Here is a 57,671-nt window from a genome sequence, read left to right as displayed (position 1 = left end):
TATCAACGTTGTATTCCTTGGCCCCGGTGCTGGTGTTGACCAGGTTGTTCAGGGCCACGGTAATCGGCTGGGCATCGCCACTGGCGAAGACCACACCGAACAGGAAGTCATTCCAGATTTGCGTGAACTGCCAGATCAGGCAGACCATCACGATCGGGATCGACATCGGCAGCAGGATCTTCCAGAAAATCGTGAAGAAGCCCGCGCCATCCAGTCGCGCCGCCTTGACCAGCGCATCCGGAATGCTCACGTAGTAGTTGCGGAAGAACAGCGTGGTGAACGCCAGGCCGTAGACCACGTGCACCAGCACCAGGCCCGTGGTGGTGTTGGCCAGGCCGATCTTGCCGAGGGTGAACGAGGCTGGCAGCAGCACGGTCTGGAACGGCAGGAAGCAGCCGAACAACAACAGGCCGAAGAACAGTTGCGAACCACGGAAGCGCCACATCGACAGCACATAGCCGTTCATGGCACCGATGAACGTAGAGATCAGCACTGCCGGGACGGTGATTTTCACCGAGTTCCAGAAGTAGCTGCCGACACTGTCCCAGGCCTTGATCCAGCCGATGCCATCAATCACTTGCGGCCAGCTCAACAGGTTGCCGGTGCGGATGTCTTCCGGCGATTTGAAGCTGGTCAGCAGCATCACCACCAGCGGGACCAAATAGATCGCCGCGGCTAGCAACAAGGTTGCGTAAATTGCGATGCGGCTGAAGCTGATCGCCGGTTTTCCGAGTTGATTACTCATGGCGTTTGCCTCGCAATTCGGAGTACAGGTACGGCACCAGAATCGCCAGGATCGCGCCGAGCATCATCATGGCGCTCGCCGAACCAATGCCCATCTGGCCACGGCTGAAAGTGAAGGAGTACATGAACATCGCCGGCAGGTCGGACGAATAGCCCGGGCCACCCGCGGTCATTGCTGCCACCAGGTCGAAGCTCTTGATCGCGATGTGCGCCAGGATCATGAAAGCGCTGAAGAACACCGGGCGCAGGCTCGGCAATACGATCTTCAAGTAGATGGTCGGCAGGCTCGCACCGTCGACTTGCGCCGCGCGGATGATCGATTGATCGACGCCACGCAGGCCGGCCAGGAACATCGCCATCACAAACCCGGAGGCTTGCCACACGGCGGCGATCACCAGGCAATACACCACGCGATCCTGATCCACCAGCCAGTCGAGACGGAAGCCTTCCCAGCCCCAGTCACGCAGCATCTTGTCCAGACCCAAGCCTGGGTTGAGCAGCCATTTCCACGCGGTACCGGTGACGATCATCGAGAGCGCCATCGGGTACAGGTAAACGGTGCGAATGAAGCCTTCCTTGCGAATGCGCTGATCCAGCAGCACGGCGAGGAACACGCCCAGCACCAGGCTGATGCCGATGAACATGCCGCCGAACACCGCGAGGTTTTTGCTCGCGACCCACCAGCGATCATTGTCCATCAGGCGAATGTATTGCTGCAGGCCGACCCACTTGTAGCTCGGCATGAAGCTGGAATTGGTGAAGGACAGTACGAATGTCCAGATGATGTAACCGTAAAAACCAACCAGGACGATCAGCATGCTTGGCGCCAAAACCAGCTTGGGGAGCCAGCGCTGCAGTGCGTCGAACGGTGAGGCTTTGCTGAAAACCGCCACAGAGCTCATCGGGATAATCCAGGTGAAGAGAAATGAATCGGCACAGTGATCTCTGGTGGAGCAGGACCCTGTGGGAGCTGGCTTGCCTGCGATGGCATCAACACGGTTCGAAGTTAAACCGAGTCGCCTGCATCGCGGGCAAGCCCGCTCCCACACAATCCCATTCCACCCAGGATCAGGTTGTGTCAGGAGTTACTGGGCAGCTTTGACGGCCGACGCCAGTTGCGCGCTGGCCTTGGCCGGGTCAGCGTTCTTGTCGTTCATGAAGTTGGTCACCACATCGAAGATCGCGCCCTGCACGGCCAGGGAAGTGGCCATGTTGTGCGCCATGCTCGGTTGCAGGCCGCCAGTCTTCTCGTCAGCCAGGAAATCCTTGGCGGACGCTTGAGCGCAAGAATCGAAGCCCAGCGCGCTCATGTCGTTAAGCATGTCGGTACGCACCGGGATCGAGCCTTTGTTGATGCTGAAGACTTTCTGGAAGTCTTTGCCCAGAGCGACCTTGGCCAGGTCTTGTTGGGCGGCGATGTCGCCTTTGCGATCAGCTTTGAGCTTGAATACAGCCATCGAGTCGATGTTGTAGGTGAAGGCTTTTTCGGTGCCCGGGAACGGCACGCACTGGTAGTCCTTGCCCGCGACTTTCTTCGCGGCGGTCCATTCGCTCTTGGCCCAGTCGCCCATCATCTGCATGCCGGCCTTGCCATTGATGACGTCGGCGGCCGCGATGTTCCAGTCACGACCAGCGCGGTTCGGGTCCATGTAGCCGGTGATTTTTTTCAGCTCGGTGAAGGCCTTGGCCATCTCGGGGCCCGAGAGGGTTTTCTGATCCAGGTCGACCAGGGCTTTCTTGTAACCGTCTGCGCCCATGACCGAGAGCACCACGTCTTCAAACACGGTGCTGTCCTGCCAAGGTTGGCCACCGTGGGCGAGCGCGATGAAGCCGGCGGCTTTCAGTTTGTCGCCAGCGGCATAGAATTCTTCGAGGGTGGTCGGCGCTTTTTCGATCCCGGCTTTCTTGAAGACTTCCGGGTTGATCCACAGCCAGTTGACGCGGTGGATGTTCACCGGCACGGCGACGTAATCGCCTTCGTATTTCACGGTGTCGGAGACTTTCTTGATCAGCAGGTTATCCCAGCCTTCGGACTTGGAAACGTCTTTGAGGGTGTCGGTGCTGAGCAGGCCTGTGCTGCCCCACTCCTGGATGTCCGGACCTTTGATCTGGGCAACGCCCGGCGGGTTACCGGCCACGGCGCGGCTTTTGAGTACGGTCATGGCCGTGGAACCGCCACCGCCGGCGACTGCGCCGTCTTTCCAGGTGAAGCCGTCTTTTTCGACTTGGGCCTTGAGCACATCGACGGCCGCTTTTTCACCACCAGACGTCCACCAGTGAACGACTTCCACCGAACCTTTGGCATCGGCGGCAAGGGCACTGACAGGGAATGCAGCAACGGGAAGCAGAGAAGCGAGAGAAATGACAGTAGCGAGGCGAGAAATCGCATTCATCTAGTAGTACCTTTCTTGTTGTTATGCATGCAAGTCTGGTGCTTGCGCTGCATAGGATTCTAAACAGGGGATGCCCCTTCGCAGGTAACGAAGGGACGCGCGAATGTCACCACATGGTTACACAGGAATGCTCTGGGACAATTGCGCCAGCGCAGTGGCCATGCTCGGCGCCAGCGGCAGGCGCGGGATCAAAACGGCTTGCCAAGCGTGATACAGGTCGGGTTTGCCAGCCCAGATATCGGCGCTCGGACGGTTCAGCGGATCGAGTTCGTGATGCCAGCTGCCATCGCAACGGTCGATGAAATGACTGTCACAGAATTCCCAGAACAGTCGGTACCAGTGCTCGTATTGCTCATCACCGGTGCGTTTCAGCAGCGCACTGGCGGCGGCACTGGCTTCGGCGTGCGTCCAGTGCAGGCGATGGCGAACCACCGCGCGATTGTCCCAGTCGAGGGTGTAGACAATGCCCGGCGCACCGTCGACGTCCCAGCCGTGACGGCAATTGTGGTCGAACAGTTTTTGCGCATCGGTGGCGAGCCAGCCCGGCGTGAGTATCCCGGCCTGCACCCGCGCCGCTTCAAGATGCAGCAACAGCCGCGCCCATTCAAAACCATGGCCCGGCGTGGTGCCGTAAGGGCGGAAACCATCAGCCGGGTTGTCGTGGTTGTAGTCGCGTAGCGGCTGCCAGTCGCGGTCAAAATGCTCGACCACCAGATAGTCATTGGCCGCGGCGTGATCGTGAATGACTCGCTCGACGATGCGCTGGGCGCGAATCAGCCAGCGGTTGTCCTCGGTGACATCGGCCAGGGCAAGAAAGGCTTCGGTGGCGTGCATGTTGCTGTTGGCGCCGCGGTAGGCTTCCTCTTCACTCCAATCACGGTTGAAGGATTCGCGCATGGCGCCCTCCTCCTCGCACCAGAAATGCGTGTCGATGATATGGATCGCATCGTCAAGCAAGGCTTGTGCGCCAGGACGCCGAGCGACCACCGCAGAACTCGCGGCTAACGCCACGAAAGCATGCAGGTAAGCGGCTTTGCCGGTATTGCCGTCACGGTGTTCGGGCGTGGCGAACCAGCCGCCGTGTTCGGCATCACGCAGTGGCCCGCTGAGGGCTTGGATGCCGTGATCCACCAGCTCGGCAAACCCCGGCAGACCCTGGATATGGGCCATGGCGAAGCTGTGAGTCATGCGCGCGGTGTTCATGGTTTCAGCTTGCGCGTTGGCCGGCAGGCGACCCTTTTCATCGAGATTGCCAAAGCCTTCGGCAAGCTTTGAAGCCTTGGCAAATGCCAACAGGTGCAGGCCTTCGGCGAAGAGCCATTGCTGATGGGCAGGCGCGTTCAGCCAACTGCTGAAGGCGGGTTGGAAGGTGTCCATGGGAGTACCTTTTTTGTTGTTATGACTGGGGGCAGTCTAAACAACGGGCGGTGGCAGGCAGGTAACGAAGGGGGCGAGTTATGTCACCGAGTTGTGACATTCACTCAGATGTTGGGGTGAGTGATTACTTGTGGCGAGGGGGCTTGTCGGAACGCCGCATCGCCCCGTTCGGCTGCGAAGCAGTCGTGAAAACCTGCCAGCTCGCTCCTTCAGGTGAGCCGCGGTGACTGCTCGGGGAGCGCTTCGCACTCCAACGGGGGCAAGCCCCCTCGCCACAGGCTAATCAACACTACGCGGCAATTGCAACGTCACCCGCAACCCACCTTCACGCAGGTTTTGCAGGCTGACTTCACCACCATGGCTATGGGCAATGTTGCGCGCGATCCCCAGCCCCAGGCCATAACCCTGCTGCTGCCCGGCCAAGCGGAAGTGCGGCTCGAACACCTGCTCCAACCGCTGCTCCGGCACACCCGGCCCTTCATCGTCGACATGCAGGACAAACGCGCTTTCGTCGTCATCGATGTGCAGATGTGCGTTCTGCCCATATTTCAAGGCGTTGTCGATCAGGTTGCCGATGCAACGCTTGAGCGCCAACGGCTTGCCGGGATACGGCGCCAACGCCCGGCCATGTTGAGTCACACGGCCATTGCCGTTGGGCGCCAGATACGGTTCCACCAGACAGTCGAGCACATGGTTGAGGTCCACCGGCTCGATGTTTTCGTGGATGTCGGTGTCTTTCACGCATTGCAACGCGCCTTTGACCAGCAACTCCAGCTCATCCAGATCACGACCGAATTTGGCTTGCAGCTTTTCGTCTTCAAGCAATTCCACCCGCAATCGCAAGCGGGTGATCGGCGTGCGCAAGTCATGGGATATCGCGCTGAACAATTGGCTGCGTTCGGTCAGGTAACGGCTGATGCGCTCGCGCATCGCATTGAAAGCGCGCCCCACTTCCACCACTTCACTGCCGCCGCCCTCGGCCACCGGTTCGACTTCGGCCCCCAGAGACATGTCCCGCGCCGCCCGCGCCAATCGCTTGAGTGGTCGGCTCTGCCAGTGCACCAGCAGGCCGATGAACAGCAGCAAGAAACCGCTGGTGAGCACGATGAACCAGACCTGCTGCGCCGGCAGGCCTTGTTCTTCAAGACTGGTGTAGGGCTCGGGCAACAGGGAGGCGATGTACAGCCATTCCCCCGGTGCCATCTGGATTTGCGTGACCAGCACCGGCGGATTCACCGGCTCCAGGGTCAACGCGTAGTGCGCCCAGGAACGCGGCAACTCATCGAGCTTCAAGCCGCCGTTGAAAATCCGCAGGTCTTCGGGGCTGACGAAGGTCACCGAGATGTCGGTGTCCTGGCCCAGCGACTGGCGCAGCACTTCGTCCACCGCTTTGAGCACCGCTTCTTTGCGCGGGGTGATTGGCAGCACTTCCATGCCCAAGGGTTTGTCGTTGAGCGTCACCACGAACCGGGTGCCGCCCATGCTGCGCAATTGATCGAGCACCAGCGGCCGAAACGCTACCGGCAACGAGCGGAAATAACTGACGCTGGCCGTCATCGAATGGGCCAGGCTGCGGGCACTGGTGACCAGGCCTTCAAGCTGCGTGGCGCGCAATTGCGAGACCCAGATCACGCTCGACAGCGTCTGGGCGAACAATACCGCCAGCAGGGTCAGCAACAACATGCGCCCGAGCAACGAGCGCGGCACCGGCACCCGCCCGGCGAGCTTGCGCAGGAACTCAGTGACCATTGCTGGCAACCACGTTGGCTGCCAGTTGGTAGCCACTGCCGCGCACGGTACGGATCAGCCGTGGCGGTTTTTCGGTGTCGCGCAGGCGCTGGCGCAAACGGCTGACGGCCATGTCGACGATGCGATCCAGCGGCATCAGGTCACGGCCACGGGTAGCGTTGCCGATGGTGTCGCGATCGAGGATTTCCTGAGGGTGATCGAGGAACAGTTTCAGCAGCGCGAAATCGGCGCCCGAGAGAATCACTTCCTCGCCGTCGATGTGGAACAGTCGATGGCTGACCATGTCCAGCCGCCAATCATCGAAGGCCAGCACTTCACTGCCGGAACGCTCCTGACCGAACTGCGCGCGGCGCAACAAGGCTTTGATGCGCGCCTGCAATTCACGGGGGCTGAAGGGTTTGCCAAGGTAGTCGTCGGCGCCCAGTTCCAAACCGATGACGCGATCGGCCTCGTCGGAGCTGGCGGTGAGCATGATGATCGGTACATGGGCCTGGCGCGGGTGCTGACGGATCCAGCGGCAAAGGCTGAAACCGTCTTCGTCCGGCAGCATCACGTCGAGAATCACCAGATCGCTCGGCGCCTCGTTCAGGGCCTGACGAAAGCCTGCGCCATCGGGCGTGGTGCGGACCTGGAAACCGGCGCGGGTCAGATAGGTGTCCAGCAACTCGCGTATCTCTTGATCGTCATCGACCAACAAAATCGACTTGTTGACTGAGCTCACGGGGCGGCGTCCTTGTTGTTTGTGTTAGAGAGGATTATGCCTGATCGTTCAAGGATCTATGTTGTCTGTGAGGGCCTCATCGCGGGCAAGCCCGCTCCCACAAGGTTATGCGCACATTTTCAGAATGTAGATAATCCTGTGGGAGCGTGGCTTGCCCGCGATGAAGGCGACGCGGTTTCAAGCCTGATCCAGCGCCACACCCGCACCCACAAGGCCGGAATACGGCGCCGTCACCAGCCACACCGGAATGCCTTTGAAGTAATCGCTCATGCACCCCTTGTCGGCGAAGCACCGGGCGAAACCGCTTTCGATGAAGAAATCGGCAAACCGTGGAATCACCCCGCCAACGATGTAAACACCACCCCGTGCACCGGTGGTCAGCACATTGTTGCCGGCCACGCGACCGAGCCAGCAGCAGAACTGCTCGAGCACTTCCAGGGCAATCGGATCGCCCGCCAGCCCCGCCGCCGTAATCGACTCAGGCGTGTCGAGCACTGGCGTGTGCCCGTCCACCGCGCAGATCGCCCGGTAGACTCGCGGCAAACCACTGCCGCTCAACGCCGTTTCAGCGCTGACATGGCCGATCTCGTTGAAGATGTGTTGCCACAGCTGGGTTTCTCGCGGGCTGCTCAGCGGCAGATCGACGTGACCGCCCTCCCCCGGCAATGGGGCAAAACGGCCCTCGCCCAGATCGAGTAAGGTGCCCACGCCCAAGCCAGTGCCCGGGCCGATCACCACCGCTGGCCGCAACGGTTCCGGCGTGCCTTCGCAGACCACCCGAAACTCGCCCGGTTGCAAGCGAGTCATGCCCAGCGCCATCGCCGAAAAATCGTTGACCAGCAGCAGTTGATCCACCTGCAAAGTCGTGCAGAACCCCTTGCGACTGAGTCGCCAGTGATTGTTGGTGAACTTGAATTCATCACCGCTCACGGGGCCAGCCACGGAGAGGCACACCGAACCGATCGAACCCGGCGCCAGACCGAGCCCGCTCAGGTAGAGCGCAATCGCCTCCTCCGGGCTGGCGTGGTCTGCCGTCGCCAGCACCTGGACCGATTCCAGCTGCTGGTTTTTCCACAACGCGAAACGTGCGTTGGTACCACCGATGTCACCGACCAAAGCCAGTTTCAATTAAGCGTCTCCAGGGCAGAAGTAAAGGCGCTGGCGCCTTGCTCTGCGGAGCTGAAGGCCATGCGCATGAAACCAAACAGTTCGCGACCGCTGCCAATGTTGTTGCCCAACAAACCTTTGGCTGGCTCGCGCGCTGCGAATTCTTCGGCGTCCACCTTAAGCTCCAGAGTGCCTTTGACGCCATCGACGCGGATGATATCGCCCTCTTGCACTCGCGCCAAAGCGCCGCCCACATAAGCTTCGGGGCTGACGTGAATCGCCGCCGGGATTTTCCCCGAGGCGCCGGACATACGCCCGTCAGTGACCAACGCGACTTTGAAACCGCGATCCTGCAGCACGCCGAGGAACGGCGTCATCTTGTGCAGTTCCGGCATGCCGTTGGAACGCGGCCCCTGGAAGCGCATCACCGCGACAAAATCCTTCTCGAGCAAACCGGCCTTGAATGCATCGGCCAGATCCTGCTGATCCTGGAACACCATGGCCGGTGCTTCGACGACCTGGTTTTCCAAAGCGACGGCGGAAACTTTCATCACGCCACGGCCGAGGTTGCCTTCCATCACCCGCAAGCCGCCCTCTGGCGAGAACGCACGCGCGACTGGACGCAGGATGGTTTCGTCGAGGCTTTCGATCGGGCCTTCGCGCCAGACCAGTTCGCCGTTTTCGAGGAACGGTTCCATGGTGTAGCGGCTCAGGCCGTGGCCGAGCACCGTGTTGACGTTTTCGTGCAGCAGCCCGGCTTCCAGCAGTTCGCGGATCAAGAACGACATGCCGCCCGCCGCCTGGAAGTGGTTGATGTCGGCTTTGCCGTTCGGGTACACGTGGCTCAGGGTCGGCACCACCTCGGAGAGGTCGGCCATGTCCTGCCAGGTCAACTGGATGCCCGCGGCCATGGCGATGGCCGGCATGTGCAGGGTGTGGTTGGTCGAGCCGCCCGTGGCGTGCAGGGCCACGATGGAGTTGACCAGCGAACGCTCGTCGACGATTTCGCCGATCGGCATGAAGTCGCCGTTCTGCTTGGTCAGGCGGGTGACCTGGTGCGCCGCTTCGCGGGTCAGGGCATCGCGCAACGGGGTGTTCGGGTTGACGAAAGAGGCGCCCGGCAAGTGCAGGCCCATGACTTCCATCAGCAACTGGTTGGTGTTGGCGGTGCCGTAGAAAGTGCAGGTGCCAGGGCTGTGGTAGGACTTCATCTCCGATTCCAGCAGCTCTTCGCGCGTCGCCTTGCCTTCGGCGTAGCGCTGACGCACATCGGCTTTCTGCTTGTTGGAAATGCCCGAAACCATCGGCCCGCCCGGCACGAAAATCGTCGGCAGATGACCGAAACGCAACGCGCCCATCATCAGGCCCGGCACGATCTTGTCGCAGATGCCGAGCATCAACGCGCCGTCGAACATGTTGTGGGACAGCGCGACAGCGGTGGACAGCGCGATCACTTCGCGGCTCGGCAGGCTCAGTTCCATGCCCGGCTCGCCCTGGGTCACGCCATCGCACATCGCAGGTGTGCCACCGGCGAACTGGCCGACGGAGCCGATTTCGCGCAGGGCTTTTTTGATCTGTTCAGGAAAGACTTCGTACGGCTGGTGCGCCGAGAGCATGTCGTTATATGACGAAACTATTGCGATGTTGGCGGAGTTCATCATCCGCAGGCTGTGCTTGTCGTCGCTGCCACACCCGGCTACGCCATGGGCGAAGTTGGCGCATTGCAGCTTGCCGCGCATCGGGCCGTCGCTGGCGGCGCCGCGGATCAATGCAAGGTAAGCCTCACGCGTGGTGCGGCTGCGGGCGATAAGCCGTTCGGTGACCTCAAGGACGCGGGGATGCATGTGTAGAACTCCAGGCTAACGGATGTGGCGACCTGATTGTCTATGCTGATCAAGCACCGCTGTGATTGGGATGACAGACGGTTTTCTTGATCATTCGGACCAGTTGATTCAGGTCACTCGTTGTAGATAAAACAAAATATTGCCACTAAAAAGGCTTGTTTTCTATTTTTTTGCGAATAATCTTGTAATTCCAACAACAAAACGACGGCGGCGCTGTAAATGACTCTTCGAATTGCAATCAATGGTTTTGGCCGTATCGGCCGTAATGTCCTGCGCGCACTGTATACCCAAGGTTATCGTCATGATCTGCAGATCGTAGCGATCAACGATCTGGGCGACAGCTCGATGAATGCCCATCTGCTCAAGTACGACACCGTTCACGGCACATTCGATGCCGATGTCCAGCACGATCAGGAAAGCCTGACCGTCAACGGCGACCGTATTTCGGTCAGCGCCATTCGCAACCCGGCCGAATTGCCTTGGGCCGCGGAAAAGGTCGACGTCGTGTTCGAATGCACCGGTCTGTTCACCGACCGTGCCAAAGCCGCCGCACATATTACGGCCGGCGCGCGCAAAGTGATTATCTCGGCCCCGGCCAAAGGCGCCGACGCCACCGTGGTTTATGGGGTTAACCACGACATTCTGCGCCAGTCGCACCAGATTATTTCCAACGCCTCATGCACCACCAACTGCCTGGCCCCGGTGGCCCAGGTGCTGCACCGCGAGCTGGGCATCGAAAGCGGTCTGATGACCACCATCCATGCCTACACCAACGACCAGAACCTGACCGACGTCTACCACACCGACCCGTACCGCGCCCGTTCCGCCACCCAGAACATGATCCCGAGCAAGACCGGCGCCGCTGAAGCAGTGGGCCTGGTGCTGCCGGAACTGGCGGGCAAACTGACCGGCATGGCGGTGCGTGTTCCAGTGATCAACGTGTCGCTGGTGGACCTGACCGTGCAGCTCAAGCGCGAAGCGTCGGCCGATGAAGTCAACGCGATGCTCAAACAAGCCAGCCAGCACTCGAAGATCCTGGGTTACAACACCCTGCCGCTGGTTTCCAGCGACTTCAACCATAACCCGCTGTCGTCGATCTTCGACGCCAACCACACCAAGTCCAGCGGCAAGCTGCTCAAAGTGCTGGCCTGGTACGACAACGAATGGGGCTTCTCCAACCGCATGCTCGATAACTGCCTGGCTCTCTGCAACGCAGAATAAACAGCTCGACACCTGCGTCGACGCGGACCTGTAGGAGCTGCCGCAGGCTGCGATCTTTTGATCCTGGCGGTTGTGAAGCCGACAAAGATCAAGATCAAAAGATCGCAACCTTCGGCAGCTCCTACGCGGCGCATTACGCCTGGGAGAAGCAAGCGATGATCGGTATCAGCTTTACGCAAAAAACCCTGGCAGCGCGCAAGCGTATCGCCCTGGTTGCCCACGACCACTGCAAAGTATTTTTGCTGGACTGGGCCGAGCGGCAGAAAGACAAACTCGCGCAACATGAACTGGTCGCCACCGGCACAACGGGGTTGTTGTTACAACAACGCCTCGACCTGCCGGTGGAAAGCATGATCAGCGGTCCGCTGGGCGGCGACCAACAACTGGGCGCGCGAATCGCCGAGCAGCGGGTCGATATGCTGGTGTTCTTCTGGGACCCGTTCGAACCGCAACCCCACGACCCGGACATCAAGGCGCTGCTGCGGGTCGCGGCAGTTTGGAACATCCCGGTGGCCTGCAACGAATGCAGCGCCGATTACCTCCTCAGCAGCCCGTTGATGGATCAGGCTCACGAACACCGCATCCCGGATTACGCGACCTATCTGCTGGGTCGTGGGTAAAGCGTCACAAATCAGCACTTGACCATTCGAGCGGATGATAAGCATTATCATTTGCTCGAAATGGATCAGGTCCTCCCGTGAGTCAATCGCGCTTCAATCACCTCTTCATCGCCCAGCGCGTCTCGCTGCTGCGCACGCTGGAGCGGATGGTCAACAATCACAGCACCGCCGAAGACCTCTTGCAGGAAACCTACCTGCGCGTGACCCGAGCGCTCAGCGAGCGGGCCATCGATCACCTTGAACCCTTCGTGTTCCAGACCGCCCGCAACCTGGCGCTGGACCATCTGCGTGCGCGACGCATCCAGTCCCGCACGATGCTCGACAATGTACCGCCGGACGTGGTGCAGGCGGTCGCCTCACCCGTCAGTAGCGCCGAAGATGCCGCTCATGCCGAACAGTTGCTCGAACGCTTGAACGTGAGCCTCAGTGAACTCAGCCCGCGTCAGCAGCAGATTTTCATCCTCAGTCGCCTGCACGGGCACAGCTATCTGGAGATTGCCGAGAAGCTCGGCGTGTCGTTGAGCACCGTGCAAAAGGAGCTGAAGCTGATCATGGCGATCTGCATCGGCATCGCGCAGCGGCTAAACGGCGACTGAGAGCGCAGATTTACGCGCGCAGGCTTTGCTACTCTTGCTCCACTTCGAGCTTCACTAAAAAAACAGCCGTGCACAGACACTGCCGAGGAAACACCGTGACGGACACCCATCGCTCCCCTCCGCCCTCCCCGGCGCGGGACTCCGCCAGCGCAATGGACCAGGCTATGGACTGGCTCATCGTGTTGGGCAGTCCGAGCGAAGAACAGACCCGACAATTCCATGACTGGCTCGACGCCGACCCGTTGCATGCCGAGGCGTTTGCCAAGGCGCAGGCGATCTGGGACGGCCTGCAGGTTACGCAATGCGCGCAAAACCTGGCCGCCCAGCCGCCGAAAGTGACCGTCCTGTCGCGCCTGCGCCCGCACTGGAGACCGTTGGCCACGGCGGCAGTGCTGATTCTCGGGTTGTTCAGTTTCAGCAATCTGCCGATGCGCCTTCAGGCGGATCATCTGACCGTGATCGGTGAACGCCAGCGCCTGCAACTGGAGGACGGCTCGAAAGTCCTGCTGAACACCAATTCGGCGTTTTCCAGCACCATCAACGATCAGCAGCGCGTGGCGCGCTTGTATCAGGGCGAGGCGTTTTTCGAAGTGCCGGCCAATCGCGCCGAGCCGCTGGAGATCGACGCCGGGCCGGTCAAGGCCAGTGTGCGCGATACCGCGTTTGCCGTGCGTTATCTGGACGGCGTGGCCCAGGTTCGGGTGCAGCGCGGCGATGTCGATTTGCGCGCCACGCGTAACGATGCGCGAGTGCGGCTCTCCGCCGGCGAAAGCATCCGCATCGGCCCCAACGGTTTCGACCATCCGGCCAGGCTCGATGCGGCCACCGATCTGGCCTGGGTCCAGGGTCGGCTGGTGTTCGAGAACTGCCCGCTGAGCCAGGTGCTGGCGGAACTGCGCCGCTACTATCCGGGCTGGATCATCAACACCAACGAGCAGTTGGCCGACGTCGCCGTCACCGGTAATTACCGGCTTGACCAGCCACTGGATGTGGTCCGTTCCCTCGCGCACATCACTTCCGCCAGACTTCAGGAATTCCCCTCGTTGGTGATCCTGAACTAAATGAGAATTATTTTTACTCGATAGCTGAAGCTCGTTCGTCTCGTTATAGCCAATGCAATTGATTCGCATCTCGCGATGCCCATCAGCACCTATAAAGATTCGTGCGACACGGAGCGCTATCGATGTCCTCTCGCCTTACCCGCCAATCCTCTTCACCTTCACGCGTATTGTCCCTGTTGACCGCCGCCATCCTGATGGCCGGCAGTGCATCGCTCATGGCCGCCACTGCCGCCGAACAACCGAGCCGCAACATGGGCGATTATTCATTCGCGATTGCGCAGCAGCCGCTGGTGTCGGCGCTCAATGCGTTTACCGCCGTCACCGGTTGGCAAGTCGGCTTGCCGGCCGAACTGGCTGAAGGCGTGGCCTCGCCGGGTGTGCGGGGTTCGCTGCCGCCGGAAAAAGCCCTGGATCGCCTGTTGGTGGGGACCAACTTGAGCTATCGCAAACTGGGCAATAACAACATCGTGCTGGAAAAACGCAGCACCAGCGGCGCCCTCAATCTGCAACAGGTGACCATCAGCGCCACCCGTCAGGAACAAGACTTGGCCAGCGTGCCGAGCACTGTCACTGTCCATACCCGCGAAGAACTGGACCGCAACAACGTCAATAGCATCAAGGATCTGGTGCGTTACGAGCCCGGTGTTTCGGTGGGGGGTGCCGGTCAGCGCAGCGGCCTCACCGGCTACAACATCCGCGGCATCGACGGTGACCGCGTGTTGACTCAGGTCGATGGGGTGCAGGTGCCCGACGGTTTCTTCAACGGCCCGTATGCCCAGACCAACCGCAACTATGTCGACCCGGAAATCGTCAAGCGCGTGGAAATCCTCCGCGGACCGGCTTCGGTGCTGTATGGCAGCAGCGCTATCGGCGGCGCGGTCAGCTACTACACCCTCGACCCGGACGACATCATCAAGCCCGGCAAAGACGTCGGCGCACGCCTGAAGACTGGCTACAGCTCGGCCGATGACAGCTGGCTGACCTCCGGCACCGTGGCCGGCCGCACCGGCGAGTTCGACGGCCTGCTGCACCTGAGCCAGCGCAATGGTCATGAAACAGAATCCTATGGCGAAACCGGCGGCACCGGCCTGAACCGCTCGGAGGCCAACCCCGAGGACGTACGCACCACCAACGTGCTGGCAAAACTGGGCTGGAACTACGCCGACGACTCGCGCTTCGGGCTGACTTACGAGCACTACAAGGATGACCGCGACACCAACCAACTGAGCGCGGTGGGCGGCCCATTCAACGCGGGACGCGGTTTCGGTTTCTATAAATCGCGTACCGGCAACGACACCATCACCCGTGAACGCTTCGGTCTGGAGCACAGCTTCGGTCTGGACAGCGCCTTGGCCGATCACATCAAGTGGACGCTGAACTACCAGATCGCCAAGACCGACCAGAGCACCGAAGAAATCTACGCGCCGTCGCGCACGGTGCTGCGTACCCGAGAAACCACCTACAAGGATCGCCAATGGGTGTTCGATGCCCAGGCCGACAAGTCGTTCGCCATCGCCAACACCGACCACCGCGTTACCTATGGCACCACCCTCAAACAGAACAAAGTCACCGGCCTGCGTACCGGTAGCGGCACTTGCCTGACCGTGGCCGGCAGCTGCCGCAGTATCGGTGCCGCCAGCGCCGCCGACACCCTGACCCCGGCCAGCGATTTCCCGGATCCGACCATCAACTCCTATAGCCTGTTCGCCCAGGATGAGATCAGCTGGAACAACTGGACCTTCCTGCCCGGCGCACGCTATGACTACACCCAGCTCAAGCCGCACATCACCGACGAGTTCCTGGTCACCGCCGACCAGAGCGGCAACGGCGTGGTCAGCGACGACACCAAGACCTGGCATCGGCTGTCACCCAAATTCGGTACCACCTACAGCTTCAACGACAACTACACCTGGTACGGCCAGTACGCCGAAGGCTTCCGTACGCCGACCGCCAAAGCCTTGTATGGCCGCTTCGAAAACCTGTCCGGCGGCTATCAGGTCGAGCCCAATCCCGACCTGAAACCGGAAAAGAGCAAGAGCTATGAAACCGGCCTGCGCGGCCAGTTCGACGCGGGCACCTTCGATGTGGCGGTGTTCTACAACAAGTACCGCGACTTCATCGACGAAAACGCCATCACCCCCGGTTACACCGAAACCACATTCCAGAGCAACAACATCAAGCACGCCACCATCAAGGGCCTGGAGCTCAAGGGTCGCCTGAACCTGGACAGCTTCGGTGCGCCGAACGGTCTCTACACCCAAGGCTCGGTGTCCTACCTGCACGGTCGCAACGATGACAGCGGCGAGCCGCTTAACAGCATCAACCCGCTGACTGGCGTGTTCGGTCTGGGTTATGACCAGGACACCTACGGTGGCCTGTTGAGCTGGACCCTGGTCAAACGCAAAACCCGGGTCGACAGCACCAGCTTCAACACTCCGGACGGCACCAGCACTCAGTTCAAGACCCCGGGCTATGGCGTGCTTGACCTCGCGGGTTTCTACAAGGTGACCGACGATCTGACCCTCAACGCAGGCCTGTACAACCTGACCGACAAGAAATACTGGCAGTGGGATGACGTGCGCGGTTACGACAGCGTCGGCGAAGCCTCGGTGACGCAACCGGCCAACCTCGATCGCCTGACCCAACCGGGTCGCAACTTCGCGGTCAATCTGGTCTGGGATATCTGACCCAGTGTCCTCCCTGCGCTCTTTCACAGGAGCGCGGGGATTTTTTTACTGTCTGGCGCCGCCCCGTTCGTCTCGTTACCAAGCGCCTCTTTTTCTCAAGGACTTCTCATGACTTCCCAGGACACTGCTCAACGCCATGCTCTGCGTTCGCAACGTTTGAATCAGATCACTCACGAACCTCACAGCAAACTCGACGCGTTGGTCAAAGCCCACGCACCGTTCGAAACCCAGGCCAACTTCGCGCGTTTCGTGGTTGCGCAGTACTTGTTCCAGTCGGAACTGGTGTCGCTGTACAACGATGCGCAACTGGCTGCCATCATTGCGGACTTACCGGCCCGCTGCCGTGCTGAAGCGGCCAAGGCTGACCTGGCGGATCTGGACACTGAAGTTCCGGCCCCGGTTGCGGGTGCAGTCAACAATCCAGCCAAAGCCAAAGCCGAGGCCTTGGGCTGGTTGTTTGTTTCGGAAGGCTCGAAGCTCGGTGCGGCTTTCCTGATCAAGCGTGCCGTGGGTCTTGGTTTAAGCGAAACCTTTGGCGCTCGTCACCTCGCCGAACCGGCCGGTGGCCGCGCTGAAGGCTGGAAAAGCTTCGTCAAGACGCTTGATTCACTGGCGTTCAGCGCGCAGGAAGAAGCCGAGCTGGATAAAGGCGCAATCGATGCGTTCAACCGCTTTACTGTGCTGCTGGAACAGGCCTACGCCACCACCCCCGAACTTGCCTGAAAATACGGTCCTGTGGGAGCGGGCTTGCTCGGGAAAGCGGTGTAACAGTCGACTTCTCTGTTGAATGTCAGACCCCATTCGCGAGCAAGCCCCGCTCCTACAGGGTATGTGCATTACCGCAAGCCTCACGATCTACCTTGAGCCCCATGTCTCACCCAACCACCTCAAAACTCACCCGAATCCTCTTCGCCCTGCTGGCTTACATCAGCCTGGGCATCGGTCTGATCGCCATCGTCATCCCCGGCCTGCCGACCACCGAGTTCATCCTGCTGGCTGCCTGGGCCGCGACCAAAAGTTCGCCGCGCCTGAGTGCCTGGCTGGAAAACCATCGGCTGTTCGGGCCGATCCTGTGCAACTGGCGCAACGGCAAAATCATCGCCCGTCGCGCCAAGGTCAGCGCCACCGTCAGCATGCTGCTGTGCGCAGGGTTGATGCTGGTGATGCTTGATCATGGCTGGCCGATTTACCTGGCCATCGCGGGCATGGGTCTAGGGAATATATGGATCTGGTCACGGCCGGAATCACTCGCGACACCCTCCTGACACAAATCTCCTGTGGGAGCGAGCCTGCTCGCGATGACGGAATGACATTCACCATGATGTCGACTGTAAAACCGCTATCGCGAGCAGGCTCGCTCCCACAGGGGGATTTCATCCGGCTTGGAAGATTTTTGATCTATGCTCGGGCTCTCGTTCCGGAGGGCCTTCGATGACTGGTTTACTCACGTCCATTCAAGCCGCACTCGGCTTGCCGCACACCCCAATCCCGTTCACCTCGAGCGGCGCCCTGCCCTCGGCGTTTGCCGTCACCGACCTGGCCTGCGCCAGCATTGCCGCTGCCGGCCAGGCTGTCAGTGAATTGCTGCAACAACACACCGGCCGTTTGCCTGCCCTTGAAGTCGACCGGCGCCTGGCATCATTCTGGTTCGCAACGTCGATCCGCCCCGAGGGCTGGAGCGTCCCGCCGTTATGGGACCCGGTTGCCGGTGACTATGCGACCAAGGACGGCTGGGTTCGCTTGCACACTAACGCGCCTCATCATCGTGCCGCCGCTGAAAGCGTGCTCGGCGCCTGTGCCGACCGCGCCGCGATGGCGAGCAAAGTCGCTCAATGGGCGAAAAGTGATTTGGAACAGGCCGTAGTTGATGCCGGTGGTTGCGCGGCCGAAATGCGCACTTGGAAGCAATGGCAGACCCACCCCCAAGGTCAGGCTGTGAATGCCGAACCGCTAATTCAGTTCACCGCCGACGACAGCAAAAACCCAAAACCGTGGCAGGGTTCAGTGGCTCAACCGCTGGCCGGGGTCAAGGTGCTGGACCTCACGCGCGTGCTCGCGGGCCCCATCGCCAGTCGTTTTCTCGCTGGCCTCGGCGCCGATGTTTTGCGCATCGACCCACCGACCTGGAACGAACCGGGCGTGGTACCGGAGGTCACTTTGGGCAAACGCTGCGCACGCCTGGACCTGCACGACAAGACTGATCGCGCGGTGTTCGAAAGTCTGCTCAAGGACGCCGATATCTTGCTTCATGGCTACCGCGCCGATGCATTGGAAAGGTTGGGTTACGGCGTCGCAGTGCGTCAAAAACTGGCGCCGGGCCTGATTGATGTGTGCCTCAACGCCTACGGTTGGAGCGGCCCCTGGCAGAACCGTCGAGGGTTCGACAGTTTGGTACAGATGAGCAGCGGGATTGCCGAAGCAGGGATGCAGTGGAAGAAAGCAAACAAGCCGACACCGCTGCCGGTACAGGCGCTTGATCACGCCACCGGGTATTTGATGGCGGCTGCGGCGATCAAGTTATTGGGACGTGGCGGGTCGGCCAGGTTGTCTCTGGCGCGGACCGCCAAGTTGCTGATTGAACATGGCGCGGGGACCGATGAGGCGTTGCGCGCGGAGGATCAAAGCGATCAAGGGATGTTGGTTGAACAGACACCTTGGGGGCCGGCCCATCGGCTGCAGGTGCCACTGAAAATCACCGGGACACCGTTGCAGTGGGCACTGCCGGCCGGGGAATTGGGTTCCCATCGCGCGCAGTGGTGGTGACTGTTCGGGGCCCTTCGCGAGCAAGCCCGCTCCCACATGTGATCGCATTCCTCCAAGGAAACTCGGTCACTGTGGGAGCGGGCTTGCCCGCGAAGATGCCCGGGAAATCACTACACATCTCAGCTCAATCCGGTCGGCTCAGCGATGTCCAAAGCACCTGCGCCGCACGAATGGCCAACTCCAGCCCATCCCAAGCCCCGGGCACTCGCAGCCCCGGACGTGCGGCAATCAAGCGCGCCATCAACGGATCAACCGTCAGTTGTCGATGAATGGCTGGCAAATTCGCATCCAGATCAAACATCCGCCGTAGCCGCGCGACAATCTCCGGTACTGCCGCTGAATCGGGAAAATCCAGCGTCACTTCCAGCGCATCGCCCGCCCCTGGCCTGACCGAAATCACACCGTGAACACCGTTCAATGCGATGCTGCGTGAGTACACCCCATCGACCACCGTTTCCATCCCCAACACAGCCCGCGCCGACAAGAAGCCGAGCATCGCCGACCAGTCATATGGCGGTTGATACGCCAGCAGCAACCTCACAACGACAACAATCCGCTATACAACCCATAGGCCGCCAACCCCGCTCCGGCAACCACACAGCTGAAAATCCCCTTCTCGATATGGGTAAACAAAGACTCGCCCTGTTCCCGCTTGGCCTGGGCAAAAAGAATCACCCCCGGCGCATACAACAACGCCGAGAGCAGCAGGTATTTCACCCCGCCGGCGTACAACAACCAAACCGCGTAACACAGGGCAATGCCGCCGATCAGCAAGTCTTTCGTGCGCTCGGCCGACGCATGCTCATAGGTTTCCCCTCGCCCGCTCAACAACACCGCATACGCCGCCGACCACAGATACGGCACCAGAATCATCGACGAGGCGAGGTAAATCAGGCTGGTGTAGGTACCGGCGGAAAACAGCGTGATCAGCAGAAAAATCTGGATCATCACATTGGTCAGCCACAGCGCGTTGACTGGCACATGGTTGGCGTTTTCCTTTTGCAGAAATGCCGGCATGGTTTTGTCCCTGGCCGTGGCGAAAAGGATTTCGGCGCACAGCAGCGCCCACGACAATAAGGCCCCCAGCAGCGAAACCGCCAGGCCGACGCTGATCAGCACCGCGCCCCAATGACCGACCACGTGTTCCAGCACCGCCGCCAGCGACGGGTTCTGCAACGTGGCCAATTCCGGTTGGCTCATGATCCCGAGGGATAACACGTTCACCAGCACCAGCAGGGCCAACACACCGATAAAACCGATGACCGTCGCCCGGCCCACGTCCGAACGTTTCTCCGCCCTCGCCGAATACACACTGGCGCCTTCGATGCCGATGAAGACGAACACGGTGACCAGCATCATGTTGCGCACCTGGTCCATCACCCCGCCGAAATTCGGGTTGCTGCGACCCCAGATGTCGCGGGTGAAGATGTCCGCCTTGAAGGCCACGGCGGCGATGACGATGAACATGATCAGCGGCACGATCTTGGCCACGGTAGTCAGTTGATTGATGAACGCCGCTTCCTTGATTCCGCGCAGCACCAGAAAATGTACCGCCCACAGCAGCACCGACGCGCAGCCGATGGCGATCGGCGTGTTGCCTTGGCCAAACACCGGAAAAAAATAACCGAGCGTACTGAACAGCAATACGAAATAACCGACGTTGCCCAGCCAGGCGCTGATCCAGTATCCCCAAGCGGAGGAAAAACCCATGTAATCGCCAAAACCTGCCTTGGCGTAGGCATATACCCCGGAGTCCAGTTCCGGCTTGCGATTGGCCAGGGTCTGAAAGACGAAGGCCAGGGTCAGCATGCCCACGGCAGTGATCGCCCAACCAATCAATATCGCCCCGGCATCGGCACGCGCCGCCATGTTTTGCGGTAAGGAAAATATCCCGCCGCCAATCATCGATCCCACCACCAAAGCGATCAGCGCACTCAGGCGAAGCTTTTGCGTCGGTTGCGACATTCGTGCATCTCCATTTTCCTGCCGCGCTATGGCTTCGAGACCGTCACATAGTCGGTTTTTAACTAAATAGATAAAGCGTAATAACGTTTATCAATTAATGCCAATCTTGTCTTTATTTATAACTGATCACGCTATTGCAGCAGTCCGGAAATAGCGGTTTTGTCGATAGATCCTAATAAATCAATATCACTGCAAAACCCAATGACCAATACTTGCCAAAACAAAAAAACAAACTAGCGTCTAAACCTCAACTGATACGCTTTATTTCTTTCACTTTTATCCGAGACCTCTGCACAGGGCTTTCCGGGCATTAGCCTTATGCCTGCCAAAGACCCATAAGTCTTTACTTAACAATGGAATGTGACCATGCATTGATCTAAGTCAGATGATTGAACAGCGAACAAAACTAACCTGTTTTCTCTCTTCTCCTGCACTGGAGTCATGCAATGTCTGAATCCCCCGGAAAACTGAAACTCGGCGCCCTGGTTGCATTGGTTGTCGGCTCAATGATTGGTGGCGGGATCTTCTCTTTGCCCCAGAACATGGCCGCCAGTGCAGACGTCGGTGCCGTTCTTATCGGTTGGGCAATTACCGCAGTGGGCATGTTGACCCTGGCCTTCGTTTTCCAGACCCTCGCTAATCGAAAACCTGATCTGGACGGCGGTGTTTACGCCTACGCCAAGGCCGGTTTCGGCGACTACATGGGCTTCTCGTCCGCCTGGGGTTACTGGATCAGTGCCTGGCTGGGTAACGTTGGTTACTTCGTTCTGTTGTTCAGCACCCTCGGTTACTTCTTTCCGATCTTCGGCGAAGGCAACACGGTTGCTGCCGTGATCGGCGCGTCTGTGCTGCTCTGGGGCGTACATTTCCTCGTGCTGCGGGGCATCAAGGAAGCGGCGTTCATCAACCTTGTGACCACCGTCGCCAAGGTCGTACCGTTGCTGCTGTTCGTGCTGATCGCGGTGTTCGCGTTCAAACTGGACATCTTCACCGCCGACATCTGGGGCCTGAAAAACCCTGACCTGGGCAGCGTGATGAACCAGGTGCGCAAGATGATGCTGGTCACCGTCTGGGTGTTCATCGGCATCGAAGGCGCAAGCATCTTCTCGGCCCGTGCGGAAAAACGCAGCGACGTCGGTAAAGCCACCGTCATCGGTTTCATCACCGTGCTGCTGTTCCTGGTGCTGGTGAACGTGCTGTCGCTGGGCATCATGACCCAACCGGAATTGGCCAAACTGCAGAACCCGTCCATGGCCGCGGTGCTGGAACATGTGGTCGGTCATTGGGGCGCGGTGCTGATCAGCGTCGGCCTGATCATCTCGTTGCTCGGTGCGCTGCTGTCGTGGGTGTTGCTGTGTGCAGAGATCATGTTCGCTGCCGCCAAGGACCACACCATGCCGGCCTTCCTGAGCAAGGAAAACGCCAACCATGTACCGGCCAACGCCTTGTGGCTGACCAACGCCATGGTCCAGTTGTTCCTGATCGTCACGCTGTTCTCGGCCAGCACTTATTTGTCGCTGATCTACCTCGCCACCTCAATGATTCTGGTGCCGTACCTGTGGTCGGCGGCTTACGCGCTGCTGCTGGCGGTACGCGGCGAAAGTTATGAAAACGCTATAGCCGAGCGCAGGAAAGACCTGTTCATCGGCGCCGTCGCGTTGATCTATGCGGTCTGGTTGATCTATGCCGGCGGCGTCAAATACCTGCTGCTCTCCGCCCTGCTCTATGCGCCCGGCGTGATCCTGTTTGCCAAGGCCAAACTTGAAGTCAACAAACCGGTTTTCACCAACGTCGAGAAGCTGATTTTCGCCGCCGTAGTCGTGGGCGCCCTGGTGGCAGCTTACGGGCTGTATGACGGCTTCCTGACTCTGTAACACCCGACTCTCATTTGTCATCTGGAGGATCACTGTAATGACCACCGAAAAAGTTAAGTACGGCGTCCATTCCGAAGCCGGCAAACTGCGCAAAGTCATGGTTTGCTCCCCCGGCCTGGCCCACCAGCGGCTGACCCCGAACAACTGTGATGAACTGCTTTTCGACGATGTGCTGTGGGTTGCTCAAGCCAAGCGTGACCATTTCGACTTCGTCACCAAAATGCGCGAGCGCAACGTCGACGTGCTGGAAATGCACAACCTGCTGACCGACATCGTTGCGATTCCAGAAGCGCTGGACTGGATTCTGGAACGCAAGATCACCGCCAACTCGGTGGGCCTGGGGCTGGTCAACGAAACAGGTTCCTGGCTGCGTAGCCTGGAGCCGAGAAAGATTGCCGAATTCCTGATTGGCGGCGTCTCCGCCGATGACCTGCCGGACAGCTTCGGCGGCAAGACCATTCAGATGTTCCGCGAATTTCTCGGTCACTCCAGCTTCATTCTGCCGCCGCTGCCCAACACCCAGTTCACCCGCGACACCACGTGCTGGATCTACGGCGGCGTGACGTTGAACCCGATGTACTGGCCGGCACGGCGTCAGGAAACCCTGCTGACCACGGCCATCTACAAATTCCACCCGCAGTTCACCAACGCCGACTTCCAGATCTGGTACGGCGATCCGGATCAGGACCATGGCAGCGCCACCCTTGAGGGCGGCGACGTGATGCCGATCGGCAACGGCGTGGTGTTGATCGGCATGGGCGAGCGTTCGTCCCGTCAGGCTATTGGCCAATTGGCGGTCAACCTGTTCAAGAACAAGGCTGTCGAACGTGTGATTGTCGCCGGCCTGCCGAAGTCCCGCGCAGCGATGCACCTGGACACCGTGTTCAGCTTCTGCGACCGCGACCTCGTGACCATTTTCCCGGAAGTGGTGAACCAGATCGTCGCCTTCAGCGTGCGCCCTGATGAAAGCAAACCGGGCGGCGTCGATATCCGCCGCGAAGAAACCAGCTTCCTCGACACCGTGGCCAAGGCCCTCAACCTGAAAGCGCTGCGCGTCGTCGAAACCGGCGGCAACAGCTTCGCCGCCGAACGCGAGCAATGGGACGACGGCAACAACGTGGTGGCGGTGGAACCAGGTGTGGTGATCGGCTACGACCGCAACACCTACACCAACACCCTGCTGCGCAAGGCTGGCATCGAGGTCATCACCATCAGCGCCGGTGAACTCGGTCGCGGGCGTGGCGGCGGCCACTGCATGACCTGCCCGATCATTCGCGACCCTATCGACTATTAACTTTCAAACCCTGGCCGCCGCTTATCCAGCGCGGCCCGGGGGATAACCGATACCAAAGGAGATCCCATCATGGCTTTTAATATGCGTAACCGCAGCCTGCTGAGTTTGATGCACCACACCACTCGCGAGCTGAACTACCTGCTGGACCTGTCCCGTGACCTCAAACGCGCCAAGTACACCGGCACCGAGCGTCCACACCTGCAAGGCAAAAACATCGCGCTGATCTTCGAAAAAACCTCGACCCGCACCCGGTGCGCCTTCGAAGTCGCGGCCCATGACCAGGGCGCCCACGTCACCTACATCGACCCGGTGTCGTCACAGATCGGCCACAAGGAAAGCATGAAAGACACCGCCCGCGTGCTGGGGCGCATGTTCGACGCCATCGAGTACCGCGGCTTCGAACAGGAAATCGTCGAAGAGCTGGCGAAGTTCGCCGGCGTGCCGGTATTCAACGGTTTGACCGCTGAATTCCACCCGACGCAAATGATCGCCGACACCCTGACCATGCGTGAACACAGCGACAAGCCGCTGCACGACATCAGCTACGCCTACCTCGGCGATGCCCGCTACAACATGGGCAATTCGCTGTTGATGATCGGCGCCAAACTCGGCATGGACGTGCGCATCGCCGCACCGAAAGCGCTGTGGCCGCATCAGGACTTCATCGATCAGTGCCAGGCCTTCGCCGCCGAAAGCGGCGCGCGCATCACCATCACTGAAGACCCGAAAGAAGCGGTCAAGGGCGTGGACTTCATCCACACCGACATCTGGGTATCGATGGGCGAGCCGGTGGAGGCGTGGGACGAGCGCATCGAGCAACTGCTGCCGTACCAGGTCAACGCCGACATGATGAAGGCCTCGGGCAACCCGCGCGTGAAATTCATGCACTGCCTGCCGGCGTTCCACAACAGCGAAACCAAGGTCGGCAAAGACATCGCCGCGCGCTATCCACACCTGGCCAACGGGGTTGAAGTGACTGAAGAAGTCTTCGAGTCGCCGGCCAACATCGCCTTCGAGCAAGCGGAAAACCGCATGCACACCATCAAGGCGATCCTGGTGTCGGCGCTGGCGGATATCTAAGGACCGATCCGGTTCCTCCTGCAGGAACAAAGCCCCTGTGGGAGCTGGCTTGCCTGCGATGGCATCACCTCGGTGTATCTGACAGACCGAGGCGATAGCATCGCAGGCAAGCCAGCTCCCACATTGACCGAGTTCCAACCGGGGCCGAATCGCCCGCAACCTCTGTTTAGAAGGACTGCATTATGCGTATCGTCGTTGCTTTGGGCGGTAACGCCCTGCTCCGCCGGGGTGAACCCATGACCGCGGACAACCAGCGCATCAACATCCGGATCGCCACCGAACAGATCGCCAAGGTCCATCCCGGCAACCAACTGGTGATCGCTCACGGCAATGGTCCGCAGGTCGGCCTGCTGTCGCTGCAAGCGGCGGCCTACACCCAGGTTTCCGCTTACCCGCTGGACGTGCTCGGTGCCGAAACCGAAGGCATGATCGGCTACATCATCGAACAGGAACTGGGCAACCTGCTGGACTTCGAAGTCCCGTTCGCCACCCTGTTGACCCAGGTCGAAGTTGACCCCAACGATCCGGCGTTCCAGAAGCCCAGCAAACCCATCGGCCCGGTCTATACCAAGGCCGAAGCGGAGAAACTCGCCGCCGAGAAAGGCTGGGCGATTGCTCCGGACGGCGACAAATTCCGCCGTGTGGTGGCCAGCCCGAGACCGAAACGCATCTTCGAAATCCGCCCGATCAAGTGGCTGCTGGAAAAAGGCAGCATCGTGATCTGCGCCGGTGGCGGGGGCATCCCGACGATGTACGACGCCAGCGGCAAACTGCAGGGTGTGGAAGCGGTGATCGACAAAGACCTGTGCTCGGCGCTGCTGGCCGAACAGCTTGAAAGCGATCTATTGGTGATCGCCACCGACGTCAACGCGGCGTTCATCGACTTCGGTAAACCCACCCAGAAAGCCATCGCCCAGGCCCACCCGGATGACATGGAAAAACTCGGCTTCGCGGCCGGTTCCATGGGACCAAAGGTCCAGGCAGCCTGCGAGTTCGCCCGCCATACTGGAAAAACCGCGGTGATCGGTTCACTCTCGGACATCGAAGCGATCGTCCAGGGCAAGGCCGGTACGCGTATCAGCACGGCGACACCTGGCATAACTTACTTGTAAGGAGAGACGCCAATGGCAATGTTCGAGCCCGGTCATCTGCACATCGAGCGCCACGCGCTGACCCCGGATGATGTCAACTACAACGTGCACCTCGACTATGAGGTCACACAGGATCCCAAGAAAGGCAAAGGAATACTGTTCACCATGCACGGCAGCATGCAGGGAAAGGACATGTCGGAGACCTTCTTTCTACCCAAGGAGGAGGCTTACAACTTCGCCAACAACGTGACGAAAATCGCCGAGAAGTACGGAATCCCGAAGACACACAGTCAGATCGGCTCGATTCACAAGCATTACGATTTAATGTTTGAAGACATCCGGAAGCAGTTGGATATGAAATCCGGCGACCCGGTAAACCTCGAGAACTTCGAATAACCCTATTCCCCTGGATGAACGCTGTACCTGTGGTAGCGGGCTTGCCCGCGATTGCGGTTTAACATTCAACATCTATGTTGTCTGACACACCGCTATCGCGGGCAAGCCCGCTCCCACAGGGGATCATCGTTGCCCTGAAGTCCTGCGCAGGATTTCACCATTGGCCCGCCCCAAGGCATACTTGCCACCCTCCGCACTCCAGAACCCAACCGCCCCATGCGTATCCACGTCAGCTTCATCGACCGCGTCGGCATCACCCAGGAAGTCCTGGCCCTGCTCGGTGGGCGCAATCTCAATCTGGATGCGGTGGAAATGGTGCCGCCCAACGTCTACATCGACGCCCCGACATTGAGCCCGGCAGTGCTCGAGGAGCTGCGCGACGCGCTGTTCAGCGTGCGCGGCGTGCAAGCGGTGACGGTGGTCGACATCCTTCCCGGCCAGCGCCGTCACTTGCAGCTCGATGCGTTGCTCGCCGCCATGACCGACCCGGTATTGGCCCTCGACAGCGCTGGCAAGGTGCTGCTGGCCAACCCGGCGCTGATTACCCTGTACGGTCGTGAACCGGCGGGTGAAAGCATCAGCGAGCTGTTTGCCGATCCGGCACTGCTCGACACGTTGCTGGAAAACGGCTTCCGCCTGCCGCTGCGCGAGATCACCGTCAACGGCCAGACCCTGCTGCTGGACGCCACGCCGATCACCGACGCCGGCGCGCTGCTGACCCTGTACCAACCGAACCGCATCGGTGAACGTCTTTCGGCGCTGCACCACGATCACGCCGAAGGTTTCGATGCCCTGCTCGGCGAATCCCCGGCGATCCGTACGCTCAAGGCTCGCGCTCAACGGGTCGCAGCCCTTGATGCACCGTTGCTGATCCAGGGCGAAACCGGCACCGGTAAAGAACTGGTGGCCCGCGCCTGCCACGCCATCAGCGCCCGCCACAGTTCGCCGTTCCTGGCCTTGAACTGCGCGGCACTGCCGGAAAACCTCGCCGAAAGCGAACTGTTCGGCTACGCCCCCGGCGCCTTCACCGGCGCGCAACGGGGCGGCAAACCGGGGCTGATGGAACTGGCCAACCAGGGCACGGTATTTCTCGACGAGATCGGTGAAATGTCGCCGTACTTGCAGGCGAAATTACTGCGCTTTCTCAACGACGGCAGCTTCCGTCGGGTCGGTGGCGATCGCGAGGTGAAGGTCAACGTGCGGATCCTCAGCGCGACCCACCGCGATCTGGAAAAAATGGTCAGCGAAGGCACCTTCCGCGAAGACCTGTTCTATCGCCTCAACGTCCTGAATGTCGAAGTCCCGCCCCTGCGCGAACGCGGCCAGGACATCCTGCTGCTGGCGCGCTACTTCATGCAGCAGGCCTGCGCGCAGATCCAGCGCCCGGTCTGTCGCCTGGCGCCGGGCACTTATCCGGCGCTGCTAGGCAATCGCTGGCCGGGTAATGTGCGGCAATTGCAGAACGTGATCTTCCGTGCCGCGGCGATTTGCGAAAGCAGCCTGGTGGACATCGGCGATCTCGATATCGCCGGCACCTCCGTGGCGCGCCAGAGCGACAGCGAGGTCGACAGCCTTGAACAGGCCATGGAAGAGTTCGAGAAAACCCTGCTGGAAAAGCTCTACGTCAGCTACCCCTCGACCCGCCAACTGGCCAGCCGCCTGCAAACCTCCCACACCGCGATTGCCCATCGGTTGCGTAAGTACGGCATACCCAATAAGCCGTAAGACTTGTGGCTGAAACACAAATCCCCTCAACACCACAAAACCCTGTGGGAGCGGGCTTGCCCGCGATGGCGATATAAAATTCAGTATAAATGTTGAATGTGATGGCCTCATCGCGGGCAAGCCCGCTCCCACAGGGGTCTGCGCTGCTTTGCAAAATCGTTTTCAAAAACGACCTCCATCTGTACTGAAAGCGCTACAGTGGAACGATATCGCTACACCCTCTCCTGAAGACCGCTGTGCAAGGCTTTGATCCACCTCAGCTTTTTTCTTCAGCCTGTGCTGTAGCGATTTCGCTACAGTCAGTCCCTTTCAGTTTTTAGCAAAAACAAATAACTCATTGATTTATAACGAATAAACAACATTGGCCGCGTTTTTGCTTAGTAACCACCTATAAAGAAGGGCTTTTGCCCAAGCATTCAATCGCGTCCACCAGACGAGTCTGGCCCCCTTAGGAGTTTCCATGAGCGAGTTGCGTTTTACTGAAGATCACGAATGGCTGCGCACCGAAGCTGACGGCACCGTCACAGTCGGCATTACCGCTTTCGCGCAGAACGCCCTGGGCGACGTGGTTTTCGTACAACTGCCTGAGCTGCAGTCCTACGACAAAGGCGCTGAAGCCGCCACCGTGGAATCGGTAAAAGCCGCCAGCGGCGTGTACATGCCACTCGACGGCGAAGTGCTGGAAGTGAACCCGGCGCTGGACAGCAGCCCTGAACTGGTCAACGAAGATCCGCTGGGCGAAGGCTGGTTCTTCCGCTTCAAGCCAACCGACGCCTCGGCTGTCGGCCAACTGCTGGATCAAGACGCTTACGACCGTCTGATCAAAGCCAACGCTGAAGCCTGAGGAGCGCCGACATGACTCAAGTACTTCCTGTTTCTGTAAATGTCAGCACCGCCAACGAATTCATCGCGCGCCACATCGGCCCGCGTTCGGGCGACGAGCAAGCCATGCTCAACAGCCTGGGCTTTGACTCCCTGGAAGCCCTCAGCGCCAGCGTCATTCCCGACAGCATCAAAGGCACCAGCATCCTCGGCCTGGAAGACGGCCTGAGTGAAGCCGATGCCCTGGCGCTGATCAAATCCATCGCCGGCAAAAACCAGCTGTTCAAGACCTTCATCGGCCAGGGCTACTACGGCACTCACACGCCGTCGCCGATCCTGCGCAACCTGCTGGAAAACCCGGCCTGGTACACCGCTTACACCCCGTACCAGCCAGAAATTTCCCAAGGCCGTCTCGAAGCGCTGCTGAACTTCCAGACCCTGATCAGCGACCTGACCGGCCTGCCGATCGCCAACGCCTCGCTGCTCGACGAAGCCACCGCCGCTGCCGAAGCCATGACCTTCTGCAAACGCCTGAGCAAGAACAAAGGCAGCCACGCGTTCTTCGCGTCGGTTCATTGCCACCCGCAAACCCTTGACGTTTTGCGCACTCGTGCCGAGCCGTTGGGCATCGATGTAGTGGTCGGTGACGAACGCGAATTGACTGACGTGACACCGTTCTTCGGCGCGCTGCTGCAATACCCGGCCAGCAACGGTGATGTGTTCGACTACCGCGAACTGACCGAGCGTTTCCACGCGGCTAATGCGCTGGTCGCGGTGGCCGCAGACCTGCTGGCCCTGACCGTGCTGACCCCGCCGGGCGAGTTCGGTGCTGATGTGGCCATCGGCAGCGCGCAACGCTTCGGCGTGCCGCTGGGCTTCGGTGGTCCGCACGCGGCCTACTTCTCCACCCGCGATGCGTTCAAGCGCGACATGCCAGGCCGTCTGGTCGGCGTTTCCGTGGACCGTTTCGGCAAGCCGGCCCTGCGCCTGGCCATGCAGACCCGCGAGCAACATATCCGCCGCGAGAAAGCCACCAGCAACATCTGCACCGCCCAAGTGCTGCTGGCCAACATCGCCAGCATGTACGCCGTGTACCACGGCCCGAAAGGCCTGACGCAGATCGCCAAGCGCATTCATCACCTGACCGCGATCCTCGCCAAAGGCTTGAGCGCATTGGGCCTGACCGTCGAGCAAGCCAACTTCTTCGACACGCTGACGGTCAAGACCGGCGCGCAAACTGCGGCGTTGCACGACAAGGCTCGTGCTCAGAAGATCAACCTGCGTGTTGTGGATGGCGAGCGTCTGGGTCTGTCCCTCGACGAAACCACCAGCCAGGCCGACGTTGAAACCCTGTGGAGCGTGCTGGCCGACGGCAAGACGCTGCCAGACTTCGCCGCCCTCGCCGCCTCGGTCGACAGCACCCTCCCGGCCGCGCTGGTTCGCCAATCGCCGATCCTCAGCCACCCGGTGTTCAACCGTTATCACTCCGAAACCGAGCTGATGCGCTACCTGCGCAAGCTCGCCGACAAGGACCTGGCCCTGGATCGCACCATGATCCCGCTGGGTTCCTGCACCATGAAACTCAACGCCGCCAGCGAAATGATCCCGGTGACCTGGGCTGAGTTCGGTGCCCTGCACCCGTTCGCCCCGGCCGAGCAAAGCGCCGGATATCAGCAGCTGACCGATGAACTGGAAGCGATGCTCTGCGCCGCCACCGGCTACGACTCGATCTCCCTGCAACCGAACGCCGGTTCCCAAGGTGAATACGCTGGCCTGCTGGCGATTCGTGCGTACCACCAGAGCCGTGGCGAAGACCGTCGCGACATCTGCCTGATCCCCTCGTCCGCCCACGGCACCAACCCGGCCACCGCCAACATGGCTGGCATGCGTGTGGTCGTGACCGCCTGCGATGCCCGCGGCAACGTCGACATCGAAGACCTGCGCGCCAAGGCCATCGAGCACCGCGAACACCTCGCTGCGCTGATGATTACCTACCCGTCGACCCACGGCGTGTTCGAAGAAGGCATCCGCGAAATCTGCGGCATCATTCACGACAACGGCGGCCAGGTGTACATCGACGGCGCTAACATGAACGCCATGGTCGGCCTCTGCGCACCGGGCAAGTTCGGCGGCGACGTGTCCCACCTGAACCTGCACAAAACCTTCTGCATCCCTCATGGCGGTGGCGGCCCGGGCGTCGGTCCGATTGGCGTCAAGTCGCACCTGACCCCATTCCTGCCGGGCCACGCCCAGATGGAACGCAAAGAAGGCGCAGTCTGCGCGGCACCGTTCGGCAGCGCGAGCATTCTGCCGATCACTTGGATGTACATTCGAATGATGGGTGGCGCGGGTCTCAAGCGTGCTTCGCAACTGGCGATCCTGAATGCCAACTACATTTCCCGTCGCCTCGAAGAGCATTACCCAGTGTTGTACACCGGCAGCAATGGTCTGGTGGCGCACGAATGCATCCTCGATCTGCGTCCGTTGAAAGACAGCAGCGGCATCAGTGTCGATGACGTCGCCAAGCGCCTGATCGACTTCGGCTTCCACGCCCCGACCATGTCGTTCCCGGTGGCCGGCACGTTGATGATCGAGCCGACCGAAAGCGAATCCAAGGAAGAACTGGACCGCTTCTGCGATGCCATGATCCGCATCCGCGAAGAAATCCGCGCGGTGGAAAACGGCACGCTGGACAAGGATGACAACCCGCTGAAAAACGCACCGCACACCGCCGCGGAAATCGTCGGCGAGTGGACTCACCCGTACAGCCGCGAGCAAGCGGTGTATCCGGTTGCGTCGCTGATCGAAGGCAAGTACTGGCCACCGGTCGGTCGCGTCGACAACGTCTTCGGCGATCGCAACCTGGTCTGCGCCTGCCCGTCGATCGAAAGCTACGCTTGATCTATAGGGGGCGGGTTTGCTCGCCCCCCTTTTCAAGAACACCACAAAACCCTGTGGGAGCTGGCTTGCCTGCGATGGCGGTAGATCAGCCAACTGAGAGGCTGACTGACCCACCGCCATCGCAGGCAAGCCAGCTCCCACAGGATCGTATTTAGTCAAAAAATTTTCGCCAATTCCTATAACAAGAAACCGGAGAACAACCATGTCGTTAAGCGTGTTCGACCTGTTCAAGATTGGCATCGGCCCCTCCAGCTCCCACACCGTCGGCCCGATGCGTGCCGCTGCGCGTTTCGCCGAAGGTCTGCGCCGTGAAGGGCTGCTGGCCGCAACCACCTGCGTCAAAGTCGAGCTCTACGGCTCGCTCGGCGCCACCGGCAAAGGCCACGGCAGCGACAAGGCTGTGTTGCTGGGCCTGGAAGGCGAACACCCGGACACCGTGGACACCGAAACCGTCGCCGCTCGCCTGCAAGAGATTCGCGGCAGCGGTCGCTTGAACCTGCTCGGCGAACACAGCATTGCGTTCAACGAGAAAGAACACCTGGCGATGATTCGCAAACCGTTGGCCTATCACCCCAATGGCATGATTTTTCGCGCATTCGATGCTGCTGGCCTACAAATCCGCAGCCGCGAGTACTACTCGGTCGGTGGTGGTTTTGTCGTCGATGAAGACGCCGCCGGTGCCGACCGCATCGTCGAAGACGCCACGCCGCTGACCTTCCCGTTCAAAAGCGCCAAGGACCTGCTCGGTCATTGCACCACCTATGGTTTATCAATCAGTCAGGTGATGCTGACCAACGAAAGTGCCTGGCGCCCCGAAGCGGAAACCCGTGCCGGTTTGCTGAAGATCTGGCAAGTGATGCAGGACTGCGTCACCGCTGGTTGCCGCAATGAAGGCATCCTTCCTGGTGGACTGAAGGTCAAACGTCGGGCCGCGGCGCTGCATCGGCAATTGTGCAACAACCCGGAATCCTCGCTGCGCGATCCGCTGTCGGTGCTGGACTGGGTCAACCTGTACGCCCTGGCGGTCAACGAAGAAAACGCTAACGGTGGGCGCGTGGTTACCGCACCCACCAATGGTGCAGCCGGAATCATCCCGGCGGTGCTGCATTACTACATGCGCTTCATCCCCGGGGCCAACGAAGATGGCGTCGTGCGCTTTCTGCTGACGGCCGCCGCGATCGGCATTCTGTACAAGGAAAACGCCTCGATCTCCGGCGCCGAAGTCGGCTGTCAGGGCGAGGTTGGCGTCGCCTGTTCCATGGCCGCCGGCGCCTTGTGTGAAGTGCTGGGCGGCACGGTGCAGCAGGTGGAAAACGCTGCCGAAATCGGCATGGAACACAACCTCGGCCTGACGTGCGACCCGATTGGCGGGCTGGTGCAAGTGCCTTGCATCGAGCGCAACGCCATGGGTTCGGTCAAGGCCATCAATGCGGTGCGTATGGCCCTGCGCGGCGACGGTCAGCACTTCGTCTCCCTCGACAAAGTCATCCGCACCATGCGCCAGACCGGCGCCGACATGAAAAGCAAATACAAGGAAACCGCCCGTGGCGGTTTGGCGGTCAACATTATCGAGTGCTGATGCGCGCATCTGCACTATTTTCAGGAGCTGGATATGTCCACCGAACAATTGTTGAAAACCCCGTTGCACGCACTGCACCTCGAACTAGGCGCCCGCATGGTGCCGTTTGCCGGCTATGACATGCCGGTGCAATACCCGTTGGGCGTGATGAAAGAACACCAGCACACCCGTGATCAAGCCGGGCTGTTCGATGTGTCGCACATGGGCCAGATCCGCCTGACCGGCGCCAACGCGGCCAAAGCCCTGGAAACCCTGGTGCCGGTGGACATCATCGACCTGCCGGTGGGCATGCAGCGCTACGCGATGTTCACCAACGAGACCGGCGGCATCCTCGACGACCTGATGGTCGCCAATCTGGGTAACAACGAACTGTTCCTGGTGGTCAACGCGGCCTGCAAGGATCAGGACCTGGCGCACCTGCGCAAGCACATCGGCGACCAGTGCACCATCGAGCCACTGTTCGAAGAGCGCGCGTTGCTCGCGTTGCAAGGTCCGGCCGCCGTCACCGTGCTCGCACGCCTGGCGCCTGAAGTTGCGAAGATGACCTTCATGCAATTCGCCCGCGTGAAGCTGTTGGGCGTGGACTGCTTTGTCAGCCGTTCGGGCTACACCGGCGAAGACGGTTTCGAAATCTCCGTACCAGCGACCAATGCCGAAGCCCTCGCTCGCTCCCTGCTGGCCGAACCGGAAGTGGCGGCTATCGGCCTCGGCGCTCGCGACTCCCTGCGCCTGGAAGCCGGCCTGTGCCTCTACGGCCACGACATGAACACCGAAACCACCCCAATCGAAGCGAGCCTGCTGTGGGCCATCTCCAAGCCTCGTCGCGCCGATGGCGCGCGGGCCGGTGGTTTCCCCGGTGCTGAAACGGTGTTCGCCCAGCAGCAAACTGGTATCAGCCGCAAACGCGTTGGCCTGTTGCCGCAGGAACGTACGCCAGTGCGCGAAGGTGCGGAAATCGTCAACGAAGCCGGCGAAATCATCGGCAGCGTGTGCAGTGGCGGCTTCGGTCCGACCCTTGGTGGTCCTTTGGCCATGGGTTACCTCGACAGCGCTTATATCGGTCTGGATACGCCGGTCTGGGCAATTGTTCGTGGGAAAAAGGTGCCTTTGCTTGTAAGCAAAATGCCATTTGTTCCACAACGCTACTATCGTGGTTGATTGACTGTTTCTATAAGTAACGCGGCTGCGTTAAGAGTGCACTAATCTGTAACGCAGCCGCCATAAAACAGTGCGTACGTTTCGTTTATGAACGTTACTTATAACGATCGAAAACAACTGAACCACTCTATCGAATAAGCCTGCATTAGTGTCTCCCTTGATTGTCACAACCCGAGGAAATCCGGGCCTTCGCAGGGCTTGTTTTTTCTCCCGTAGTTGGCGTAGAGTTTGTTCACTGTGTTTGCATGGGTCGCTTGGAATCGTGACCTGGGCAGTAGCCTACAAGTTAGCTACATCCCGTTCGACGTCTTCTTACTCTCCTGCAACCAGCCCCAGTACTCTTTCACGAGAAGGAGACTGTCATTCATTTTTGCGTCAAAGGAAATAAGAAATGTCCCAACGTCAGAGCGGTACCGTCAAGTGGTTTAACGACGAGAAAGGTTTTGGTTTTATCACTCCAGAAAGCGGTCCGGATCTGTTCGTACATTTCCGCGCTATTCAGGGCAACGGCTTCAAGAGCCTGAAAGAAGGCCAGAAAGTGACTTTTGTTGCTGTGCAAGGCCAGAAAGGCATGCAGGCTGACGAAGTACAAGCAGAAGCCTGATCTTCTGTAACGAAAAAGCCCCTGATGCTGACATCAGGGGCTTTTTTGTGCGCGTAAATCCGTAAAATGGCTTCTTTTTCCGTTCAGAGGCTGCCATGTCGAAACACCTGCTCAACCCACAGGGCGACTTCCCCGCCGTCGGCCTGGGTCGTCGCCTGGCAGCGATGTTCTACGACTTTCTGTTATGCACCGCCCTGCTGATCGTCACCAGCGGCATTTACAAGATGATCCAGATGGCGATCATCGGCGAAGGCCAAATGCGCGCCATGACCGACGCCGGCGCGCTGGATGGTGATCCGCTGTTATCGACGGTGCTGTTGTTCGTGCTGTTCGGTTTTTTTGCCAAGTTCTGGACTTGGTCGGGGCAGACTCTGGGGATGCAGGTCTGGGGCATCCGCGTGCAAAACGCCGATGGCTCATCCATCAGCCTGTGGCAGTCGCTGCTGCGCTTTGTGGTGTCGATCGCGTCCTGGCTATGTCTTGGGCTGGGATTCTTCTGGTCGCTGTTCGACAAGCAGAAGCGCAGCTGGCATGACATCTATTCCAATACCCAGTTGGTGCGGATCCCGAAGAAGACCAAGTAATTGCACAGAGTACAAATCATTGTGGGAGCGAGCCTGCTCGCGATGGCGGCGCATCAGTCAACATGGATGTGACTGACAGAACGCTATCGCGAGCAGGCTCGCTCCCACAGTTTTTGCGGCTTAACTGACAGCTCTCAAGCGTTGCCGGCCAACTTCATCCGCGCCGCCTGCGTGAAATCAAGCATCCGCTTCAACGGCCGCACCGCCTGCGGAATCAACGCCGGATCAACGAAGATCTCGTTGGTCCCTTCACGCAAGCTCTTCAGCGTGCGCTCAAGCGTATTCATCGCCATCCACGGGCAATGCGCGCAACTGCGGCACGCTGCGCCGTTACCGGCCGTTGGCGCTTCGATAAAGACCTTGTCCGGGCACAGCTGCTGCATCTTGTAGAAGATGCCGCGGTCGGTCGCGACGATCAGGGTCTTGTTTGGCAGACTTTGCGCAGCAGCGATCAGTTGACTGGTGGAACCCACCGCGTCGGCCAAGTCGATGACTGCGGTCGGCGACTCCGGGTGCACCAGAATGGCCGCATCCGGGTACAGCGCTTTCATGTCTTCGAGCTGCTTGGCCTTGAACTCTTCGTGGACGATGCAGGCACCGTCCCACAGCAGCATGTCGGCGCCGGTCTTGCGCTGGATGTAAGTACCCAGGTGCTTGTCCGGGGCCCAGATGATGGTTTCGCCGTTATCCATCAGGCTTTCAACGATTTCCAGCGCACAGCTGGAAGTCACCACCCAGTCCGCCCGCGCCTTGACCGCCGCCGAAGTGTTGGCATACACCACCACCGTGCGCTCCGGATGCTGATCGCAGAACGCCGAGAACTCGTCTACCGGGCAACCCAGGTCCAGCGAGCAAGTCGCTTCCAGGGTCGGCATCAGTATGCGTTTTTCAGGGTTGAGGATTTTCGCGGTCTCGCCCATGAACTTCACGCCGGCGACCACCACGGTCTTGGCCGGGTGGGCATTGCCGAAGCGGGCCATCTCCAGAGAGTCGGAGACGCAGCCACCGGTTTCTTCGGCCAGGGCCTGAATGACGGGATCGCAATAGAAGTGGGCAACCAGCACCGCGTCCTGAGCCTTGAGCTCGGCAGCGATGGCAGTACGGTAATAAGCCTCTTCCTCGGCCGTCAGCGGTTTGGGCTGCTTGGCGTCGAGGTGGGCTTGAACCAGAAGGCGTTCGGAAATCTGCGTCATGTTCGCAAGACCTGCAGGCGCTTTCGCGCGAAAGTCGAGTATACACCCGGCTCCGGACCCTTCGGGGTACCGCCGGGAGAGTGAGTATTCATCAGGCGTGGATAGCGTTGAAGCTGCGCAAGGCTACAGAATATCCCGTGGATGCAAAAGATGATTCTGACCTGCATCACCCGGACTGAGTCGAGCTCAAATCGCGGGCAAAAAAAAACCCGGAAATCCTCACTTACGTGGGCCTTCCAGATTTTTTAAAATGGTGGGTCGTGTGGGATTCGAACCTACGACCAATTGGTTAAAAGCCAACTGCTCTACCAACTGAGCTAACGACCCGCTGTGTGGTGGCGCGTATAATACTGATTTTTAAGGACTATTCAACACCTAATTTGAAATAAATCAAAAATAAGGTGTTGGGTCAGTCACACCGGCCGCCGCGAAGCCTTCTGCACGCAGGCGGCAGCTGTCGCATTTACCGCAGGCGCGGCCATTATCGTCTGCCTGATAGCAGGAAACGGTCAGCCCGTAATCGACGCCAAGCTTCACGCCAGCCTGAACGATCTGCGCCTTGCTCAGGTTCTGCAGTGGCGCCTGGATACGGAAGCCCTGCCCTTCTACTCCGGCCTTGGTCGCCAGGTTGGCCATGCGTTCGAAGGCTTCGATGAACTCGGGACGGCAATCCGGATAACCGGAGTAATCCACCGCGTTGACACCGATAAAGATGTCACGTGCGCCCAGCACTTCGGCCCAACCCAGCGCCAGGGACAGAAACACGGTGTTGCGCGCCGGCACGTAAGTCACCGGGATACCTTCACCCGGCGTTTCCGGCACATCGATGCTAGTGTCGGTCAGGGCCGAGCCGCCGATACCGTTCAGGTTCAGGCCGATCACCTTGTGCTCGACCACACCCAAGTCTTGGGCGACGCGTGCGGCGGCATGCAATTCGGCGTGAGACCGCTGACCGTAATCGAAGCTCATGGTGTAGCAGCGGTAGCCTTCAGCACGGGCCATGGCCACGACTGTCGCGGAGTCGAGACCGCCGGACAGCAGGATGACCGCACGTTTTTCTGCAGTGTTCGTTTGTTCAGTCATTTCAGCGCCCCGGCTCGTCATTCCAAAGATATTTATGCAGCTGCAATTGCAGACGCACAGGCAGATTGTCCGCCACCACCCAGTCCGCCAGATCACGCGCGTTCAGGTCATGGTGGCTCGGCGAGAACAGGACTTCGCCGACACGCTGATCCAGACCGTATTGAATCAGCTTGGACACGGCCCAGTCGTAGTCTTCCCGCGAGCAGATGACAAACTTTACCTGATCGTTAGGCGTGAGCAGCTCGATGTTCTCGTAGCGGTTACGGTGCGCTTCTTTCGAACCCGGGGTTTTCAGGTCGACGACGCGACTGACCCGTGGATCGACCGCCGAGATATCCAGCGCGCCACTGGTTTCCAGGGACACTTCGTAGCCGGCGTCACACAACTGCTTGAGCAAGGGAATGGCATTCGGTTGCGCCAGGGGTTCGCCACCCGTGACACAAACATAACGCGGACGAAAACCGGCCACTTGCTCGAGGATGTCGTCGAGCGTGCGAATGGTGCCGCCAGTGAACGCGTAGGCGCTGTCGCAGTATTGGCAACGCAATGGGCAACCGGTCAGGCGCACAAAAACAGTGGGCAGCCCGGCAGTCCGCGTTTCACCCTGCAACGAGTAGAAAACTTCGGTGATTCTCAATGTGTCTTGCATAGTCGCCACGGGCGTAACAGCTAAACAGGCTGTCCGCCTCCGTCAGGCACTTCAAGGAACCTCGCCAACGCGCAGATCCCAAAAAGCGTGTTTCATAAAAAGGGCGTGAATTCTAACGAAAAAACCCGCGACAAGCGCGGGTTTCTTCGAAACGGGTCAAGCAGCCCTTACATTTTTTGCAGATCACGCTGGGCCAACTGAGCGGCGGAAGTACCCGGATATTGGGACACAACCTGCTGCAGAATGCCTTTGACCCTGTCGGTATGACCGAGGCGGCGCTCTACATCAGCGAGCTTGTACAGCGAATCAGGCACTTTGGGGTGCTTGGGGTACAGCTGCGAAACCTTGGCAAATGCCTGACCTGCACCTTGCAGATCGCCTTTGGCCAGGTTCACTTCACCCAACCAGTACTGGGCATTGCCCGCGTATTGGCTGTTCGGGTATTTGCGTAGGAATGCGGCGAAAGCCTGGCTGGCCTTGTCGAAATCCTTGGCTTTGATCAGGTCGAAGGCTGCATCGTAATACAGTTTTTCCTTCGCCGGATCAGCCGGTTCGCTACCCGCGGCAGGCGCTTGTGTGGAAGTGGCAGCGGCTGCCGCTCCAGCACCTGCGCCGGCTGCTGCACCGGGGGCATTCAAATTGCCACCGGTGGAAGAATTATCAGGAGTCGCGGCTGGTGCAACGCCGGTTCCTATGCGCCGATCAAGATCCTGATATCGCTCCAGGTTCTCTTGCTTCATGCGCGCTACATCATTTTGCAGAACTTCGATCACACCCTGTTGGCGTGAGATCTGCTCCTGCATCGATTGCAGTTGGTTGAACAGCTCGCCCTGTGCCGAGACAGGGGCCGAAACCCCTCCCCCGGCATAGGCGCCGTTCGTACCGTAACCCGCAGGCGGATAACTACTCCCGCTATTGTTATAGCCGGAGTTGTCCTCGACCACAGGAACCGCAGCCCACACCGCAAGCGGTGCGAGGCTGAGAGCCAAAACAGTTACAGCACGACGGCACGTTCGCATGACGAATTACTTACGCAGTTCGACGCGACGGTTTTGAGCCCAGGACTGCTCGTCGTTGCCGGTAGCAACTGGACGCTCTTCGCCGTAGGAAACCAGTTCCAGCTGAGCTGGGGAAACACCTTGCAGTACCAGGTAGCGCTGAACGGCTTTCGCACGACGCTCGCCCAGTGCCATGTTGTACTCACGAGTACCACGTTCGTCGGTGTTGCCTTCCAGAACAACGCGAGCGCCGTTTGCTTTCAGGTCTTTGGCGTGAACGTCCAGAGCGCGCATGGCTTCTGGCTTCAGGTCCGAGCTGTCGTATTCGAAGTAGAAGGTGGTGATTGCGCGCAGAGCAGCTTCTTCGCTCAGGGAGCCGTCAACAGCACCAGTGTTTGCGCCGTAACCAGCGTTTGGATCAACAGCGCCTTCACCGGCATTGTCGCCGCCTTTGGACGAGCAACCTACAGCTACAGCCATGGCCAGAGCCAGCGCAGCAAATTTACCAAACTTCAGCATTTCCATCGTGAAACTCCTAATGAACCCCAGTGTGTTAAGTACAACGTGTAGCGCCGCGTCAGTTCAGGTAAGGGGACCAGGAAGGTTCTCTGACTTCGCCTTGTGCGGTAGGAAGCGGGAGCCTTACGCGTCCATTAATGGACACGAGCATCAAGACTCCCCGGCCCTGCTGGCGGGTGGCGTAGATTACCATGGTGCCGTTGGGCGCAACAGTAGGTGACTCGTCCAGAGTGCTATCAGTGAGGATCTTTACACTACCTCGCTGCAAATCCTGGGCTGCCACCTTGAAATTGGTGAAGCCTTCCTGACGATGGATCATCACCAGGGTCTTTTCATCGGCCGACAGTTTAGGGTTGGCGTTGTAGTTACCGATAAAGGTCACACGCTCCGCACCACCACCGCTTGCGCTGGTTTTGTAGATCTGTGGCTTGCCGCCACGGTCGGAGGTGAAGTAGATGGTCGAACCATCTTTACCCCAGAACGGTTCGGTGTTGATGCCTTGACCGTTGGTGACGCGACTGATCTGACGCGAACCCAGGTTCATTACATAAATGTCCGGGTTGCCGTCTTTCGACAGTACGAACGCCAGGCGCTGACCATCCGGCGACCATGCTGGCGCACCATTCAGGCCTTCGAAGTTGGTGATCTGCTCACGGCGACCGGTGTCGATGTTCTGCATGAAAATGCGCGGACGCTTCTGCTCGAACGACACGTAGGCAATACGCTTGCCATCCGGTGCAAAACGCGGCGACAGGATTGGCTCGCGCGATTGCAGCAGCGTCACGGCACGGGCACCGTCATAGTCCGAACGTTGCAGCGTGTAGCGAGTGTTCTTCTCGGAGAACCGCTCGGCCGTCACATACAGCAGACGAGTCGAGAACGCACCTTTGATACCGGTGAGTTTCTCGAACGACTGGTCGGAGATGTAGTGCGCCATGTCGCGCAGTTGATCGACGCTGCCCGACACGCTGCCGGTCAGCACTTGCTGCTCGGTGGCGACGTTGAACAGTGCGTATTGAACCTGCAGGCGACCGCCCGCTGGAACGATACTGCCGACCATAATGTACTGGGCGCCAACAGCCTTCCAGTCACGGAAAATGATTTCGCTCGCCTGGCTTGGCTGGCTGATCATGTTCTGCTTTGGAATCGGTGCGTAGTAACCCGAGTTACGCAGGTCGTTACCGATGATTTCGGCCATGTCATCCGGCAGCACGGTGCCACCCTGGAAACCGAATGGCACTACGGCAATTGGAGTTGCCTGGGAGCTACCACTGCTGACCAGGATATTTTTTTCATCTGCCGTGGCCAGTCCCGCAAAGCAGAACATGACTACAAGCAGTCCTCGAAGAAGGTTTCTCACAAGGCTAGATCCTCAGGTGTGAATGTCATCTTGAATGAACGATAGGGTGCGAAATCAGCTGGCTTCAGACCCTGCATTTCGGTCAATCGACCAATATTTTTTACCGCCGCTACCGCTGAACTGTCGAACGGCACATCACCACTGGAACGGGCAACCGATACGCCGGAGATCGTTCCGTCAGGCAGCATGTTGATTTGCAGGATCACTTTCATGCCCTTGCGGGCCGACGGTGGCTGCGCCCAACCTTCAGAAGCACGCGAGCGAATCAGGTCATCGAAGTTGCCGGCGACTTCGTCACCCTGCTCATCGGCCAAGGCCTGCTGACGCTGCGGCGTGTCGGAAAGCAAATCTGCCAGGGCCTGAGCCTTTTTCTCATCGACGGATTTACGTGCCGCTTCCTGCGATTTTTTCTTCGCGGCATCGGCAGCAGCTTTCTTCTTCGCGTCTTCGGCGACTTTCTTCTTCGCCTCTTCAGCTTCAGATTTCTTCTTGGCGTCTTCCGCGGCTTTCTTCTTCGCGTCTTCGACGATCTTTTTCTTCGCTTCTTCAGCGGCCGCTTTCTTGGCCTCTTCTTCAGCAGCTTTCTTGGCTTCTTCTTCAGATTTCTTCTTGGCTATATCAGCCAATTGTTTCTCTTCGGCCTTTTTGGCTTCGGCGGTCTTCTTGGCTTCATCGGCTTTCTTGGCTTCATCAGCCTTTTTTGCCTCTTCCGCTTTCTTCGTCTCGTCGGCCTTCTTGGATTCTTCGGCTTTTTGAGCCGCATCTTCCTTCTTTTGTTCCGCGGCCTTGATCGCTTCCTGCTCGATCTTTTTCTGTTCCATCTGTTCGACTTCGGTCTGGCGCGCAGCAGATTTCTGCGCTTCACCCGCAATCTTCTGATTGGTTTGGGTGGTCGCCCGACTTTTCGATTTCAACTGGTACAGGGTCGCCTGGACGATCGGCTTGGCCGGCGGCAGCTCCGGTGTGAAGGCGAAACTGACAAACAGCATGCCGAAAACCAGCACGTGCAAGACAATCGCCCAGACACTAGGCCAGAAGTAGCTTTCCGAGGCGGACGGCTCTCGCATTTGCTGCATCAGGGTGCCTCGGTAATCAAGCCAACATTACCGACCCCGGCTTTCTGCAACCCGCCCATCGCGCCCATGACGGAGCCGTAATCGACAGTCTTGTCGCCGCGAATGAATACCTGGGTACGCTTGCCGCCTTCAGTACCGGCGCGAATGATCTTGGTCACCGCGTCAGTCATTTGCGGCAAGGTCATGGCCTTGTCCTGCTGCTTTTCGGTGTCGACTTCGCTGCCAAGGTTCCAGTAGTAGGTCTTGTCAGACTTGATCGAAATGGTCAGGACCTGAGTGTTGTTGTCCTGCGGCAAGGCTTCGCTGGAAACCTTGGGCAGATCAACTTTCACGCCCTGATTGAGCATCGGCGCGGTCACCATGAAGATGACCAGCAGTACCAACATCACGTCGATGTAAGGCACCACGTTCATCTCGGCAACCGGCTTGCGCTTTTTGCGAGCTCGAGCGATTAAAGCCATTGGAAATTACCTGCTTATTCTTCGCTGGTGTGCACTTTGCGGTGCAGGATCGCCTGGAATTCGTCGGCGAAGGTGTAGTAACGGCCCAGCAGGGTTTCGCTGCGAGCAGCAAAACGGTTGTAAGCGATAACGGCCGGGATGGCGGCGAACAGACCGATCGCGGTAGCAATCAGTGCTTCGGCAATACCCGGGGCCACAGTGGCCAGGGTCGCTTGCTGGGCAGTTGCCAGACCACGGAAGGAGTTCATGATGCCCCAGACCGTACCGAACAGACCGATGTACGGGCTGACGGAACCGACGGTGGCGAGGAATGGCAGGCTCTGCTCGAGCTTTTCTTCCTCGCGGGAGATGGCCACGCGCATGGCACGGGCCACGCCTTCCATGACCGCTTCCGGGTCAACGCCTGCCTGCTGACGCAGACGGGAGAACTCCTTGAAGCCGGCACGGAAGATCTGCTCGACGCCCGAATCCGGATCAGGGTTGCTACCGGCCTGACGGTAGAGTTTGGACAGGTCGATGCCAGACCAGAAGCGCTCTTCAAAGCTCTCCAGGGCACGTCGACCGGCGCGCAGCAAGTTGCTGCGCTGAAAAATCATGATCCATGAGGTCACCGATGCGGCTACCAGGATCAGCATTACCAGTTGCACCACAATACTGGCATTGCTGACCAGGCTCCACATGGAGGAATGGTCGACGACGTTAGCTTCCACGCTTTATCTCCTGCTTTGAGTGTGTACCCGCGCCGCTCACGTCGGCAAAGGCCGCACGTAGAGCTTCGGGAATGGCCCGGGGTTTTAAACTGTTGGTGCGCACACAGGCCACCAGAAACTGCCCTTCGCAGAGCAGCGCATTATCCGTAGCCCGCCTGACTTGCTGCTTGAAGCGCAGGCTGACCCGGTTCAATTCAATTACTTCAGCGCTTACCAGCAGTTCGTCGTCCAGTCGCGCCGGCGCGTGGTAACGCGCTTCGCTGGAATGCACGACAAACAACAGGTCCTCCCCTGCCAGCGCCGACTGGGCAAAGCCCAGCTCTCGGAGCCGCTCGGTTCGAGCCCGTTCCATAAACTTGAGGTAATTGACGTAATACACGATGCCGCCCGCATCGGTGTCCTCGTAATAAACGCGACAACGATGTGCGAAAGGCTCAAGCCCGTTTTGCGCGCGCATACTCTAGTGCTTACTCCTCAGGTTGCCAATCCGGCCAGGCAACTGTTTTTCATTGATTCGCGGCTTTCTGGCGAAAGTACGGTCCTGGGACAGCACAAACCCCGAATAAATCAGCGCGCAAAGGTGACTAATCGTCCACGGCATCGAGGAACTCGTCTACCACGGGCATCTCGCCTAATCGTGACGGGATGTTTAAACCGAAGTGCAGGTACGCATGCCGAGTGACCACCCGCCCCCGCGGAGTGCGCATGATATAGCCCTGCTGGATCAAATATGGCTCCAGCACGTCTTCAATGGTGTGGCGTTCTTCGCTGATCGCCGCCGCCAGACTGTCCACCCCCACCGGCCCACCGTCGAATTTCTCGATCATGGTCAGCAGCAGGCGTCGGTCCTGATGGTCGAAGCCTCGCTCGTCGACATCCAGCAGGTTCAGCGCCAGGTCGGCGATCGGCTTGGTGATGTGGCCCTTGGCGCGGACCTCGGCAAAATCCCGGACCCGGCGCAGCAAGCGGTTGGCGATACGCGGGGTGCCACGGGCACGGCGGGCGATTTCGAAGGCGCCTTCCGGGTCCAGTGGCAAACCGAGAATGTTCGCCGAACGGCTGACAATCGTTGCCAGGTCGGCGGTGCTGTAGAACTCCAGACGCTGGACGATCCCGAAACGGTCGCGCAACGGGTTGGTCAGCATGCCGGCCCGGGTGGTTGCGCCGACCAGGGTGAACGGCGGCAGATCGAGTTTGATCGAGCGCGCGGCCGGCCCTTCGCCAATCATGATGTCGAGCTGGAAATCTTCCATGGCCGGGTACAGCACTTCTTCGACGATCGGCGACAACCGATGGATCTCGTCGATGAACAGCACGTCATGGGGTTCAAGGTTGGTCAGCAACGCCGCCAAATCACCCGGACGCTCGAGGACCGGCCCCGAGGTGCTTTTGATCGACACACCCATTTCCTGGGCAATGATGTTGGCCAGGGTGGTTTTACCCAAGCCCGGAGGGCCGAAAATCAGCGTGTGATCCAGGGATTCATTGCGCCCGCGCGCGGCCTGGATGAACAACTCCATTTGCTCGCGAACGGTCGGCTGGCCAATGTATTCGGCCAGGCTGACGGGACGAATCGCCCGGTCCTGGACTTCCTCGCGGTCACGGGGACCTCCCGTGGCGGCGATCAGACGATCAGCTTCAATCACTTAGATCATTCCCTTAAGGGCACGACGAATCATGTCTTCACTGCTCAAACCTTTCTCCTTGATCGCGGAAATCGCCTTGCTGGCCTCCTGCGGCTTGTAGCCCAGGGAAATCAGCGCGCTGACCGCGTCATTTTCGGCGGTGGCGACCGGAGGCGCATCTGGCCCACCCGGCTGGTTTGGCACCAACGCGAACATCGCCGGTACGGTTTCCCACGCTTTGAAGCGGTCCTTGAGTTCCACCAGCAAACGCTCGGCCGTCTTCTTGCCCACGCCCGGCACCTTGGTCAGCGCCGAAGTATCCTGCGACTGCACGCAACGAACCAGCTCGTCGACCTCCAGGCTCGACATCAAGGCCAGCGCCAGTTTCGGCCCCACACCATTGAGACGGATCAACTCGCGAAAAAAGTCTCGCTCGCGCTTGCCAAAGAAGCCATAGAGTAACTGCGCGTCTTCGCGTACGACCAAATGGGTGTGCAAGGTCAGCGGTTCACCGACCGACGGCAAACGATAAAGCGTGGTCATGGGTACTTCCAGCTCATACCCCAGACCGTTTACATCCAGAATCAGGTGCGGCGGCTGTTTCTCAGCCAAAGTGCCGCGCAAGCGTCCAATCACGTTTCAGATCCTTGAGCCTTGGCCAGATCAGTGCTGGCGACTGACAGAACGAGGGTTTTGCGCCGACAACACAGGCGCAAAACCCTCATTCCATAAAAAATGATTGCTGATGCTATCAGAGACGCAGGCGCCCGCCACGACTGCGTGCTGTACCCAGACCATGAGGCAACAGGCTGGAACGGGTGTGAGCGTGGCAAATCGCGATGGCCAGGGCATCCGAAGCATCGATTTGCGGCTTGCTGGTCAATTTCAGCATGTGCATGACCATCATTTGCACTTGTTCTTTGTTCGCCCCGCCGGTGCCGGTCACCGCCTGTTTGACCTGGGTCGCGGTGTATTCGGCGATTTCCAGGCTTTCCTCGGCACCGGCCACGATGGCTGCGCCGCGGGCCTGACCGAGCTTGAGGGCGGAGTCGGCATTGCGCGCCATGAAGACTTTTTCAATGCCCATGGTCACCGGGCCGTAGGTCTGAATGACTTCACGCACGCCCCGATAGACGATTTGCAGGCGCTCATGCAGCTCGCCGGAGCCCGTGCGAATGCAGCCCGACGCCACGTACACGCAGCCACGCCCGGTATCACGTACCACGCCATAACCGGTGATACGCGAACCGGGGTCGATACCAAGAATTAAAGTCATAACGCCTGCGGGTTAGGTAAGAGCACGATATTCAATACAGCGAATAACAAATGTGGGAGCTGGCTTGCCTGCGATGGCGTAGGCACATCAAACAATGATGTAGCCTGACACGCCGCCATCGCAGGCAAGCCAGCTCCCACACTGAATCTTAGTCGCCCTTATCCGAGCTGTGCGGCCACCGACTCTGGAATGTCGGCGTTGGAATACACGTTTTGCACGTCGTCCAGGTCTTCAAGCATGTCGATCAGCTTCAGTACCTTCTCGGCGCCTTCCAGGTCCAGTTCGGCACTGGTGGTCGGCAGCATGACGATTTCCGCGTCATCGCCCTTGAAGCCAGCAGCCTCCAAAGCGTTGCGCACGGAATAGAAGCCGGCGAACGAGGTGAACACGTCGATCGAGCCGTCTTCGTGGGTTACCACGTCATCGGCGTCGGCCTCCATGGCCGCTTCCATCAGCGCATCCTCATCAACACCTGGCGCGAAGGAAATTTGCCCCTTGCGCTCGAACAGGTAGGCCACCGAACCGTCGGTGCCGAGGTTGCCGCCGCACTTGCTGAACGCATGGCGAACAGCGGCTGCGGTGCGGTTGCGGTTGTCGGTCATGCATTCGACCATCACCGCCACACCGCCCGGGCCGTAACCTTCGTAGGTCAGTTCGACCATGTCGTCGGTATCGGCGGCACCGGCACCGCGAGCAACCGCGCGGTCGATGATGTCGCGGCTCATGTTCGCACCCAGCGCTTTATCCAGCGCCAGACGCAAACGCGGGTTGGAGCCCGGATCACCGCCCCCCTGACGAGCAGCAACCGTCAGTTCACGAATCCACTTGGTGAAAATCTTGCCCTTCTTGGCATCCTGACGTTCTTTGCGGTGCTTGATGTTCGCCCACTTGGAATGACCCGCCATAACTCGCTCCGAATTATCTTTGAAACATTGCCCGCCACGCCATGATGCGCCAGCCAGCAAAAAAAAATCTCGACCCTATCTATAAAGAAGGGGCGCATCCGAAGATGCGCCCACAAGGTCAGTCTTACTCAGCCTTTGGCGTTTCGCGCAGACGAATGTGCAGTTCGCGCAATGCCTTGGCATCCACCAGACCCGGAGCCTGAGTCATGACGCAGGCAGCGCTCTGGGTTTTCGGGAAGGCGATCACTTCACGGATCGACTGGGCGCCGGTCATCAGCATCACCAGACGGTCCAGACCGAAGGCCAGGCCACCGTGCGGCGGCGCGCCGTATTTCAGGGCGTCGAGCAGGAAGCCGAATTTCTCTTCCTGTTCCGCTTCACTGATACCCAGCAGACGGAACACCGACTGTTGCATTTCCTTGCGGTGGATACGGATCGAACCGCCACCCAGCTCGGTGCCGTTCAGGACCATGTCGTAGGCACGGGACAGCGCGGCTGCCGGGTTGGCTTCCAATTCTTCCGGGGTGCACTTCGGCGCGGTGAACGGGTGGTGCAACGCGGTGAAGCTGCCGTCGTCGTTTTCTTCGAACATCGGGAAGTCGACGACCCACATCGGGGCCCACTCGCAGGTCAGCAGGTTCAGATCGTGACCGACCTTGATCCGCAGCGCGCCCAGGGCTTCGCTGACGATCTTGGCTTTGTCAGCACCGAAGAACACGATGTCGCCGTCAACCGCACCAACGCGATCAAGGATCACATTGAGGTTGGCTTCAGGGATGTTCTTGACGATCGGCGATTGCAGACCTTCGACGCCTTTGGCGCGCTCGTTGACCTTGATGTACGCCAGGCCCTTGGCACCGTAGATGCCGACGAACTTGGTGTAGTCGTCGATCTTGCTGCGCGGCATGCTTGCCGCGCCTGGAACGCGCAGAGCGGCAACGCGGCATTTCGGGTCGTTGGCAGGGCCGCTGAACACCTTGAAGTCGACTTCTTTCAGTTGATCGGCAACGTCAACCAGTTCCAGCGGGTTACGCAGGTCCGGCTTGTCGGAACCGTAACGACGCATGGCCTCTTCGAAGGTCATGTGCGGGAAGTCGCCGAACTCCAGGTCCAGCACTTCCTTGAACAGGTTGCGGATCATTTGTTCGGTGATGCCCATGATCTCTTTTTCATCGAGGAAGCTGGTCTCGATATCGATCTGGGTGAATTCAGGTTGACGGTCGGCGCGCAGATCTTCGTCGCGGAAGCACTTGGCGATCTGGTAGTAACGGTCGAAGCCGGCCACCATCAGCAGCTGCTTGAACAGCTGTGGCGATTGCGGCAAGGCGAAGAAGCTACCTGCGTGAGTACGGCTCGGCACCAGGTAGTCGCGAGCGCCTTCTGGCGTGGCGCGGGTCAGAATCGGCGTTTCGACATCGAGGAAGCCGTTCTCGTCCAGGAAGCGACGGATGCTGGTGGTCATGCGCGAACGCAGACGCAGCTTCTCGAGCATTTCCGGGCGACGCAGGTCGAGGAAGCGATAACGCAGGCGGGTTTCTTCGCCGACGTCGGAGAACTCGTTGAGCGGGAACGGCGGGGTTTCCGCTTCGTTCAACACTTCCAGCTCGTAGCCCAGCACTTCGATCATGCCCGACGCCATGTTGGCGTTGGTGGCACCGGCCGGACGCAGGCGAACCTTGCCGGTGATCTTCACCACATATTCGCTGCGCACGCGATCGGCGGCGGCGAAGGATTCAGCGCGGTCCGGGTCGAACACCACCTGAGCCAGACCGTCACGATCACGGATATCGAGGAAAATCACCCCACCGTGGTCACGGCGACGGTGAACCCATCCGCAAAGGGTAATTTCCTGGCCTTCCAGGCTTTCGTTCAGTTGGCCGCAATAATGGCTGCGCATCATGGTAGTGGTTTCACTTCTCGTAATTCGAAATTCGGTTGGAGGTCTTGCCGCACCCCCACACTTAAACAAGGTGCCAGATGATGCAAGAGCTCACGCGTGTCATTCAGCCCGGGCGCTAGACCCTAGTCAGCTTTGTCGCCACCGGCCAGATTCTTCTTGGAACCGGTCTTGAAGTCGGTTTCGTACCAGCCGGTGCCGCTGAGGCGGAAGCCCGGCATGGACAGCATCTTTTTAAGCTCTGGCGCCTGGCAGGCAGGGCAGTCGACCAGCGGTGCTGCGCTGATCTTTTGAATGGCTTCCAACTGATGACCACAGGAAGCACATTGATAGTCGTACATCGGCATGGGGGTTGTCTCGGCGATCAGATTGCTACCGCGCATGCTGGGCTTTGCGGCAAAGGGCGGGATTATATCCATTAAATGCAGCCTGTGCAGCCGTAAGACTGCACAGACCGACACTCGACCCGATCAACCACCAACCGCTAAGCCATGACGAGGCAACTTCCCTCCTTCAGGCTGTGCACGACGCAGACCACGCGCACCAGCCCGGTGAAGTTCTTCACCCCGCCATGACGCAGATGCACTTCGCGATCCACGTGGGACAACAGCGCACTGACCGAGCAGCAATTGACCTTGGCCATATCACCCAAAATATCCCAATAGACCTGCTCCAGCCGCAAACAGGTCGCAAAGCCATTCAAACGCACTGACCGGGACAATGGCTGGGCCAGGCCAATATCGAATTCGCTGACTAATGAATCAATCCTTACGTCCTTGAGTGGACCGACCCTCCCCTCGTTTCGCCTGTCTTCATGAACCATACCGTTGACACTCCTTTGCCATCCTTGCTGCTTATAAGAGTCATATTCCGTTTCCTTATAAAAGCGCAGGCGCACAGGCATATCCAGATGACTTTATGACCATCAACGTAGGATAAGCCAACAACGGAGGGGAGATCATGGAGCACGTCCTAGGCCGGACGTTTTCCCACAAGAACTGACGCAACATCACTCAATGAAAAGGCAAAAGATCCGAGGAACACTGCGCGCGAACAACACTCAGCAAGCGTCATTCGCACACCGGCCAGTGGAAAGCACCGCTGGACTGCCTGATTTGAGTAGCCGCGGGCTTTGCTGTTAAATAGGCAGTGTGTCGCTACCGCCTATTTTCCGGGGGTTGCGCATAGGCTGATACCGGGTACGTGTCCAACGCCTCTTATTGTTCTGAAGCGAACCGTGCTCCATCAGCTCTTCCTTGTGATCCGTCTTAACGTGAGTTAATCAAAATGTTGAAAATCGTCCACCTGCTAATGGGCGCAGCAGCCCTGCTGCTGTCCTTCATCCCTAGCCTGCGATCCGAAGCGGTACCTTACCTGCAACAACCTGATGCGCTGTACCTGGCCTTTTTCGGCCTGCTCAACCTCACCCTTGCACCTGTTATCCCATACTGGAACAAAGGCCCGCGTCATCAACTGCAAAACCTGGTCAGCGCCCTGCTGGTTCTGGCTGTCGTGCTGCAAACCCTGACGCTGATCGCCCCGATGCCTGTCATCGCCGGTCAACCTGCCGTTCTGTTCAGTCTGGTCGTTGCCCTGATCGCCATTTTTCTGCACCTGGCCGTCAGCTTCTACAAATCTTCACCGGCCGCCGCTTCGCCAAGCTATGACATGAGCAACCGCGATACTGGCACCGTTAAATGGTTCAACACCTCCAAAGGCTTCGGCTTTATTTCCCGTGATTCCGGTGATGATATTTTTGTGCACTTCCGGGCAATTCGCGGTGAAGGCCACCGTGTTCTGGTCGAAGGCCAGCGCGTGGAGTTCTCTGTCATGAACCGTGACAAAGGCCTGCAAGCCGAAGATGTGATCGCCGCCCTGCCGCGTCGCTGACTCCAAGGCTAAAAAAAACCGCGAACAGCCCAGGCTGTTCGTGGTTTTTTTTATGACCTGCTTTTCTCTAACGTAGCTCACTCATGTGGCTCAGTAATGCGGCGGTGGCGCCTCTTCTTCGAAGGACTCGAACTGACCGGCCATTTCCTCTTGCCGCTTGAGCAATGCGGCCATTTGCAGTTGCAGGCGTTCCACTGCGCGCTGCTGCGTCGCCAGCACATCACTCAATGCCTGGATGGTGTCATCCTGAAATGCCAACTGGCTTTCCAGATCGGTAACGCGTTCTTCCAGGCTCATGACTCAACCCTCCAGAAACGTGAAATCATCGGTCAACACCAGGCGCAGCCGTTCGCGAATCGTCGCGATCTGCTCCGGACTGTAGGGTAAAGCCTGCTGCTTGCCCCAGACCGGAGCTGGCCAAGCGGCGTCCTCACGCTTGCGCACAATCACATGCATGTGCAACTGACTGACTACATTACCCAAGGCCGCGACGTTCAACTTGTCCGCATCGAATGAGTCCTTGAGCATTTCCGCCAGCGCGGTCGTTTCCTGCCACAGCTGCTGTTGATCTGCGACATCTAACTGAAATATCTCACTGATATCCTCGCGGCGTGGCACGAGGATGAACCACGGGTAGTTCGAATCATTGGACAACAGCAACCGACAGAGCGGGAAATCGCCGATCGGTAATGTGTCTTGTTGAAGTCGTGGATCTAAAGCGAACACAGCGCGCACTCCCCTCTGGTCATCTTTTTTCAGCTTAGCGCCCATACCAAAAGACGGCGGCACCAAGCGACAGGACGGCAGCATACCTGCGAATGCCACGCGCTTCACGACGAACTGCCGCCTGCAGCGTCCTCCGGGCGCCCCGACATGAGCCATTTTGATTCGGCATGCACCATGACAGAACCAGCCGCCGCACAAAAAATGCCGAAATGACCGATAAACAATGGGCTGTTCGATTCGACCACAAAGCGACACTGTGTGAATTCGGTACAGCAATTGAAATTTTTTGCACCAAAACAGCACAACGCGTCTACGCTCAGTGCGTCAGCATCCGCTAACTACTCACTGGCGGGGTGAACCGGTAACGTTTTTGGTTGTCGCCCCCATCAGTTCGATGTGGTAAACACGATGCGAAGCATGGCGTCAAGCCCAAGTAAAACGAGCTTGAACCCCCCGGTTTTATGGGGTTTTTACAGCAGCAGGCAAGCCTTTGGAAAAAAACAGCAACAGAATTCCGATTTGTGCACGCTTGTTGCATTCACACCTATATCGTCTATAAGGCGTCCGCTGGAAGTGGAAGCCTTAAGGCCAATAAAAACAGTGGCAGGATTGCCCGATGGAGATTCAAGTGCAGGACCAGGGACTCTTTTTTACCGATGCTCAAGCTATGGAAAACAACGCTGAAGTTGTCAGTCCGATTGCGTCGGGATTGTGAATTTGCGACATCTACCCAGCCATTTGCGACAGGGTCGTAAAGAAGCTGAAAGGTTAGATGCGCAAGTATCGCCAACATGGTCGGCGTGATATAAGTTTGCGCCGACACAAAAAGAAAGAGCCGCCCGGATAATAAAACAGGCGGGACGGCAGTACTCTTCTAAAAACCAAAGGAGCAAATCACGATGCGCGTGATGAAGTGGAGCATGATCGCACTGGCTGTTGCAGCTGGTACCTCTCAGTTCGCAGTGGCGTCTTCTCAAGATGACTCCAAGGGTTTCTTCGGCGACCAGAGCTTGAAACTCAAAACCCGTTTTGAGTACATGAACCGTGATTTCAAGAACGGTGCACGTAACAACGCAGACTCCGGCTATCGTCAGGAGTCCGGTATCAGCCAGTTGCTCACTTACGAGTCGGGCTTCACTCAAGGCACAGTAGGCTTCGGTCTCGATGCCATGGCAATGGGCGCGGTCAAACTTGACGGCGGTTCGGGCCACCGTGGTACCGGTCTGTTCGCAGTCGATAGCGATAACAACCCTGAAAAATCCCAGGGCAAGATTGGCGGTGCAGTAAAACTGCGTCTTTCCGACACCGTGCTGAAATACGGCCAGCAGTTTGTTGCCAGCCCAGTATTCGCTACTGACGACAGCCGTATGCTGCCAGAAGTTGCTACCGGTACCCTGATCACTTCCAAAGAGATCAAAGGCCTGGAACTGACCGCCGGTCGCTTCACCGCTCTGAGCAAACAAACCGGCATGGCTCGCGACAGCATCGGCGGCCTGCCAGATGAAGATGGTAATCACGGCAAAGGCCTGAGCAACGGCATCAACATCTTCGGTGCCAGCTACTCTTTCACTGATAACTTCACCGGTGCTGTGGCTGCGTCGGATGCTGAAGACTACTTCAAAAAATACTACGTCAACCTGAACTACACCCTGCCAATCAACGACGATCAGTCCCTGAACTTCGACTTCAACGGTTATAAAACCAAAGGCGATGACCGCGGCGATCAGGTTGACGCCATTGGCGACGGCACCCTCGGCGTAGACAACAATCTGTGGTCCCTGGCCGCTGCCTATAGCATCGGCGCCCACAAGTTCACCGTTGCTCACCAACGCTCCAGCGGCGACAACGCTTACTACTATGGCGTTGACGGCAACAGCACTATCTTTGTAGCCAACTCCATTCAGATCTCCGACTTCGTAGGTCGCGACGAGCGCTCCTGGCAGGCTCGCTACGACCTGAACATGAAGACCTACGGTGTACCGGGCCTGAGCTTCATGACCCGTTACGTAATGGGTGATCACATCACCACCAACGGTCTGGGCGAAGGCAAGGAAAACGAGTGGAACGTTGAGTCCAAGTACGTTATGCAAGAAGGTCCAGCCAAAGACCTGTCGTTCCGCGTACGTTTCGCCAACTATCGCTCGAACGGCGCTTACAGCGGCTATGCATCTGACAACTACGACACCCGTGTAATCATCGAGTACCCACTGAGCATCTTGTAATTCAGCGGTAGTACGATAGCTACACCAGCAACAAACAAAAACCGCTTACCTGATTCCAGGTGAGCGGTTTTTTTGTATCCACTACATACTCAGCGCCAACACAACTTCTTAAATAGCAAGCTAACTAGTTTAAACCTGACCTCATCGCCAGGTTATATCCGAGACGTTATTGCGGCACAGTCTCCTGAACCATACGAATAACTCGCTGCGGAAACGGAATATCGATACCGGCTGTTTTCAGTCGATCACGGGATTGTTCGTTAAACATGAACATCACATTCCAATAGTCGGCGGTCTTCACCCACACCCGCAGGGAAACAGTGATCGAACTGTCACCCAGCGTAGAAATTACGGCTTCCGGTGCCGGCTCAGCCAATACACGCGGATCTTTGGCCAGGTTCAGCAACACTTCGCGGGCCTTCTGCAAGTCCGCCTCGTAATCCACACCCACATCAAATACCACTTTGCGAGTCGGTTGACGGTTGGTGTTGGTGATGATGCCGTTCGACAGATTGCCGTTAGGCACGATGATGGTTTTGTTATCGCCGGTACGCAGTACGGTGTGGAAGATCTGGATGCTGTCGACAGTACCGGCAACACCTTGGGCTTCGATCCAGTCACCGATGCGGAACGGGCGGAACAACAGAATCAGCACGCCGCCGGCGAAATTCGCCAGGCTGCCCTGCAAGGCCAGACCGATTGCCAGGCCGGCGGCACCGATGGCGGCGACGAACGACGTGGTTTCGACACCGATCATCGAGGCCACGCTGACGATCAACAGAACCTTGAGGATGATGTTCGCCAAGCTGCTGATGAAACCTTGCAGCGCCAGGTCGGCGTTACGCAACGCCAGCAGGCCGCCAAGCTTTTGCGTGACTTTGTTGATCAGCCACCAGCCGACGGCCAGGGTAATCACCGCCAGCAGCACGCGGCTGCCGTATTCCATGATCATCGGAATCCAGGCTTGGGATGCCTTGACCAGGTTGTCCACTTCAGCATTCAAATCCATCTTTTTTCTCCTGATTTCCGGCTACCCGGCACGCAAAAAATGAGCGGCAGAAAGACCAAACCCGTGAGGACCCAGTCGTTTCTGCCGTTGCTTGGGCCTCGGACGTCGAAAACGCCAAGAGGTTCCCGCTTGAAAAGTCAGTCGCGGAAGTTATTGAACTGCAGTGGCATGTCGAACGTCTTGGCGCGCAGGGCCGCGATGGCTTCCTGCAAATCGTCACGCTTCTTGCCGGTAATACGCACTTGCTCGCCCTGAATGGCGGCCTGGACCTTGAGCTTGGCGTCTTTGACGTGAGCGACGATTTTCTTCGCCAGCTCTTTGTCGATGCCTTCCTTGAGGACCGCTTCCTGCTTCATCAACTTGCCCGACGCGTAGGCATCCTTGACTTCAAGGCACTGCACGTCGATCTTGCGCTTGACCAGGGCCAGCTTGAGGATCTCGATCATCGCTTCGAGCTGGAAATCGGCTTCCGCGGTCAGGTTGACGGTCAGGTCCTTTTCCTTGAACTCGAAGGTGCCTTTGCCTTTCAGGTCATAACGACGATCGAGTTCCTTGACGGCGTTCTCGACCGCGTTGGTGACTTCGTGTTTGTCCAGTTCGGATACCACGTCGAACGACGGCATGTAATCTCTCCAATAAAAAGGCACGCTCGATAACGAAGGAGCGCGCTTGGCTTGCGGTTAAAATCGGGCTCATTATAACGGGTCTTTTCCAACCGATACTGCGAGCCTCACATGCCAGCGACAAACCGGGCAAAAAGCTGATGTCTACCCCTTGGCATATTTTGGGCGCCGGCAGCCTCGGCACCCTTTGGGCCACACGTCTGGCGCGGGCTGACGTTCCGGTCAGGCTGATCGTGCGGGACGCGACACGCTTACAGGCCTATCAGACGGCTGGCGGGCTGACGCTGGTCGAACATGGCGAAGCGCAGCTGTATCCGGTGCCCGGCGAAACAGCCGACAGCGACGAGCCTATCAGCCGTCTGCTGGTGGCCTGCAAAGCCTACGACGCCGAAGAAGCCGTAGCCCGGCTCGCTCACCGGCTGACACCCGACGCCGAACTGATCCTGCTGCAGAACGGCCTCGGCAGTCAGGACGCGGTTGCCGCGCAGGTGCCTCAGGCGCGCTGCATCTTCGCCTCCAGCACCGAAGGCGCATTTCGCGATGGTGATTGGCGTGTGGTGTTCGCCGGTCATGGCTACACCTGGCTGGGGGATGCCGGCCACCCGGTGGCGCCGATCTGGCTGGAGGACTTGAGCGCCGCCGGTATTCCTCATGAGTGGAGCACGGACATCCTCACAAGGCTGTGGCGAAAACTGGCGCTCAATTGTGCGATCAACCCGCTGACCGTGCTGCACGAATGCCGCAACGGCGGTTTGCAGCAACATCATTGCGAAGTCGCCACCCTGTGCGCCGAGCTCACCGAGCTGCTTGAGCGCTGCGGCCAGCCCGCAGCGGCGGAAAATCTCCGGGAGGAAGTCGAACGGGTGATCCAGGCCACCGCGGCCAATTTCTCCTCGATGTACCAGGACGTCGCGAATCAGCGCCGCACCGAAATCAGCTACCTGTTGGGCCATGCCTGCAAAGTCGCGTCGCGGCATCAGTTGAACCTGCCCCACCTCAATCAATTGCAGCAGCGCTTGATCACCCATCTGCGCAGCCTTGGATTGCCCAGCGACTGAGCAGCGGCTACGCTGGCCACTTGTTCCTTTTCAGCGATGAACCTGATGCCATTGCGCCAGCGCCTTGAAAACCTTCCAGTCGGCCAGAAACTGCTGGCCGCCCTGCTGGTGCTGTTGACCACCGTTTTACTGGTCGCCAACCTGACCTTTATCAGCGCCGCCTATTACATCTCCCAGGAAAGCATGGCCCCCCAGGCCTTGCAGACCATCGGCCGACTGGTGTCCAACCCGAGCCTGATCTCCGAAGCCCTGAAGTCGCCGCAAACCGCCGAGCGCCTGCTCAACGAACTCAGCAGCTATACGCCGCTGCGTGCAGCAGCGCTCTATGACGGTAAAGGCGTGCGTCTGGCGCAATTGCAACACGGCGACAAGCTGAACCTGCCGGAGCACTACCGGCACCTCGAAGCGTGGCAAGCCACGGAGTTTCGCAGCAAT

Annotated in this window: 54 protein-coding genes, 1 tRNA gene and 1 pseudogene (2 of these 56 running past the window's edge); 24 read left to right on the top strand and 32 right to left on the bottom strand. The window is 59.0% G+C overall.

All coding sequences use genetic code 11. The annotated features are described in order from the left end of the window. From KGB18_RS17220 to edd, 8 genes are all read right to left on the bottom strand, one after another. A protein-coding gene (locus KGB18_RS17220; RefSeq protein WP_030131859.1) for a carbohydrate ABC transporter permease crosses the window boundary here: on the bottom strand, positions 1–745 show its 5' portion. 101 nt of this gene lie to the left of the window's left edge; 745 of the gene's 846 nt are visible here — the first part of the coding sequence; its start codon is at positions 743–745; its stop codon lies off the left edge, out of view. Beyond that, on the bottom strand, positions 738–1,646 hold the full coding sequence (locus KGB18_RS17215) for a carbohydrate ABC transporter permease (protein ID WP_007902369.1): 909 nt from the start codon (positions 1,644–1,646) through the stop codon (positions 738–740). Before KGB18_RS17215 ends, KGB18_RS17220 begins: the two co-directional genes overlap by 8 nt. 183 nt (positions 1,647–1,829) lie before the next feature. Beyond that, entirely contained in the window at positions 1,830–3,137 is a 1,308-nt protein-coding gene (locus KGB18_RS17210) for an ABC transporter substrate-binding protein (RefSeq protein ID WP_123719265.1), read from the bottom strand. 117 nt (positions 3,138–3,254) lie between these two features. After that, entirely contained in the window at positions 3,255–4,514 is a 1,260-nt protein-coding gene (locus tag KGB18_RS17205; RefSeq protein WP_123719266.1) for an AGE family epimerase/isomerase, read from the bottom strand. Between the two features lie 279 nt (positions 4,515–4,793). Beyond that, positions 4,794–6,221, bottom strand: coding sequence for an ATP-binding protein (locus tag KGB18_RS17200; protein WP_201060690.1), 1,428 nt, complete (start codon positions 6,219–6,221; stop codon positions 4,794–4,796). A 31-nt stretch (positions 6,222–6,252) separates the two neighbouring features. Further along, positions 6,253–6,984, bottom strand: a complete 732-nt coding sequence (locus KGB18_RS17195) for a response regulator (protein WP_008006907.1) — start codon at positions 6,982–6,984, stop codon at positions 6,253–6,255. 177 nt (positions 6,985–7,161) lie between these two features. Beyond that, positions 7,162–8,112 (bottom strand): glucokinase, encoded by a 951-nt coding sequence (locus KGB18_RS17190; protein WP_223570277.1) that lies wholly within the window; start codon positions 8,110–8,112, stop codon positions 7,162–7,164. Continuing rightward, positions 8,109–9,935 (bottom strand): phosphogluconate dehydratase, encoded by a 1,827-nt coding sequence (edd, locus tag KGB18_RS17185; RefSeq protein ID WP_008072944.1) that lies wholly within the window; start codon positions 9,933–9,935, stop codon positions 8,109–8,111. The genes KGB18_RS17190 and edd overlap by 4 nt, the downstream gene beginning before the upstream one ends. Before the next feature lie 219 nt (positions 9,936–10,154). Here edd and gap point away from each other — a divergent pair, with 219 nt between their 5' ends. From gap to KGB18_RS17145, 8 genes are all read left to right on the top strand, one after another. Further along, complete coding sequence (gene gap, locus KGB18_RS17180) at positions 10,155–11,156, top strand: type I glyceraldehyde-3-phosphate dehydrogenase (protein WP_223570276.1); 1,002 nt, start codon at positions 10,155–10,157, stop codon at positions 11,154–11,156. Between the two features lie 155 nt (positions 11,157–11,311). Next, on the top strand, positions 11,312–11,776 hold the full coding sequence (locus tag KGB18_RS17175) for a methylglyoxal synthase (RefSeq protein ID WP_007903352.1): 465 nt from the start codon (positions 11,312–11,314) through the stop codon (positions 11,774–11,776). Between the two features lie 77 nt (positions 11,777–11,853). Then, positions 11,854–12,372, top strand: a complete 519-nt coding sequence (locus KGB18_RS17170; RefSeq protein ID WP_123719268.1) for an RNA polymerase sigma factor — start codon at positions 11,854–11,856, stop codon at positions 12,370–12,372. Positions 12,373–12,467: 95 nt separating this feature from the next. Then, on the top strand, positions 12,468–13,433 hold the full coding sequence (locus tag KGB18_RS17165) for a FecR family protein (RefSeq protein WP_223570275.1): 966 nt from the start codon (positions 12,468–12,470) through the stop codon (positions 13,431–13,433). Between the two features lie 122 nt (positions 13,434–13,555). Further along, a complete protein-coding gene (locus KGB18_RS17160) occupies positions 13,556–16,120 on the top strand; it encodes a TonB-dependent receptor (protein ID WP_223570274.1) in 2,565 nt (854 codons plus the stop codon). Positions 16,121–16,228: 108 nt separating this feature from the next. After that, positions 16,229–16,843 carry a biliverdin-producing heme oxygenase gene (locus tag KGB18_RS17155; protein WP_223570273.1) on the top strand — a complete coding sequence of 205 codons (615 nt, stop codon included), beginning with the start codon at positions 16,229–16,231 and terminating at the stop codon, positions 16,841–16,843. Between the two features lie 146 nt (positions 16,844–16,989). After that, on the top strand, positions 16,990–17,385 hold the full coding sequence (locus tag KGB18_RS17150) for a YbaN family protein (RefSeq protein WP_052967954.1): 396 nt from the start codon (positions 16,990–16,992) through the stop codon (positions 17,383–17,385). Between the two features lie 166 nt (positions 17,386–17,551). Continuing rightward, on the top strand, positions 17,552–18,883 hold the full coding sequence (locus KGB18_RS17145; RefSeq protein WP_223570272.1) for a CoA transferase: 1,332 nt from the start codon (positions 17,552–17,554) through the stop codon (positions 18,881–18,883). A gap of 163 nt (positions 18,884–19,046) precedes the next feature. Here KGB18_RS17145 and KGB18_RS17140 read toward each other — a convergent pair. Together KGB18_RS17140 and arcD (KGB18_RS17135) are read right to left on the bottom strand one after the other, a co-directional pair. After that, positions 19,047–19,424, bottom strand: a pseudogene (locus KGB18_RS17140) (AlkA N-terminal domain-containing protein); the annotation flags it as partial. Continuing rightward, positions 19,421–20,848 (bottom strand): arginine-ornithine antiporter, encoded by a 1,428-nt coding sequence (gene arcD / locus KGB18_RS17135; RefSeq protein ID WP_123719274.1) that lies wholly within the window; start codon positions 20,846–20,848, stop codon positions 19,421–19,423. The pseudogene KGB18_RS17140 and the gene arcD (KGB18_RS17135), both read right to left, overlap by 4 nt. A 446-nt stretch (positions 20,849–21,294) precedes the next feature. Between arcD (KGB18_RS17135) and arcD (KGB18_RS17130) the strand changes: the two genes are divergently transcribed. The 12 genes from arcD (KGB18_RS17130) (at position 21,295) to KGB18_RS17075 (ending at position 35,956) form a co-directional block, all read left to right on the top strand. Continuing rightward, positions 21,295–22,722: an arginine-ornithine antiporter gene (gene arcD / locus KGB18_RS17130; protein ID WP_223570271.1), complete on the top strand. Its 1,428-nt coding sequence runs from the start codon at positions 21,295–21,297 to the stop codon at positions 22,720–22,722. A 37-nt stretch (positions 22,723–22,759) separates the two neighbouring features. Further along, a complete protein-coding gene (gene arcA / locus KGB18_RS17125) occupies positions 22,760–24,016 on the top strand; it encodes an arginine deiminase (RefSeq protein WP_123719276.1) in 1,257 nt (418 codons plus the stop codon). A 69-nt stretch (positions 24,017–24,085) separates the two neighbouring features. Then, positions 24,086–25,096, top strand: coding sequence for an ornithine carbamoyltransferase (locus KGB18_RS17120; protein WP_223570270.1), 1,011 nt, complete (start codon positions 24,086–24,088; stop codon positions 25,094–25,096). A 182-nt stretch (positions 25,097–25,278) separates the two neighbouring features. After that, positions 25,279–26,208 (top strand): carbamate kinase, encoded by a 930-nt coding sequence (gene arcC / locus KGB18_RS17115; protein WP_123719277.1) that lies wholly within the window; start codon positions 25,279–25,281, stop codon positions 26,206–26,208. A gap of 12 nt (positions 26,209–26,220) precedes the next feature. Continuing rightward, on the top strand, positions 26,221–26,583 hold the full coding sequence (locus KGB18_RS17110) for a DUF5064 family protein (protein ID WP_123719278.1): 363 nt from the start codon (positions 26,221–26,223) through the stop codon (positions 26,581–26,583). A 216-nt stretch (positions 26,584–26,799) separates the two neighbouring features. Then, positions 26,800–28,308: a sigma-54-dependent transcriptional regulator gene (locus KGB18_RS17105; RefSeq protein ID WP_123719279.1), complete on the top strand. Its 1,509-nt coding sequence runs from the start codon at positions 26,800–26,802 to the stop codon at positions 28,306–28,308. Between the two features lie 460 nt (positions 28,309–28,768). Next, a complete protein-coding gene (gene gcvH, locus KGB18_RS17100) occupies positions 28,769–29,152 on the top strand; it encodes a glycine cleavage system protein GcvH (RefSeq protein ID WP_007903329.1) in 384 nt (127 codons plus the stop codon). Positions 29,153–29,163: 11 nt separating this feature from the next. Beyond that, positions 29,164–32,031 (top strand): aminomethyl-transferring glycine dehydrogenase, encoded by a 2,868-nt coding sequence (gcvP, locus tag KGB18_RS17095; protein WP_201060573.1) that lies wholly within the window; start codon positions 29,164–29,166, stop codon positions 32,029–32,031. 202 nt (positions 32,032–32,233) lie between these two features. Continuing rightward, positions 32,234–33,610 (top strand): L-serine ammonia-lyase, encoded by a 1,377-nt coding sequence (locus KGB18_RS17090; protein WP_123719282.1) that lies wholly within the window; start codon positions 32,234–32,236, stop codon positions 33,608–33,610. 33 nt (positions 33,611–33,643) lie between these two features. Continuing rightward, on the top strand, positions 33,644–34,768 hold the full coding sequence (gene gcvT / locus KGB18_RS17085; RefSeq protein ID WP_223570269.1) for a glycine cleavage system aminomethyltransferase GcvT: 1,125 nt from the start codon (positions 33,644–33,646) through the stop codon (positions 34,766–34,768). 391 nt (positions 34,769–35,159) lie between these two features. Further along, complete coding sequence (locus tag KGB18_RS17080; RefSeq protein ID WP_003175786.1) at positions 35,160–35,372, top strand: cold-shock protein; 213 nt, start codon at positions 35,160–35,162, stop codon at positions 35,370–35,372. Positions 35,373–35,467: 95 nt separating this feature from the next. Continuing rightward, on the top strand, positions 35,468–35,956 hold the full coding sequence (locus KGB18_RS17075) for an RDD family protein (protein ID WP_123719284.1): 489 nt from the start codon (positions 35,468–35,470) through the stop codon (positions 35,954–35,956). 134 nt (positions 35,957–36,090) lie between these two features. On the opposite strand, the gene nadA is transcribed toward KGB18_RS17075, so the two are convergent. The 18 genes from nadA to KGB18_RS16985 form a co-directional block, all read right to left on the bottom strand. After that, positions 36,091–37,149: a quinolinate synthase NadA gene (gene nadA / locus KGB18_RS17070; RefSeq protein ID WP_123719285.1), complete on the bottom strand. Its 1,059-nt coding sequence runs from the start codon at positions 37,147–37,149 to the stop codon at positions 36,091–36,093. A 251-nt stretch (positions 37,150–37,400) separates the two neighbouring features. Continuing rightward, positions 37,401–37,476, bottom strand: a tRNA-Lys gene (locus KGB18_RS17065). Between the two features lie 63 nt (positions 37,477–37,539). After that, positions 37,540–38,232 carry a 7-cyano-7-deazaguanine synthase QueC gene (queC, locus tag KGB18_RS17060; RefSeq protein ID WP_123719286.1) on the bottom strand — a complete coding sequence of 231 codons (693 nt, stop codon included), beginning with the start codon at positions 38,230–38,232 and terminating at the stop codon, positions 37,540–37,542. Position 38,233: 1 nt separating this feature from the next. Next, on the bottom strand, positions 38,234–38,881 hold the full coding sequence (gene queE / locus KGB18_RS17055; protein WP_223570268.1) for a 7-carboxy-7-deazaguanine synthase QueE: 648 nt from the start codon (positions 38,879–38,881) through the stop codon (positions 38,234–38,236). A 167-nt stretch (positions 38,882–39,048) separates the two neighbouring features. Continuing rightward, the gene (gene ybgF / locus KGB18_RS17050) at positions 39,049–39,900 is read right to left on the bottom strand and encodes a tol-pal system protein YbgF (RefSeq protein WP_223570267.1); all 852 of its coding nucleotides are present in this window, start codon (positions 39,898–39,900) and stop codon (positions 39,049–39,051) included. 6 nt (positions 39,901–39,906) lie between these two features. Next, the gene (gene pal, locus KGB18_RS17045; protein ID WP_003178634.1) at positions 39,907–40,404 is read right to left on the bottom strand and encodes a peptidoglycan-associated lipoprotein Pal; all 498 of its coding nucleotides are present in this window, start codon (positions 40,402–40,404) and stop codon (positions 39,907–39,909) included. A gap of 52 nt (positions 40,405–40,456) precedes the next feature. After that, positions 40,457–41,725 carry a Tol-Pal system beta propeller repeat protein TolB gene (tolB, locus tag KGB18_RS17040; RefSeq protein ID WP_201060569.1) on the bottom strand — a complete coding sequence of 423 codons (1,269 nt, stop codon included), beginning with the start codon at positions 41,723–41,725 and terminating at the stop codon, positions 40,457–40,459. 29 nt (positions 41,726–41,754) lie between these two features. Continuing rightward, a complete protein-coding gene (tolA, locus tag KGB18_RS17035) occupies positions 41,755–42,834 on the bottom strand; it encodes a cell envelope integrity protein TolA (RefSeq protein ID WP_008072426.1) in 1,080 nt (359 codons plus the stop codon). Beyond that, positions 42,834–43,286 carry a protein TolR gene (gene tolR, locus KGB18_RS17030; protein WP_162556275.1) on the bottom strand — a complete coding sequence of 151 codons (453 nt, stop codon included), beginning with the start codon at positions 43,284–43,286 and terminating at the stop codon, positions 42,834–42,836. The genes tolA and tolR overlap by 1 nt, the downstream gene beginning before the upstream one ends. Before the next feature lie 23 nt (positions 43,287–43,309). Then, positions 43,310–44,005 carry a protein TolQ gene (gene tolQ / locus KGB18_RS17025; RefSeq protein ID WP_052964284.1) on the bottom strand — a complete coding sequence of 232 codons (696 nt, stop codon included), beginning with the start codon at positions 44,003–44,005 and terminating at the stop codon, positions 43,310–43,312. After that, entirely contained in the window at positions 43,995–44,462 is a 468-nt protein-coding gene (gene ybgC / locus KGB18_RS17020) for a tol-pal system-associated acyl-CoA thioesterase (RefSeq protein ID WP_007897031.1), read from the bottom strand. The genes tolQ and ybgC overlap by 11 nt, the downstream gene beginning before the upstream one ends. A gap of 127 nt (positions 44,463–44,589) precedes the next feature. Next, a complete protein-coding gene (gene ruvB / locus KGB18_RS17015) occupies positions 44,590–45,651 on the bottom strand; it encodes a Holliday junction branch migration DNA helicase RuvB (RefSeq protein ID WP_034149142.1) in 1,062 nt (353 codons plus the stop codon). Continuing rightward, the gene (ruvA, locus tag KGB18_RS17010) at positions 45,652–46,266 is read right to left on the bottom strand and encodes a Holliday junction branch migration protein RuvA (RefSeq protein ID WP_038981959.1); all 615 of its coding nucleotides are present in this window, start codon (positions 46,264–46,266) and stop codon (positions 45,652–45,654) included. 115 nt (positions 46,267–46,381) lie between these two features. After that, positions 46,382–46,906, bottom strand: coding sequence for a crossover junction endodeoxyribonuclease RuvC (gene ruvC, locus KGB18_RS17005; RefSeq protein ID WP_007897036.1), 525 nt, complete (start codon positions 46,904–46,906; stop codon positions 46,382–46,384). Between the two features lie 158 nt (positions 46,907–47,064). Beyond that, positions 47,065–47,811 (bottom strand): YebC/PmpR family DNA-binding transcriptional regulator, encoded by a 747-nt coding sequence (locus tag KGB18_RS17000; protein WP_008072427.1) that lies wholly within the window; start codon positions 47,809–47,811, stop codon positions 47,065–47,067. Positions 47,812–47,935: 124 nt separating this feature from the next. Continuing rightward, positions 47,936–49,711, bottom strand: a complete 1,776-nt coding sequence (aspS, locus tag KGB18_RS16995; RefSeq protein WP_095054358.1) for an aspartate--tRNA ligase — start codon at positions 49,709–49,711, stop codon at positions 47,936–47,938. A 122-nt stretch (positions 49,712–49,833) separates the two neighbouring features. Continuing rightward, positions 49,834–50,055 carry an FmdB family zinc ribbon protein gene (locus KGB18_RS16990; protein WP_010457489.1) on the bottom strand — a complete coding sequence of 74 codons (222 nt, stop codon included), beginning with the start codon at positions 50,053–50,055 and terminating at the stop codon, positions 49,834–49,836. 137 nt (positions 50,056–50,192) lie between these two features. Then, positions 50,193–50,531 (bottom strand): ribbon-helix-helix domain-containing protein, encoded by a 339-nt coding sequence (locus KGB18_RS16985; RefSeq protein WP_123719288.1) that lies wholly within the window; start codon positions 50,529–50,531, stop codon positions 50,193–50,195. 464 nt (positions 50,532–50,995) lie between these two features. Between KGB18_RS16985 and KGB18_RS29910 the strand changes: the two genes are divergently transcribed. After that, positions 50,996–51,598 (top strand): cold-shock protein, encoded by a 603-nt coding sequence (locus tag KGB18_RS29910; protein WP_038981954.1) that lies wholly within the window; start codon positions 50,996–50,998, stop codon positions 51,596–51,598. A gap of 90 nt (positions 51,599–51,688) precedes the next feature. Here KGB18_RS29910 and KGB18_RS16975 read toward each other — a convergent pair whose 3' ends face one another. Continuing rightward, positions 51,689–51,895, bottom strand: coding sequence for a SlyX family protein (locus KGB18_RS16975; protein ID WP_050683199.1), 207 nt, complete (start codon positions 51,893–51,895; stop codon positions 51,689–51,691). Positions 51,896–51,898: 3 nt separating this feature from the next. Further along, a complete protein-coding gene (locus tag KGB18_RS16970; protein WP_007897048.1) occupies positions 51,899–52,324 on the bottom strand; it encodes an HIT family protein in 426 nt (141 codons plus the stop codon). Positions 52,325–53,223: 899 nt separating this feature from the next. Here KGB18_RS16970 and KGB18_RS16965 point away from each other — a divergent pair. Next, positions 53,224–54,546, top strand: coding sequence for an OprD family porin (locus KGB18_RS16965; RefSeq protein ID WP_217854266.1), 1,323 nt, complete (start codon positions 53,224–53,226; stop codon positions 54,544–54,546). 166 nt (positions 54,547–54,712) lie between these two features. On the opposite strand, the gene KGB18_RS16960 is transcribed toward KGB18_RS16965, so the two are convergent. Together KGB18_RS16960 and KGB18_RS16955 are read right to left on the bottom strand one after the other, a co-directional pair. Then, positions 54,713–55,555 (bottom strand): mechanosensitive ion channel family protein, encoded by an 843-nt coding sequence (locus KGB18_RS16960; RefSeq protein WP_223570266.1) that lies wholly within the window; start codon positions 55,553–55,555, stop codon positions 54,713–54,715. A gap of 137 nt (positions 55,556–55,692) precedes the next feature. Beyond that, positions 55,693–56,178, bottom strand: a complete 486-nt coding sequence (locus KGB18_RS16955) for a YajQ family cyclic di-GMP-binding protein (protein ID WP_007906601.1) — start codon at positions 56,176–56,178, stop codon at positions 55,693–55,695. 140 nt (positions 56,179–56,318) lie between these two features. Between KGB18_RS16955 and KGB18_RS16950 the strand changes: the two genes are divergently transcribed. Both KGB18_RS16950 and KGB18_RS16945 read left to right on the top strand, forming a co-directional pair. Beyond that, entirely contained in the window at positions 56,319–57,236 is a 918-nt protein-coding gene (locus tag KGB18_RS16950) for a putative 2-dehydropantoate 2-reductase (RefSeq protein WP_123719539.1), read from the top strand. Between the two features lie 45 nt (positions 57,237–57,281). Continuing rightward, positions 57,282–57,671: the start of a HAMP domain-containing sensor histidine kinase gene (locus tag KGB18_RS16945; RefSeq protein ID WP_123719290.1), read on the top strand. 1,647 nt of this gene lie beyond the right edge of the window; only the first 390 of its 2,037 coding nucleotides appear in the window; its start codon is at positions 57,282–57,284; its stop codon lies off the right edge, out of view.

It is taken from the genome of Pseudomonas sp. BF-R-26 (assembly GCF_019947395.1).
GTDB classification, from domain to species: Bacteria; Pseudomonadota; Gammaproteobacteria; order Pseudomonadales; family Pseudomonadaceae; genus Aquipseudomonas; species Aquipseudomonas farris.
Note: the sequence above shows the minus strand (reverse complement) of the source record. Positions and strands in the feature narration are given on the sequence as shown.

What these genes read in the sequence shown, in the direction of transcription:
- arcA (WP_123719276.1), top strand. Translation starts at nt 22,760, where the DNA reads ATGACCACCGAAAAAGTTAAGTACGGCGTCCATTCCGAAGCCGGCAAA.
- KGB18_RS16975 (WP_050683199.1), bottom strand. Translation starts at nt 51,895, where the DNA reads ATGAGCCTGGAAGAACGCGTTACCGATCTGGAAAGCCAGTTGGCATTT.
- aspS (WP_095054358.1), bottom strand. Translation starts at nt 49,711, where the DNA reads ATGATGCGCAGCCATTATTGCGGCCAACTGAACGAAAGCCTGGAAGGC.
- gcvT (WP_223570269.1), top strand. Translation starts at nt 33,644, where the DNA reads ATGTCCACCGAACAATTGTTGAAAACCCCGTTGCACGCACTGCACCTC.
- KGB18_RS16990 (WP_010457489.1), bottom strand. Translation starts at nt 50,055, where the DNA reads ATGCCGATGTACGACTATCAATGTGCTTCCTGTGGTCATCAGTTGGAA.
- queC (WP_123719286.1), bottom strand. Translation starts at nt 38,232, where the DNA reads ATGACTGAACAAACGAACACTGCAGAAAAACGTGCGGTCATCCTGCTG.
- KGB18_RS17075 (WP_123719284.1), top strand. Translation starts at nt 35,468, where the DNA reads ATGTCGAAACACCTGCTCAACCCACAGGGCGACTTCCCCGCCGTCGGC.
- ruvC (WP_007897036.1), bottom strand. Translation starts at nt 46,906, where the DNA reads ATGACTTTAATTCTTGGTATCGACCCCGGTTCGCGTATCACCGGTTAT.
- KGB18_RS16985 (WP_123719288.1), bottom strand. Translation starts at nt 50,531, where the DNA reads ATGGTTCATGAAGACAGGCGAAACGAGGGGAGGGTCGGTCCACTCAAG.
- KGB18_RS16950 (WP_123719539.1), top strand. Translation starts at nt 56,319, where the DNA reads ATGTCTACCCCTTGGCATATTTTGGGCGCCGGCAGCCTCGGCACCCTT.
- KGB18_RS17175 (WP_007903352.1), top strand. Translation starts at nt 11,312, where the DNA reads ATGATCGGTATCAGCTTTACGCAAAAAACCCTGGCAGCGCGCAAGCGT.
- KGB18_RS16955 (WP_007906601.1), bottom strand. Translation starts at nt 56,178, where the DNA reads ATGCCGTCGTTCGACGTGGTATCCGAACTGGACAAACACGAAGTCACC.
- KGB18_RS17160 (WP_223570274.1), top strand. Translation starts at nt 13,556, where the DNA reads ATGTCCTCTCGCCTTACCCGCCAATCCTCTTCACCTTCACGCGTATTG.
- KGB18_RS17150 (WP_052967954.1), top strand. Translation starts at nt 16,990, where the DNA reads ATGTCTCACCCAACCACCTCAAAACTCACCCGAATCCTCTTCGCCCTG.
- arcD (WP_123719274.1), bottom strand. Translation starts at nt 20,848, where the DNA reads ATGTCGCAACCGACGCAAAAGCTTCGCCTGAGTGCGCTGATCGCTTTG.
- KGB18_RS17000 (WP_008072427.1), bottom strand. Translation starts at nt 47,811, where the DNA reads ATGGCGGGTCATTCCAAGTGGGCGAACATCAAGCACCGCAAAGAACGT.
- KGB18_RS17090 (WP_123719282.1), top strand. Translation starts at nt 32,234, where the DNA reads ATGTCGTTAAGCGTGTTCGACCTGTTCAAGATTGGCATCGGCCCCTCC.
- arcD (WP_223570271.1), top strand. Translation starts at nt 21,295, where the DNA reads ATGTCTGAATCCCCCGGAAAACTGAAACTCGGCGCCCTGGTTGCATTG.
- gcvP (WP_201060573.1), top strand. Translation starts at nt 29,164, where the DNA reads ATGACTCAAGTACTTCCTGTTTCTGTAAATGTCAGCACCGCCAACGAA.
- arcC (WP_123719277.1), top strand. Translation starts at nt 25,279, where the DNA reads ATGCGTATCGTCGTTGCTTTGGGCGGTAACGCCCTGCTCCGCCGGGGT.
- ybgC (WP_007897031.1), bottom strand. Translation starts at nt 44,462, where the DNA reads ATGCGCGCGCAAAACGGGCTTGAGCCTTTCGCACATCGTTGTCGCGTT.
- KGB18_RS17205 (WP_123719266.1), bottom strand. Translation starts at nt 4,514, where the DNA reads ATGGACACCTTCCAACCCGCCTTCAGCAGTTGGCTGAACGCGCCTGCC.
- ybgF (WP_223570267.1), bottom strand. Translation starts at nt 39,900, where the DNA reads ATGCGAACGTGCCGTCGTGCTGTAACTGTTTTGGCTCTCAGCCTCGCA.
- queE (WP_223570268.1), bottom strand. Translation starts at nt 38,881, where the DNA reads ATGCAAGACACATTGAGAATCACCGAAGTTTTCTACTCGTTGCAGGGT.
- tolA (WP_008072426.1), bottom strand. Translation starts at nt 42,834, where the DNA reads ATGCAGCAAATGCGAGAGCCGTCCGCCTCGGAAAGCTACTTCTGGCCT.
- KGB18_RS17110 (WP_123719278.1), top strand. Translation starts at nt 26,221, where the DNA reads ATGGCAATGTTCGAGCCCGGTCATCTGCACATCGAGCGCCACGCGCTG.
- edd (WP_008072944.1), bottom strand. Translation starts at nt 9,935, where the DNA reads ATGCATCCCCGCGTCCTTGAGGTCACCGAACGGCTTATCGCCCGCAGC.
- KGB18_RS29910 (WP_038981954.1), top strand. Translation starts at nt 50,996, where the DNA reads ATGTTGAAAATCGTCCACCTGCTAATGGGCGCAGCAGCCCTGCTGCTG.
- KGB18_RS16965 (WP_217854266.1), top strand. Translation starts at nt 53,224, where the DNA reads ATGCGCGTGATGAAGTGGAGCATGATCGCACTGGCTGTTGCAGCTGGT.
- gcvH (WP_007903329.1), top strand. Translation starts at nt 28,769, where the DNA reads ATGAGCGAGTTGCGTTTTACTGAAGATCACGAATGGCTGCGCACCGAA.
- KGB18_RS16960 (WP_223570266.1), bottom strand. Translation starts at nt 55,555, where the DNA reads ATGGATTTGAATGCTGAAGTGGACAACCTGGTCAAGGCATCCCAAGCC.
- KGB18_RS17145 (WP_223570272.1), top strand. Translation starts at nt 17,552, where the DNA reads ATGACTGGTTTACTCACGTCCATTCAAGCCGCACTCGGCTTGCCGCAC.
- KGB18_RS17215 (WP_007902369.1), bottom strand. Translation starts at nt 1,646, where the DNA reads ATGAGCTCTGTGGCGGTTTTCAGCAAAGCCTCACCGTTCGACGCACTG.
- KGB18_RS17080 (WP_003175786.1), top strand. Translation starts at nt 35,160, where the DNA reads ATGTCCCAACGTCAGAGCGGTACCGTCAAGTGGTTTAACGACGAGAAA.
- KGB18_RS17210 (WP_123719265.1), bottom strand. Translation starts at nt 3,137, where the DNA reads ATGAATGCGATTTCTCGCCTCGCTACTGTCATTTCTCTCGCTTCTCTG.
- KGB18_RS17105 (WP_123719279.1), top strand. Translation starts at nt 26,800, where the DNA reads ATGCGTATCCACGTCAGCTTCATCGACCGCGTCGGCATCACCCAGGAA.
- KGB18_RS17120 (WP_223570270.1), top strand. Translation starts at nt 24,086, where the DNA reads ATGGCTTTTAATATGCGTAACCGCAGCCTGCTGAGTTTGATGCACCAC.
- nadA (WP_123719285.1), bottom strand. Translation starts at nt 37,149, where the DNA reads ATGACGCAGATTTCCGAACGCCTTCTGGTTCAAGCCCACCTCGACGCC.
- tolB (WP_201060569.1), bottom strand. Translation starts at nt 41,725, where the DNA reads ATGTTCTGCTTTGCGGGACTGGCCACGGCAGATGAAAAAAATATCCTG.
- pal (WP_003178634.1), bottom strand. Translation starts at nt 40,404, where the DNA reads ATGGAAATGCTGAAGTTTGGTAAATTTGCTGCGCTGGCTCTGGCCATG.
- KGB18_RS17155 (WP_223570273.1), top strand. Translation starts at nt 16,229, where the DNA reads ATGACTTCCCAGGACACTGCTCAACGCCATGCTCTGCGTTCGCAACGT.
- gap (WP_223570276.1), top strand. Translation starts at nt 10,155, where the DNA reads ATGACTCTTCGAATTGCAATCAATGGTTTTGGCCGTATCGGCCGTAAT.